Source organism: Alteromonas antoniana, from assembly GCF_019249295.1.
Classification (GTDB): domain Bacteria; phylum Pseudomonadota; class Gammaproteobacteria; order Enterobacterales; family Alteromonadaceae; genus Alteromonas; species Alteromonas antoniana.
This window is the reverse complement of sequence record NZ_JAESDH010000006.1, coordinates 1-57,671: the sequence shown is the minus strand read 5'-3', so window position 1 is coordinate 57,671 and position 57,671 is coordinate 1. Positions and strand designations below refer to the sequence as shown.

The following is a 57,671-nucleotide window of genomic DNA, read 5'->3' as shown; positions in this document are numbered from 1 at the left end:
TATTACAATTGATGACGATATGGCATGGGCGATTACGACCGTAAATGTGTCTGGTGAAGTAAGAAAAACTGGCTCAACATTTGACAAAAAGGGCTACCAAACGTACTTGTTTAAACGAACGAGTAATGGATGGAAAGTCATACATTCACATTCGTCTACCCGCGATAAAAAGCCCCACAAGCATCATTAAGCGACGTCAGTATGCCCATCACTCGCAACGTTACCCTAGACATCATGCGCACGGTCGCCATTGTATTAATGGTGATCTTTCACTTCGCGTATGACTTGCGGTTCTTTGGCTGGGTAGATTGGAGTGTGCCAAATGGTCCTGGCTGGAAACAATTTCGGTATGTCATTTTATCACTCTTTTTCTTAAGTGTGGGTGCATCATTGGTGTTCGCTCATCACCAACGCGTGGATTTGAAATCCTTTGCGAAGCGAATAATGTGGATAGTGGTATGGGCATGCGTTATATCACTATTTACTTATTGGTTTTTCAATAGTCATTGGATATTTTTTGGTGTTTTACACTTTATCGCCGTGGCCAGTGTACTATGCCTTCCCTTCGCACGTTATCCAGTCATGGCTTGTTTTATTGGGATAGGGATTATTACACTGTTCTTAACGAATGTGGTTACAAGTAAATGGCCGTTTAACTTATGGGAATTGGGGCTGCCGTCATCACCCAACGATTATGTTGCACTATTTCCTTGGGTTGGCGTTGTATTGCTGGGCATTGGCGTTGGCCATATGTTTATTAAGGGTATAGATCCCTGTGCTTCACTGAAATTATCAACTAAAATCACGTTTTTAGGACGTCACAGTCTTGCTGTGTATGTGTTACATCAACCTCTGTTTTTTGTAACATTAGGCAGCGTGTATTGGCTTTCGCATTCGGTTATGTGAGTCTAAGTTGAAGATGAGACAATGATAATAAGGGACCTTTGACAAAAGTAGAGCGTTGTTTGTTTTACAAGTAGTCTCGGCGTTTCTAGCACTTGTATATCAGTAATAGTGTGGGTTCATCCAAGCAATAACCGCAGAAATAACGGCAGCTAGGATGGCTGTTAATGTTAATACTGTGTTGGCCAAATTGCGTGTCGCTTCATTATATAACGTTTTCACCGCATCAATATCTTGTTCAATACGCGCAAGTCGACGATTAACTTCTGCATTGGAAAGCGTAGCATTTTCCAATAGTCGTAAATCTCGATTAATCTCATCAACCTGTTTTTTAAGGCCAACTAATCCGCGATAGAAGTCTGCGTGAACATAGTCATCGGTATCGGCAAAGCAAATGGTGGGAAGAAGTAGAGTAAAAACTAACATCCATTTAAACACTGTATATATCCTAATTACTGCAACTGACGGTTGATCGCCATAGCGCTTGAGTAAGTATTACACCAGCTTAACGGTTTATTGTAAATCCCGCTGCAAAGAGCCTGCAAACCTAAGTTGAGGGTCGTATTTCTTTTTTAAAGCAATCAAACGCTCTACATGGTGACCGAAATAACTGGTCAATGGACAGTCGTTGCCCATGTCATAATTTTGGTAGGCATGGCCATTAAAAAATGGGGATAATCGTTCATAGGTTTGATTAACCCAGTCTATAACCTTGGTATTGTCTTGATCGGGCAGAGTCACACCCGTGATGCTACATACAAATGAGGCATCGCGATGAATAAATGCGGTTTCATGGGTCTCGATATCCTGGATCGCGCCACATAACGGATCGAGCATAATGCCCGCTGCGTTGTCTGGGCAAGACTGATAGCATTGCAAAAGCGCATCAATAAACTGTTCCGTAAGTTCACCTTCAATGATCCCATTGCGCCAATAAAGTGCGTGCCCTTGTTCATATTCATTTGACTGGCACTCTATGTATTGTTTATGCGTAACAGAGATATCGGCATCCGTTTCCCATTTTGCTATGTTATTTAGGTTGGAGTCAGGGTCTTCACTAAACCCCATAATTGATATTTTTGCATTTTGTAACGCTGAACGAGCGATGTATGCATATAAGAATTGCGTTCTCGGCCCCTGCAGTACAGCATCGCTGTATTGCTTTAAAATAGGCTTTGCCTTTTGAATTGGCCATTCAATGATACCTCCTTGAACATAAGCTGGAGCCGGGTGCAGCCTAAATGTTATGTGGGTGATAACGCCAAATTGAGAGCCGCCACTGCCGCGTAGTGCCCAAAAAAGATCAGAGTGTTCCAAAGTGTTTATAACTCTTTGCTGACCATCTGCTGTGATCAGATTAAACGCCAAGACATTGTCGCAACTTAACCCATGTTTGCGTGACAAAAAACCGATCCCGCCGCCTAACGTTGCTCCTACAACACCGACATCCGGGCAGGTGCCTAATGGGATCACTTTCTTATATTTCGATAAGAACAGATCCAAATTATGATTTTTCACACCCGCGCCCACTCTTACTGACTGACCAACTGCGCAAAGTTCTATACTTTGAAAGGCAGACATATCAAGGACAATGCCACCGTCAATAACGGCCGCACCCGTTACCCCATGGCCGCCGCCTTTAACTGATATTTGTAAATTAAGGCGATTGGCATAGTCAATTGTATTAATGATATCGACGTCTGACTCAGGCACGACTATCGCATATGGAAAATGTGAAATGGCTCGATTAAAAACATGACGCCGCGCTGAATAGCCTGTACTTCCAACGTCCCAGACACTGCCGCTTAACTTGTTTCGCAACGACAGTAAGTCAGATTCAGTTGGCTTCGTTGAAATAGTTTTATTGGTATCAATTGGGTTGAGCGGCGCTTCGTCAATGCTTTGCAATAAATCCCAATTTGTTCTGCTAAATGTCTTTGGGTCTATACGATTTAACAATTGCCAAAGGTATTGTGCAACAAGGCGCGGCGGTAGTAGCTTGTTCTCTTCATGTAAGCCTCTTAAAAAGGCCGACATCGGCAGTACATCGCTTGGCACTTGCCGGATTTTTTTTTGCATCGCTGTATCAACATTTCCGGGAGCTGCGGTGGCAAAAACAGCTACATCTTCATTAACTTCTTGTCTAAAACAACTACACACCATATTTAAAGCCGTTTTACTCACACAGTATGCTGATGCGCCTTTCACTGCACTAACGGGTTGCTCGCTTGTCAAATACAGTACGCGGCTATGTTTAAACTTATCCAGGCACAGTTGTGTTATCAAAAAGGGGATATCGCAGTTGATTCTTTGTGCCGTGCGCCATTCTTTGTAGCCTATTGATTGAATAGGTTTAAGCGGTGTGACAATACCTGCACAATGCACTAAGTAATCAATCTGTTCGTATTGGCTAAGCGTTTCTTGAATTTCAATCGTTGCCGCTTCGTTATTAAAATCAACGTGTTCTATGATGAGGCGGGGTTCAAATTTTTCATTGAACGCTCCTAGTTCTGAGCTATCACGACACAGTGCAACAACAAGCATATTTGGATCCCTTGATAAGAATTCATTAGTCAATGCTAATCCAATCCCTGATCCTGCACCGGTAATTACCGCAATTTTGTGTTTCGTCATTTCTTATTATCCGCTCACCCAATTAAAAATTGCATCTGGTATTCAGCATATGCCGCTGCAAAGTAGCTATGAGGAGACCTGTTGACGCAGCTTGAGCATAGATAATTTTGAACCAAGGATAAATAAATCGATGATTTGATTACGGAAATGTAATGATTCTGTAATCCGATTGTCGTGAAGGATTGATCTAAATCAATTACATCTATCGTGTGATTTATAGGATGGATTTCATCAAAAGCAAAGGATAAATCGGGTGCAAAAAATTACGATAGCACTAATCTGCAATGCCACAAATGCCTATAACAGATGAAGAGCTTGAGGTTTTGGCCGAATTTTTATCGCCCAAATAGCACCTTGACCTGAGTCTAAGACATAGGATTAAGGTGACAAGTCGTCTATTTCAAACCTAAACCGCTCATGTGAGCACAATTAAAGGAAAAATTATGAAAACATTAACGTCATTATTACTGGCCAGCGCCCTTGTCGCTGCGCCAATTGCGACTTCTTACGCGCATCAACACACTGATAAATCTGACATGCCGATGATGGACAGTCAGATGATGAAGAAAATGCAAACACATATGGAAGAAATGCAAGCAGTTTTAGATGAAGTAAAAAGTGAATCTGATCCTGAAAAGCGCGAAGCCATGTTGCATGAGCATGCCCAAAAGATGCAAGACATGATGGGCATGATGGAAGGCAAAGATTCGATGGGAATGAAAGATGGAAAAGGAATGAAAGGCGGCATGGGCATGAAGCATAAACACAGTGATATGTCGACTGATGACAAAATGAAAATGATGGAACAGCGTATGGCCATGATGGAAGACATGATGGGGCAAATGATGGGACATACGGCTGAAAAAGCGAAGCCAATACACAAGCATAAAAAGAACTAATCAATGCGTTATGAGGCAGGAAAAGCGACTGCCTCTTTTCTTTTAATAATCGCGGGAGTTTTACATGAACAAATTAATCAAGCTTTTATCAATTGCAATCTTGTCTGTTGGGCTACTAGGGGGCTGTGCAAGCCAGATATACCATGACTACATCATGAGTGGGCAGGTTGTTACCGTCGATGATAAACAAGTAGTGGTGTGTGTCTCTGACACCGATGGTCTCAAAGAACATCAAGTCTTTAATGTCTATCGCACCGTTTTTGATGCGACAGCAATTTCTGAAGGGGAAGACGGCTATTCGCGCGAGTTCGTGGGCAAAATTCGATTAGGTAAAACGAAGGATGAGCATTTTGCAGAGGCTATTGTACTTGATGGCGAACTTGCACGTTATGACATGGTCGAGTTTGATCGTGGGTTTTAGTGGATATTTTAAATAGGAGCATGCCGTTGTGAAGACTAGAGAGTGTCACCAAACCTACCGTTTAGCGGCTATTGTGAGTCTGGTATTATCTAGTGTCTTATTCACAACAGCTTGCTCAGCGAGAACACAACAAACTAGTTCAAAAGAAAAACCTAAAGAAACACAATCTTCAGACACTGCGCCCGAGTTAGCACCGGCTGACTTTGCAAAGATCCAATCAGCTTTGCGCTCATTAGACAACTCACTGGCAGCGCAATCAAAAAGCAATACCGGCGTTAAACAGAGCGATACCAGCCCTCAACTCAACGAATCATCTACGCCCCCCCAAGCGACGAGCAAGATGAAGATGGGCATGGGAAAAGGGAAAAAGAAGATGACAATGAACGGAAAGTCTTGCATGGGGATGATGTGCAAGATGATGATGAAAAATAATTCGATGATGGGTATGCCTCCTAAACCCAATACGCCCGCGACATCCCCATCCCCATCTGGCGTTACCTTACCCGGTGCAAGTGGGGCGCTTCATCTATACCACGTTGGTGAACAAGCATTTTTCTTGAATTACAAAGAAACACTTGAGTTAACTGATGGTCAGTATCAAACGCTGTTAACAATCCAAACTGAGTGGGAGTCGACCCAAAAAAGCATTGCCCAGCAGCGCTCCACTTTAGAGGCATCGTTGTGGGAGTTCACGGCTAAAGGGTTACCCCAATACGACAACATAAAAGACACCATTAGCGAAATAGAGGCCTTAAACAGCGCCTTACGTTTGCAATTTATTACCTCCGTAGGGAAAGCAGTTGCGGTATTGACATCATCACAAGTAGGCAAGATAAATGCACTTTGGCTAGCCGAACAAGAGGCTGGTCAATGAAAAACGCTTTATCACAAGGGACAGTTTTCTTCCGTTATGTTGTCATCGTAAACGTTGTGTTATTGCTAGCAATGACGCGCCCCTACGCGCAGCAACAAACTGAGGACAGTGAGCACGCCAGTCATCATCCTGAAGAAACGAATGAATCCCTTGTCGGGGTAAGCACAGACGCTCTGCCGTTAGCTACTCAAGGTAAGGGGCCGCCGGGCAATGCCATGATGGGCCCCGGTATGGCAAAAGGGATGGACAAAATGATGGAGAAAATGGGGGCACCCAAGCCCAAAGATCTCTATCCGACATTAATGCGGATGCATTCAACCACCCCCGAACAAAGAGAAATTGTATTACGAAAAGCCACCGCGCGCATGCAACAAGGAAGTACACAACTCGCGACAGGTTTTGATTGGCTTGCCCGTGCCGTTGCCGCTGATGACTTTACCCAAATGCAAGTGGCTGTCGAGACCGTTAAAGAGGGGATCGCGCATTTTGATAGTGGCCTTGCGGCGAAACGTGCCATACAAGACGGCCAAGAGCCCAGGAGAGTGGCATTAACCTGGTTCAAGTCGCAAATGAATCTGCTGCCCAGTGCGCCTGCAAACGATACTTCAACCCTATTTGGTATGACGCCGTTTCATACCGCAGTGATGCTTGTTTTACTCTTGTTTACCGTCGTTATGGTGTATGTCTATGGGTTCAAAATGCGCCGAGCTGCGGCATTGCTAGCGCAGCTTAAATCCACTGAAACCGCAAGCGGTCCCGCATCAACTCACAAAGCAGCAGCTAACGATATACCGATAACGACACCTATCCCTCAGAAAGACTCAGCTTCTGCGCCTACGAGAGAGTCAGCATTGGCTTTACCCACTGCGGCGCCGCGCAAAGGCGTGTTTACTGGCGATGTGGTGGTAACTGGAATTTTTAATGAAACTCATGATGTCAAAACGTTTCGACTAGCCAGCCCTGATGGACACACCATCCCATTTAGTTTCGAACCAGGTCAATTTGTGACGTTTACATTGACTATTGATGGTGTGGCAAAGCCAGTGAAGCGCTCGTATACCATCGCATCCTCACCCACTGAGCACCATTACTTTGAAGTCACCATCAAACGCGAGGAATTCGGTGTTGTTTCTCGTCATATGCATGACGCCGTAAATGTGGGAGATACGCTTTCGATTAAAGCGCCAGGCGGTAAATTTTACTTCAATGGTCAAGCTGCAAACAGTGTTGTACTGATTTCAGGTGGCGTAGGGATCACGCCAATGATGAGCGCGGTCCGCTACTTAACGACGACCTGCTGGGACGGCGATATTTATTTTCTGTTTTGTACGCGCACGTCTAACGATTTTATTTTTGAGCAGGAATTAAAATACCTACAAGCGCGTCACCCTAGGTTAAAAGTGCTCGTTAGTATGACACAGGCAAAGGGCACAACCTGGATGGGGCCTCAGGGGCGTTTTTCATCAGCATTGATAAACGAATTTGTGCCGGATATTGCATCAAAGACTGCACACATTTGTGGACCACCGGCAATGATGGATGCAACCAAGGATATGTTATCTGAATTGGGTATGCCTGAAGCGCATATTAAAACAGAAGCTTTCGGTGGCGCGAGTCCGAAGAAAACGGCCGCTAAACCCGAGGTCGCACCAAACACACCAGTAAACAACACGCGACAAGTGCGCTTTAGTCTATCAAATGCTCAGGCACAAGCCGGTCCAGATGAAACTGTTTTGGACGTCGCTGATGGACTTGATGTGGATATTGAGAATTCATGTCGGGCGGGCTCTTGTGGCAGTTGTAAGGTGAAACTGTTACGAGGCGACGTTGATATGGAGGTTGATGACGGGTTGGAGCCAGAGGATAAGGTCAGTGGGTATATTTTAGCGTGCCAAGCCATCCCAAAATCTGATGTGGAGGTGGAAGCATAGTGAATACGCAAGAGCGCACCATTGTAGGTAGTTTGGTTGTCCTAATGATCCTGCTTTGGCTCGGATTTGTCTGGCATAGGGACCCCACATTTCCTGGTAGTTTTACCGGATTTGGCGTCGGGTTAACCGCGTCGATATTAATGTTAATCCCATTGGTTTATATGATCATTAAACGCAGCAAAGCGCTTAAGAAAGTTGTGACGAAGCATATTGCTATGCCAACGCTACTGCGTATTCACATCTATGCTGGTGTGTTAGGCCCCATTCTTGCGCTGATCCATAGCGCCCATCGTTTTGATAGTGCGACGGGGATCTCGCTTGTCATCTTTATGATGGTCGTTGTGATCAGTGGGTTTGTTGGTCGATATGTACTCGGCCTTATTTCATCAAATGTTAAAGAGAAAAAGCGCCAAGTAAACGAACTACATGTTTCGCTTTCTTACGCTAAGCAATCATTGAAAGACGCGGTGTGCGAAGTACGGTATTCGACGTTTACCCAAACATCCGCAAGGCATATTCCGTACATCGCCTTGAACGTGCCCACTTCAGAACAAAGTAAGTTATTCAAACAAGAGAGTAAGATCCTAGCCATTATCGATGCGATTTCAGATGTTGAATACAGCATTCTTATTCACGACACCGCGAAGATTTGGTTTGCGCGTTGGTTGAAATTCCATATCGTGATTTCGATGACACTCTATGTCGTACTGTTTTTTCACATTTTCAGTGAAGTGTACTTTGGGCTTCGATGGTTATGATGAAGTGGACAATAACCATACTTGGCTTAGTCGCTGCGGGCGTTGGCTTAAGCCACTTTATTCACACGCCAGAAGATCTTGCACAAATTCCATGGGAACAAGTGGTTGAACCAGGTTCGCTGAGTCAGGCACATGCCTTTTTGGCTGATGATTGCTTGAGTTGTCACACGCCGGTAGAAGGCGTGGAGCGTGACAAGTGTGTAGCGTGTCACGCAAATGATAAGCATATCGTCGCGCGACAACCCACTGCATTTCATGGTGACATTAAAGAATGTGCGAGTTGCCATGTTGAGCATCAAGGTGAGAATGCCAATATTTCAATAATGAGCCATATTGCGTTGGTCGATATTGGTTTCAATATGCTCCCCAATCCAAACGTACCGTTTGACGAAGGGGCGGCCACCATGTCTTTTCTGGAAAACATTCTCGCGAATAAGCAAACACCCGACCCTTTGTTTGTGCACTCTGAGGTCAGCGACAAAGAAGCATTGTTAAATTGTTCACAGTGCCATAGCAACGATGATCGCCATTTTAAGTTGTTTGGGGAAGATTGCGTGCAGTGTCACAGTACAATTAAGTGGTCACTGCCGACGTTTATTCATCCTTCGAGTCAATCTCGCGATTGTAATCAATGTCATGAGGCGCCGCCCAGTCACTATATGCAACATTTTAAAATGATTTCCGCCAAAGTGGCTGGCGAGCCTAAAGCCAAAGTGGAGGCGTGTTACGCCTGTCATCAATCGACTTCCTGGAACGATATTAAACGTGCCGGCTGGTATAAGCATCATTAAGTGGGAGAAACCGTGATCACAAATTCCATTGCGCTGGCGACCTCACTGATAGTAGCAATAGTATTGTTTCTGCCTCGCCTACGACAATCTGTCCAATGGCGAGCAACAGTCACCCCGTTGGCTTCAATAATTGGCAGTGGCTTTTTGATCATTGCACCACTGCTGCATTCGGTGATGGGCAAATGGGCGCTGCTGGGCATTATTCTGTTGTCCATTCTGGCATATACGTTGGGTTCGGTCATTCGCTTCAATATACGTCACGCAGAGCCTGAGCTTGCTCGCAATCCCCACGGCAGTATCGCAACGCTTGAGAAAGCCAGTCAATGGGCACTTGGCGCTGCCTATGCGATTTCCGTGGCGTTTTACATTAGCTTGTTTGCCGCATTTGTCTTTGACCGCTTGGCTATCGCTGATACAACACTCATTAAATTGTTTACCAGTGGGCTGCTTGTCATCATTATGCTGGTCGCTTGGCTTCGCGGTGCGAGAGGGCTAGAGACCATCGAGCTATTCGCGGTAACCATTAAGTTGGCGATTATTGTGGGTGTGCTTGTCGCGCTGGCAACCTACGACATACAAGTCCAAAGTGCGTGGTTTAAACACGAAGCGATACAATCCCTCAGCCATTTTGAAACCCTTAGTATGCTCGCGGGTATGCTCATGGTTACGCAAGGGTTTGAGACAACGCGCTTCATGGGCAGTAACTACAATGCAGAGCAGCGCATTAAAGCAGGGCGATATGCCCAGTGGATTGCCATTTTTCTTTACGCTGTGTTTATTGGTTTAACCTGTCCCATATTTCTCGATTTTCCGATAACCGAACTGAATGAAACCACCATTAGTTATACCCTGGGTCAAGCCATTTGGGTATTGCCCATATTATTGTTAGTGGCAGCGACAGCAAGTCAGTTAAGCGCCGCATTGGCCGATACTATCGGTGGCGGAGGACTGCTAAAAGAACTCTTCCACTTACCCATATCTCCTCAGTTTTACTATGTTCTGGTTATCGCGATTGCGGGCATATTAGTTTGGTCATCTAACGTATTTGAAATTATTAATCTCGCTTCTAAGGGGTTTGCACTTTATTACCTCATACAAACACTCATTGCGTTCAGACTCGTATTGCAGCGTCGCAAAGAACAACGCTTAACATCGCTAAAAGTATTCAGTCTTAGTGTGATTGTTGTTTCTTTATCCTTTGTGATTGGCTGGTCAATTCCAGCGCCTCACAGTTAACGCAGGAAAGATACAGATGCAATCACCTAAAACACATATGCCAGTAGACGTCGTCCAGAACAAGGGTAAGCAGTACACCATTATTGGTGTAGGAAACCTTTTGCAGCGAGATGATGGCGTGGGTGTGCATGCCGTTCGTGCCTTACAACCCTTTTTTGAGGACTGTTCAAATGTGTCGTGCATTGATGCTGGAACGCTAAGCTATGAATTGTTGGAATGGGTAGCAAGTTCAGATCACACCATAATCATCGATGCAGCCTACATGCGCGCCCTTCCTGGCACCGTAAAAGTATTCGAAGATGATGAAATTGCGCATCAGTTCAAACATGCGACGGCCCATTCCGTTCACCAAATAACCTTACGCGATACGTTATTAACGAGCCAAACACTCTACTCCAAACCGACTAAGGTGACGTTAATTGGGGTAGAGCCTGACGTAATCGAGTGGGGGACAGCCTTGAGCCCAAAAGTAAGCTTGGCGCTCTCATCCATCCTTGAAATTACACTTGCTCGTTTATCCGTAGATGGGATGCAGGCCTATGACCCAATGACAAAAAAGGAGGCACGATGACCGAAGAACTTATTTTCATGACATCAAATACTGAGAATACGGGCAATGTCACACCGCTTTTACATCAGATACGTCATGCGTTGTCCCAATTAATTGAACGGCAAGAGGACACTACAATTGACTTGCGACGATTGCCATTGAGCGCTGGCGAAGAATCTCAGTTGGAAGCGTTTCTTGGCCATGGCGAGGTGAAAGCGGATATTCAGGCTCTTGGTGACACGGTGCTAATTGAGTCTCGATTTACTGGCGTCTGGCTTGAAACGCATTACAACGAAGAAGCTGAGATCATGGGGAAATATGTGCATATCTGCCGCTGCCCACCGCTAATTAAATCACAGCCAGAAGATATGGTGTTATCGCTCAATCAAATAGTGTCAGAGATTCAATCATTGTCACATACATCGACTGACGACACGGCTAAGGAGGATTAATATGTCTCTACCCACATTAAACAAGCAGTTGCAAGCGTCGGGTATATCAAGACGCACGTTTCTTAAGTTTTGCGCAACGACAGCCTCTTTGCTCGCATTACCGCAAAGTGCGGTCGCCGAACTCGCCAATGCTCTTGGCAATGCGAAAAGACCCTCTGTCATTTGGTTGCCCTTCCAAGAGTGTACCGGGTGTACCGAGGCGATATTACGCTCTCATGCGCCCACCTTGGAAAGCCTTATATTCGATCACATTTCGTTGGACTATCAACATACGATAATGGCTGCCGCTGGTGAGCAAGCAGAGGAGGCACGACGCGCGGCGATGCAAGAGCACAAAGGACAATATTTGTTGTTGGTTGACGGTTCAGTTCCAATGGGTAATCCAGGTTACTCCACTATCAGTGGAATGAGCAATGTCGACATGTTGCGTGAATCGGCCAAAGACGCGGCGGGTATCATAGCAATTGGTACCTGCGCATCGTTTGGCGGGATCCCCAAAGCCAACCCCAACCCGACGGGGGCAGTGGCAGTCAGCGATATCATCACGGATAAACCAATTGTCAATATTTCAGGGTGTCCTCCTCTGCCTATCGCGATCACAGCAGTCTTGGTTCACTACTTAACATTTAAGCGCTTTCCCGATCTGGATGCACTCCAACGACCACTCGCCTTTTTTGGTGAAACTATTCACGATCGCTGTTATCGACGTCCGTTTTTTGAACAGCGCAAATTTGCAAAATCGTTTGATGATGAGGGCGCTAAAAAGGGTTGGTGTTTGTTCGAGCTGGGGTGCAAGGGACCCGAAACCTTTAATGCGTGTGCAACGGTGAAGTGGAACCAAGGCACCAGTTTTCCGATTGAATCCGGTCACCCTTGTCTTGGCTGCTCTGAGCCCGACTTCTGGGATAAAGGCAGCTTTTACCAAGCCTTATTTCCATGGGAACGGTACAAATCCAAACCTGGCAAAGGCGGACAGCAGCACGCTGGGAAACACTCATAATATTAAAGGCAAGGCGCATGGAAAATACATCAAATGAAAACCGGTTAGTCGTCGATCCCATCACTCGGATCGAAGGCCATCTTCGCATAGAAGCCGAAATGGAAGGGAATACTATTAAACAGGCGTATTCGTCGGGTACGTCTGTACGAGGAATTGAACTCATTTTGCAAGGCAGAGATCCCCGTGATGCTTGGGCGTTTGCTCAACGTATCTGTGGCGTGTGCACATTGGTGCATGGTATGGCATCTGTTCGCGCAGTTGAGGATGCTATCAGAAAAGCGTGGCGTACAAACGCCAACTTGGGCGTGGCTATTGGCAAACCTGCTATGACTTCCATGCCAAAAGGACCGATGCAACATGGTAAAAAAGGCAAAGGGCACCCACATTCACGCACATCGATAAGCACATTGAGTGAAGCCCAGATGGCGATCCCCCAAAATGCACAATTGATCAGAAACATCATGATTGGCACCCAGTATGTGCATGATCATGTAATGCATTTTTATCACTTGCATGCCTTAGATTGGGTTGACGTAGTTTCTGCTTTAGATGCTGACCCAGCTAAAACATCAACGCTTGCCGGTCAACTCAGCGATTATCCGCGCTCATCTCCGGGTTATTTCAAGGACATGAAGCAAAAAGTTAAAACACTTGTTGAGTCGGGACAACTGGGAATATTTAGTAATGCGTATTGGGGGCATCCTGGTTACAAGCTGCCACCTGAAGTAAATTTAATGGCGCTGGCACATTATTTAGATGCATTAACTTGGCAGCGAGAGGTCGTCAAAGTTCACACCATATTTGGTGGGAAAAACCCTCACCCCAATTTTGTTGTCGGCGGTGTGCCGTCACCCATTAATCTCAATGCATCAACGGGAATCAATACACGTCGACTAGTGCAATTGCAAGATGCGATAACCCAAATGAAAACGTTTGTTGATCAAGTGTATTACCCAGATATCTTGGCCATCGCGGGCTATTACAAAGAGTGGGGGACACGAGGAGAGGGACTCGGTAACTTTCTCACTTATGGGGACTTACCCACGACCTCGATGGATGATCCCGCATCATTTTTATTTCCCAGAGGCGCCATACTCGGCCGAGACTTGAGTAAAGTGCATGATGTTGACTTAGATGATCCAACTGAAATTCAAGAATTCGTCTCTTCCTCTTGGTATCGCTATAGCGGCGGAAATACAAGCGGTTTGCATCCTTTCGAAGGGCAAACGACCCTCGAATACACCGGCCCAACCCCCCCTTACCAGCACCTCAATACCCATGCTGAATATTCATGGCTAAAAAGTCCGCGCTGGAAAGGCCACTCCATGGAGGTGGGGCCGTTGGCGCGTGTGTTAATGATGTATGCAAAAAAAGATGCAGCAGCACAAGACATCGTTAACCGCTCTCTTTCTATCCTGGACTTAGCGCCCTCGGCACTTTTTTCCACGTTGGGGAGAACCCTTGCCCGAGCAGTTGAAACCAAAATCGTTGTTAACCAGCTTCAGGGTTGGTATGACCAATTGCTTGATAATATCTCCAGAGGCGATACCGATACGTTCAATCCTTTGTATTTTGATCCGGCAAATTGGCCAGTTAAAGGGCAAGGCGTTGGGGTTATGGAAGCGCCTCGCGGTGCACTAGGGCATTGGTTGGTCATGCAAAATGGCAAAATTGAAAATTACCAATGTGTTGTGCCCACTACATGGAACGCAGGCCCCCGAGATCCTAATTCGCAGCCAGGTGCTTATGAAGCCGCACTGCAAGATAAACACACGCTGCATGATACTGACCAACCTTTAGAAATTTTGCGAACACTTCATAGTTTTGATCCGTGCCTTGCCTGTGCCGTGCACGTAATGGATGAAACAGGTAAAGAGCGTCTGCGTCTGAAGGTTCGTTAACCATAGTTGAGGAAATATTATGAAACGTCAAAAAATGACTAAGCAATCTGCTACCCCTCTAATCGTATTGTTCTACTCGGTATTAGGCTCACCAGTGAGCTATGCGCACCCTGGCCATCAACACGATCATTCCATACTGCTGGGCTCGTTGTTATTCATCACGGGGTTATGTGCGCTTGGGCTGTTTGTCTACAGAGCCAGAACAAATGGCGCCACAGTGCGGGAAAGTCAGTAATGTGCCTTGCTGTTCCAATGAAAATCACCGCAATAAAACGCTTTAATGCGACGTGCGAAGCCAAAGGAGTCTCCCGCGAAGTCAGTTTGCATCTGTTACACGGGACGGATGTCAAGGTGGGTGACTATGTCATGGTGCATGTAGGTTACGCCCTGCAGGTGATCACTTATCAAGAAGCACAAGTGACGTGGGAGTTACTTGACCAGGTCATTGCTTACGATGCATGAAATGAGTCTTTGTTATAGCTTACTCGACACGATTGCCGTTCACCAGCGAGCCAACATGGACAAACGCGTCGGTATTGTTCACGTCAAAGTTGGACCACTTTCAGGCGTTGAGCCGGACTTGCTGCATCATGCGTTCTTGTCGTGCAGGACTCATACCATTGGCGATCAGGCAACGCTTAAAATTGACACCAGCGCTATTAAAGTGCGCTGTAAATTGTGCGGCGAACAAAGTTATGCAGTTGTAAACCGGATTATATGTGCTAGCTGCGGATCTTGGCATACAGAACTCATTCAAGGCGATGAATTTGTTTTACAGCGAATTGAATTCATCCCGTCCGAAATATCAACCGAACCAAAGGAAAGACAATATGTGCGGTAATTGTGGGTGTGAAACACCTAGGAAAATCGAAAAGCCTATTCAGCAAAAGACAAACGTCGTTGAGGTTCATGCGAATCTAAAAAGTAGCAATGATACCCAAGCGATCACAAATCGTGCGTTGTTTGATGCACATGATGTGATGGTGATTAATTTGATGTCATCGCCAGGCAGCGGAAAAACTCGGTTGCTGGAAGAAACGATCACTGCGCTCAAATCACAATACAACATGGCGGTGATTGAGGGCGATCTCGAAACTGAAAATGATGCTAACAGGATTAGGCGTCATGGTGTGCAGGCTGAGCAAATTGCGACAGGGCAAGGGTGCCATTTGGACGCTAATATGGTGTTTAAGGTACTCGGGAAATTTAACCTCGAAAAGCTAGACGTTTTGTTTATTGAAAACGTTGGCAATTTAATTTGTCCCGCATGTTTTGATTTAGGGCAGCACTTGAATGTGATCTTGTTGTCGGTACCAGAAGGCGACGATAAACCCGAAAAGTACCCCGTTATGTTTCGTGCCGCAGATGTCATGCTGATTTCAAAGACCGACTACTTGCAGTTCCACGACGAATTCAATGTGGCGCGTGCGATCCAGTCATTTCGTAAAGTGGGCAATAACGCCCCTGTTATAGAAGTGTCTTCAACGCAAAGTAACCAGCTTGAGGCATGGTTTGCTTACTTTATAGAAACCATTAATGCTCGTGACTCTCGCTCATTACAAGAACGGGGAGCTTAAGAGTATGTATAGTGTTGAATCGTTGCTAGATCTGATCAAGAAAACGCCGCTTACAAAACCGCTCCGTATTCTCAATGTCTGTGGTGGTCATGAGCGCGCGATCACGCGCGCTGGCTTTAGAACGTTATTTCAACACAATATTCATCTGATCCCCGGCCCAGGCTGCCCCGTCTGTATTTGTCCAGAAGAAGATATCGCATTCGCGATTCACTTAGCACTCAACGAAAACGTCGTCATTGCGAGTTTTGGTGATATGCTCCGCGTGCCCATCGATTGTGCTATCGATGGTTGTGATTCATTGATAGCAGCAAAAAATAGTGGAGCAGATGTTCGTCCTATTTCGTCTGTGCAAGAAGCAGTATCTATTGCGATAGGTGAACCTGAAAAGGCGGTTGTATTTTTTGCGGTCGGTTTCGAAACCACCATGGCACCGGTTGCAGCAGCATTGCTTGCTGATTTGCCCAATAACCTTAAAGTTTTATTGTCTGGACGTCTTACTTGGCCAGCTGTTGCCCATGTGCTTAGAAGTCAAAAAGATACATTTGACGCCCTTATTGCACCAGGCCATGTCGCAACCATTATGGGATGTGAAGAATGGCAATTTGTTATCGACCATCATGATTTACCCGTCAGTATTTCAGGATTTCATCCAGAAAGTCTGCTTTTGTCGATCCATGCACTTATCAAAAACTGTTCTAGCAGAGTCATTACGCTGAACAATAGCTATCCCGAAGTAGTCAAGCACCATGGTAACTCAGCGGCTAAAACTCTTTTAAAAACAGCGTTTACTCAGGTTGATGCGCATTGGCGTGGAATTGGTGTCATACCGCGTTCTGGATTTTCATTGGCTGCAAAATTGTCGCACTTAGACGTTACCAACCATTATGAGCCAATCGATTCTAGTTCACGAATTATACAAACCGGTCTAAAAACACCCCCGTCCTGTGAGCAAGTGATACTTGGGCAAATGGCACCTGATGGGTGCCCATTTTTCGGTAAGGAATGTATACCGGCTTCGCCCAAAGGAGCCTGTATGGTTTCCGACGAGGGGGCTTGCAGAATCTGGTATAGCACTGGTGAGCGCTCAGTAATAGAAGTTATTGAAAAGGGAAATACGCAAAAAGTGGAGATAAAGTCATGACGGCTTCCGGCTCGCACGAAGCAAATCAAAATAATGCAAAAACGATTGCGTATGAGCTAATCATTACAGGGATGATCCAAGGCGTTGGCTTTAGACCCTTGATTTACCGTTTAGCCCATGAAAAAAACCTTGTGGGATGGGTCAAAAACGATTGTGGGTGTGTGCGCATACATATTGAAGGCTCAGAATCAGATGTTGAACAGTTTTCATATGACTTACTAAATAATGCGTCACTGGTATCGTTGTGTTTGCTCGAAAAGAAAAGCATTAAACCCAATGGCTTAGGCACATTTTCGATAGAAGAAAGCAGTCATGACCCATTAAGCGGGACGGTATCAGTGCCTAAAGACTTGTATTTGTGTGACGCTTGTCAGTCCGAGTTACTGTCTACAGCTAACCGGCGCAGTGATTATAGTTTCATCGCGTGCAGCGAATGTGGACCACGATTCTCGATGTTGCGGGCAATGCCCTATGACAGAAAAAATATTAGTATGTCTGCGTTTCCTATGTGTGAGACGTGTCACCAAGAATATCAATCCCCGCATGACAGGCGCTTTCACGCACAGCCTATCAGTTGTCGCGCATGCGGACCTGAAGTGTTTTGTTCAACAGTTGGCGGTCGTGTGATCGCGCAAGGTGATGACGATGTTGTGACTGCGGTTGTGGGATGCCTTAACCAAGGTGCAATCATTGCGTTAAAAAGTGTCGGCGGGTATCACTTAATTTGTGACGCGCAAAACACTGAAGCGGTTGATCTACTGCGGCGACGAAAGAATCGACCCGACAAGCCTTTTGCGGTGATGCTTCCAGAGCCGCAAAGCGATGTTCCTGGACAGAGTTGGCTCGATAACTGTGTGGTGGTAAACAGTCAAGATAAAGCGCTCCTATCAAGCCCTATAAGACCTATTTTGCTTGCACCAAAAAAACGCAATGCACCCATTGCAGAAAACGTAGCGCCAATGCTTAGTGATTTGGGGGTGATGTTACCATGCAGTGGTTTGCATTTGATGCTCATGAAGCAATTCAATCGTCCGATGATCGCAACCTCAGGCAATGAATACGGTGAACCTATGGTCACATCGACGTCGTCTGCACAACAACAGCTTTCCATGTTGGCTGATTTTTTTGTTCATCATAATCGCGATATCTGTCACAAACTTGACGACTCCGTTCTAAGAACTGTGATGTCAGGCGCTATACCGTTTCGTCTGGGGCGGGGCTTAAGCCCCCTGGAATTAACGCTTCCCTATGACGTGGAAGAACCCCTTCTTGCGGTGGGGGCGAATCAGAAAAACACGGTATCGTTCGCATGGAAGAACCGACTAGTGGTAACGCCGCATATTGGCGACCTAGATTCGCCTATAATGCAGGCACATTTTGAAAAATGTATCAGTGATTTTCAAGACCTTTATCATGTCAGCCCGCAGCGTATTCTGTGTGACCGACATCCTGGCTATATTAGTTCTCGTTGGGCCAAGGACAGCCCATTACCGTCCAGTGAAATTTTACATCATCGTGCCCACGCATCCGCCTGGGCGTTATCTGCTGAAGTCTCGTCACCTAGTTTGGTTTTTGTATGGGATGGGGCAGGGATAGGCAGTAATGGTGATTTGTGGGGTGGTGAAGTGTTTTGGGGCTCACCGGGCAATTGGAAACGCATTGCATCATTGGCTCCTATGAAACTGCAAGGCGGGAATAAAGTACCATATCAGCCTTGGCGCAGCGCCGCAGCACTTGCATGGGAGACTAGTTTCATGGAGGTCGATTTGACCCCCTTTGACCCAGAGCACCTGAGTTTCAAGGCATGGAAAAACGAACTTAATTGTTATTTTAGTAGTTCGATGGGAAGACTGTTTGATGCAGCTGCGTTTGCCTGTTGTGAACAAAGTGAAGTCTCATATGAAGGGCAAGCACCGATGATGCTTGAGAGTGTTGCATCCACGCCATCCAAGATTGTGCCGTTATCCTTGATACAGAAAAATGATGATTTCATTCTAATGGACTGGCGAACGATGGTGCCTGACCTATTTGATAAAACAGTACCCGCACAAATCCGCGCCGCAAATTTTCACGCATCACTCATTGAAACTGCGTGGGAGTTAACCCAGCGTTGTCGCAAAAAGTATGATTTCAAACATATTGGTTTGGCCGGAGGCGTCTTCCAAAACCGCATTTTATGCGATGGCCTAGCTGAACGTTTTGCACAATCAGACATTCCTGTTGTTATCCCAAGCAGTTTACCTTTAAACGATGCAGCAATAAGTGTCGGGCAAATTCACGAATATTGCTCAAGGAGATCATCATGAAAGGCATAGAGCGTAATAATCGAGCATCATCAGAACCGTTGGACACCGATACTATTCGGTTAGCGCAAGGCAATGGTGGAATATTGACCAAAAAACTTATTAATGATGTGTTTAAAAATACTGCCAATAAAGAACTAGATCTGCTACACGACGCGGCTTCGGTAACCTTCGCCGGTCCCTTTCTGAGTATGACAACCGATAGCTTCGTTGTCTCACCTTACACATTTCCAGGTGGCAATGTGGGGGCATTAAGTATTTACGGTACCGTGAATGATCTGGCTGTCGTTGGCGCGACCCCTCGGTATATCAGTACTGCATTCATTATTGAAGAAGGCTTTTCGATGACGGCTCTCAAGGAGGTTGTCCATAAAATGCATCAAGCTGCTGTAGAAACCAATGTGGCCATAATAACGGGAGATACTAAAGTCGTTCCCAAGGGATTCGGTGGTGGCGTTTATATCAATACAACGGGTGTAGGTGACAGCCAAGACACACCAATTTGGGATACGAGTCTTATAAGGCCGGGCGATCACGTACTTGTCAGTGGCTCTGTTGGCGATCACGGTGCTTGCGTATTACTGGCGCGTGAGGACTATGGGTTGCACGGCCAATTAAAGTCCGACTGTGCCAGCGTTTTCCCGTTAGTCAATGCAATCAGAGACTTAAATGGCGTTCGTTTTGTCCGAGACCCAACGCGTGGAGGACTATCAGTGTTACTCCATGACGTGGCAACTGAAACGGGTTTCAATATCGAGCTAATTGAAAATAACATTCCGGTGCGTCCAGAGGTCGCAAGCGTGTGTGACATTCTAGGCTTTGATCCTTTCGTTTTGGCTTGTGAGGGACGCGTTATTGCAATTGTCAGTCCCGATATTAGCAGCGAAGTACTCACTCATTGGCGGGGTATAAAAAACGGTGAAAATGCCCAACATATTGGTGTTATATCAAAAAATACAGACTTAAAGGGCCGCGTGTCGATTATTACGCCAATGGGAGGGCGACGCTTCATGAGTGAACTTGAAGATGAGCCACTTCCACGGATCTGTTGAAGGTTTAGGTGTTGACCTGTGAGCTGCTCACAGGTTTATCGTGTGAAGGTGAGAGTAAAACATAGGATTAAAGGCGTGTTTTACCGGCACAACTATGTTGATAAAGACGGGGGTTTAAAATGCGGGTAAAACAAATAGCAGATGCACTAGATATTAGCGTTGATACCGTACGCTATTATACGCGCATTGGACTTTTGGTCCCAAATAAATCCCACAATGGATACAAGTATTATCGGCCGGCGGATGTGACGCGACTGCGGTTCATTTTAAGTGCGCGCTCATTAGGTTTTTCGGTCAATGATATTAAAGAGATCCTAGTTACATCTTCACAAACCAATGCGCCGTGTCCAACGGTAAGGCGTCTTATTGAAAAACGGTTGAAAGAGACTGAACAGCGGTATCAGGACATGCATGAACTTAGAGAGCGCATGCGCTTAGCCACTTCAGAGTGGCAAAACAAACCCGATCAACCTCCAACGGCCGATACGATATGCCATTTAATTGAAGGTTTCACAGCGCTTAAGTCATAACATTATTTAAATAGGGAGTGGTTCATGAATTCAGATACAAAAAAACATGCGTGTTGTGGTGGCGACAGTAAAGTATCAACCACTAGTGACGCGGTTGGTAGTGAAACGAAGACTGAGCACGTTTCTGCTAATTTGGGTGAGGTTCAACTTAATATCCAAGGGGCGAGTTGTGCCAGTTGCGTCACTAAAATTGAAACAGCCTTAAAACAAGTCGCAGGCGTCACCAGCGCAGAAATGAATTTTGCACAGCGTACAGTGCTTATCAATGGTAATGCCTCGCCAAGCAAACTGGTTGGTGCGGTAGAGGGAGCTGGGTACAACGCAACGTTAGCTAATGCCGACTCTGATGAGGCTGCCATTGAAGAAAAGGAGCAAGCGGACTGGGCATATTATAAAAAGTTAATGCGAGACATGGTCATTTCATTGTCGCTTGGTGTCCCGCTCATGATCTATGGCTTGGTGACGGGAGAAATGAGCGTCAACACAACCATGGAGCGAATTGTATGGTTAATTATTGGTCTCATGACATTGGGTGTCATGGTGTTCTCTGGTCGTCATTTTTATGTAGGCGCTTGGAATTCGTTTAAGAATCATTCGGCCAATATGGATACTTTGATAGCCTTGGGTACAGGAACCGCCTGGTTTTACTCTATGGTGGTTGTATTCTTTCCTGGATATGTTCCCGAAATGGCACGGCATGTCTATTTTGAGGCGACAGCCATGATCATTGGTCTCATTAATTTAGGCTTAGCCCTTGAGATCAAAGCACGCGGTAAAACTTCCGAGGCAATTAAAAGGCTTATCGGCTTACAAGCCAAGACAGCTCGCGTCATTCGTGACGGACACGATATAGATATTCCTATTGAAGATGTTCTCCTGAATGATCTTATCCGGGTTCGACCCGGAGAACGAATTTCTGTGGATGGTGTAGTCGTAGAGGGCCAAACCAGTATTGATGAATCAATGCTAACGGGTGAGCCCATGCCAATTGAGAAACGAAAAGACGATGAAGTAGTAGCCGGCACCATCAACAAATCAGGCTCTATCGTCTTTCGGGCAGAACGCGTGGGAAAAGACACCGCGCTAGCTCAGATCATCAACATGGTAAAACGTGCACAAAATTCAAAACCACCTATTGGTCGATTGGCAGATGTTATTTCTGCCTATTTCGTGCCAGTTGTTATGATCATTGCCGTAATGAGCGCACTAGCGTGGCTCAATTTTGGTCCGGCTCCCGAGGTTGCCTTCGCAATCGTGTCAGCAACCACGGTACTGATTATTGCATGTCCTTGCGCATTAGGTTTAGCCACGCCGATGTCGGTCATGGTGGGGGTTGGCAAGGCGGCTGAAGCAGGCGTACTTATCCGCAACGGTGAAGCGCTGCAATCTGCTTCGAAAATTACCACCATGGTATTAGATAAGACCGGCACCATAACAGAGGGGGCGCCTAAAGTTACCGACGTTGTTATTGCGTCAGATCACAATCAAGATGACGTGCTTTCGTTAGCTGCAAGCCTGGAGTCGGGTTCCGAACACCCACTCGCAATGGCGATCGTTGAATCAGCGAAAGAGACAGGTGTGCCGATCCACTCGGTGACTGATTTTGAGTCCATTGCAGGGAAGGGCGTAGCGGCAACACTGAATTCTCAGCGTTTGCTATTTGGCAATGAAAAATTGATGAAAGAAAAATCAATAGAACTTCATCATTACGTTGACAAAGCGCAGAGGCTGGCCGCAGAGGCTAAAACCCCAATGTATTTCGCGATTGATTCAAAATTAGTTGCCGTCATTGCTGTTGCCGATCCAATAAAATCAGACTCAATAGATGCCATCAAGCGCCTACAGCACAACGGAATACGTGTGGTGATGTTGACGGGGGACAATCGTATGACTGCAAAAGCCGTTGCTCGAAAGGCGGGGATTGTTGATTACGTTGCTGAAGTGATGCCAGAAGATAAAGCAAACAAAGTGCTCGAACTTCAACGTGAGGGTGAAATCGTCGGAATGACCGGCGATGGGATCAATGATGCGCCCGCCTTAGCCCATGCCAACGTCGGATTTGCTATCGGAACAGGCACTGATGTCGCAATAGAAAGTGCAGATATCACATTGATGCGAGGCTCCTTACATGGGTTAGCGGATGCGATTGCAGTGAGTAAGGCAACGCTGAGAAACATAAAGCAGAATCTTTTCGGAGCATTTATCTATAACGTCGCGGGGATCCCATTTGCTGCAGGTGTTTTTTATCCATTTTTAGGCTTACTACTTAGCCCAGTAATTGCCGGTGCAGCGATGGCATTCTCGTCGTTAACGGTAGTGACCAACGCGAATCGATTACGTTTATTCAAAGCTAAAGAGCACTAGGAGAACCTAAAGATGATGTGGATTAATTTGATAGGGTTAGTCGTGATTGGGCTTATTGTTTGGTGGTTTTGGCTTTACCAAACAAAGTCAACTGAAGTACGAGACGGCAGCATCGAAGTCCGCGTGAAAGATGGCGTGTATCAACCTGCCAATATCACAGTGCCCGCGAATGAGTCTGTACAACTGATGTTCTACAGAGAAGATGCGACTCCCTGTGCGGAAACACTACTAATACCCGAGTTGGAGATCAGTGAAACATTAGTGCTTAACAAGCGTGTGATGGTCACTATTCCCCCCCAAAAGGCAGGTCGCTATCCGTTTCATTGTCAGATGCAAATGTACCGTGGCACTTTGGTGATCAAGTGATTTACCGTTTTCTGAAAACTTAAACGACACAAAAGCGAGGTGTATTGTGAATAAACAAAAATTACCTTTTTGGCGCACCCCCAGTGGTTGGTCCGCCATCGGACTTATAGCGGCGGCAAGCTATTTCTTGTTTGTCGAGCATGGTGAACATGTTTTCCCTTATTTACCATACTTGATCCTGCTGCTATGCCCAGTGATGCATATCTTTATGCACGGAAGTCATGGTAAAGGGCATGAGACACATACTAACGACGAGCAAACATTTAAAGAGCAAACCGAAGACAATGATCAATACAGACAAGGTTATATCGAAGGGTTAGAGCAGGCACGCAAGGAAAGACGTAAAACGGAGAGCGACAATGCACGGTGAATCAGATTATGGGCTTTGGACGTTAGTCATCATTAACTCCGCAATATTTATCTTTTTTGCGTTTAGTTTCGTCAAGCCGAAGTCAAAAACAGACTGGCGAAGCTTAGGCGTATTTTCCGCTTTTATCGTGGCGTTATTTACTGAAATGTATGGTTTCCCGCTTACCATCTATTTTTTGTCCGGTTGGTTAGCCGAAAGTTACCCAGGCGTAGATTTTTTAAGTCACGAAAATGGTCACTTGTGGCATACACTGTTGGGGTTATCTGGCGATGCGCATTGGGATGTACTGCACATCTTGAGTAATGTTCTCATCGTTTTAGGATTCTTTGTTTTATCTGCTTCGTGGAATGTCCTGCATCACGCGCAAAAAACGAGCAGCTTAGCGACCAGCGGTTGGTACGCACGTTGTCGGCATCCCCAATATGTTGCCTTCATTGTGATCATGTTTGGCTTTTTACTGCAATGGCCAACACTACCCACTTTGCTCATGTTTCCCATTCTCATTGTTGTCTATGTTCGACTGGCCAAACGCGAAGAGCAGCACGCCGAAACTGAGTTTGGTGATACCTATAGGCAATATAAGCAAGCCACGCCAGGTTGGTTCCCACGATTTCTCAATTCAAACGTTTCAAGCCCCGTGTAAGGATTTCAAAATGAAGAAAGCATTAGTTTCAATATTGTTTGTCGCAGGCGTTTTATCCGCTACCTTTACGAGTGCTCAGACATCCATGAGTGCCGATGAGATGTTACGCAGTAACGAGCGCGTCATGGATGCATTAATGCAACGCATCCAACGGATCAATGACGTTTCTGAGAGGCAAACGTTGATTGTTGAGCATATGAAGATGATGGATACCTACTTAACGAGTATTGAGAAGAGGATCCAAAGTGAATCTAATACTGAACAAAAAATACGATTAAAAGAGACATATAGAAAAGGCCTGCAAAGAAGTCTTGTTCTTATCGAAAGCGGCATATCAGCAAGCGACATTGTTGTGATGGGGAACTCGATAGATGAACATTTGTTGTTAATAGAACAAAGAATGACAGTTTTACGATCGTTAATGCAGCAAGTGGTTAATGCCAATAGCGTTTTAAGTAATTAGAGACGTGACTGACATAACTGTGTAGGAAATTAATTTATAGGAGAAAAGTATGAGCGATTTAGATCACAGAGTGGGCGTTTCTGAGGCTAATTTAGTGGTACGGCATTTGAAGTTAACCGGCATTACCGACGGTAATTTATTAGCAATTGTTGCTGAAATTGATGGGACCTTTGGTATTGATGCCGTTTCATTTGAAGAAGCCAAAAACACTTTGCATATCGGCTATGACGCGACCCACTGCAATTTAGATGGCATTGAGACAATCATTCGTGCACACGGTGCAGACATTTCTGATGATTTTTGGACAAAGATGAAAGAAGGCTACTACCAATTCGTTGACGAAAATATTAGGGAAAATGCGAAACATAAACCGTGGAGCTGCCATCCCGTTCCACCGGGGAAAAGTCATAAAAAGAAATAGTTTAACTGACCTTTCCCCCAGGGCGAGATCGTGAACAGTTATTAAGCAGTTAAATAATGGATCGATTTGACGATCAGTCCTAGTCGTGATCATATAGACCCTGTGACGTTTCCCCACTAATTTAATCCACCGATGATGTGAGTTTTCTCTAAACTGAAAGAAAGAGGAAACGACAATGCAAAAGTCAAAATACAACGAGACACAGATCGTCAAGATCCTGAAAACCAAAGAGTCGGGTATGAAAGTCGCTGATATCTGTCGTCAGTATGGGATCAGTGAGCAGACGTTTTATCGCTGGCAGTCCAAATACAGTGGTATGGAATCAGGTGATATCAAGCGACTCAAGCTGATGGAAGAGGAAAACCGTAAGCTTAAGCAGTTGCTTGGTGAAAAAGAACTGGATATTCAGGCACTGAAGGCAGCCCTCGCGGGAAACTATCACTGAGTCGCGCGCATCGTCGCCAGGCAGTGGCTCATATGCTTACCTATACTCAGATTAGCGAACGCCGGGCATGCCATTTAGCCGGATTGAACCGTATGACGTGGCGCTATCAGACTAAGCCCAGTAGCTTCAATCAGGCCATCAGCGAGCGTCTGTGTGCGCTGGCGAAGCAGCGTCTGCGCTTCGGCAGTCCACGCCTAACGGTCCTTATTCGGCGCGAATTTGGGGCAGTTAACCACAAGCGCGTCGAGCGCCTTTACGCAGAACTGGGACTTCAGATCCCACGCCGTAAAAGGCGAAGTCGGGTTGGCCCTCAGCGCGAAGTCCCCTTTGAACGGGCGACGAAACCGATGCAGCGCTGGTCCATGGACTTCGTACACGATGCGTTGTTCAACGGCAACCAGTTCCTCGTGTTTAATCTGGTTGATGAGTATACTCGCGAGGCCATTGCCGTAGAAGTCGATAACAGCTTAAGCAGTGAGCGTATTATTCGCCTGTTTGAACGGATCAGAGAAGCGCGCGGGTTACCCGAACAACTGATCTGCCATGGCAGTGAGTTTACCAGCCGGGCATTTTTAGCCTGGTCACAGCAACATAATCTGGACGTTAGATATATCCGGCCGGGAAAGCCTACGGAAAATGCGTTTATAGAAAGTTATAACGGTAAACTGAGGAATGAGTGTCTGAACCAGCACTGGTTCCGCAATTTGGCGGTGGCTCGCCAACGAATTGAGCAATGGCGTGAAGACTACAATCACTGTCGACCACACCGCTCATTAAACCAGTTAACACCTATGGAGTTTTGTAAATTCCATTGGTGTTGGTTGTCCCAGTGAAAAGCGAGTCGAGCTTATGTCTGTGCTGGTCGGGTAAGTTGCTCTATGTTGAATTGAAATAAATTACAGTTGCTACATGAGCCTGAACACTTTCGATGCCGAACAGCTTATTAAGAGAAATCCTGTAGCTGATTCGACTCCTGCAAGCATTCGTAAATGTCCAGTCGGCTCAATACTTCCGAGGCCCAGTGTAGTAATCGTCGTCAACGAAAAATAAAAAATATCGACCGTCGTAGCTGGCTGCTTAAAGCCTCCTAACTCAAGACCAAGTCCAATTTCATAGGCCAGTGCAAAAATGATCGCGAGTAGAAGCTGGCTGCAGATGGCAATAAAAACCACGACCTGTGTTTTTATCCAAACTTTGTCCAGTTTCCTGATAGCGCTATCGGCAACTACCGATATATTAAAAACGTGCAAAGCCACACTCACTAAAAGAGTTAGCGCACTAATAATTATTGCTGTAATCATAACATTCCCTTCGATGGTACGGATTTTGAATTATCCTACATTCGCTCCCTTTTTGTCTTAAGGTGAGAGGATATTACACAAATTAGTTTTTTCTTAAGTAAGGATTACAGATGAAATACTCAAAATTTGCTGCGATGATCATTACATCAACGATTGCGATGTTCATTATGATGTATCTGAACACTTACGCAGTCTCCCATGTATGGTTCAGTGAAACGAGAACCTATATGGCGCTGTATATGGGGGCGGGCATGGCAATCGTCATGCTGGCGTTTATGCTTGGTATGTACAATAACAAAAAGCTTAACGTCGCGATTTTCTTGCTGGCAGCTGTGCTCTTCGCCGTCTGTCTCTACCTTGTTCGTTCCCAAAGTACAGTTTCTGATACTTCCTATATGAAAGCGATGATCCCTCACCATTCCATCGCCATTCTTACCAGTGAGCGCTCGAAATTAAAGGATGTGCGTGTGCGTGAACTGGCGGACGGAATCATCAAAGCGCAACGAAAAGAAATTAAAGAAATGGAATGGCTGATTAAAGATATTTCTGAAAATGGGAAAGTAACGTCTCAGGCCGAGGCCGAGCAACGTCCGCTCCCAGAATTTCAGGGTAAACTGAGTAAAGGAGAGCAAAATGAGTAAGACAGCAATCCTGTATCGCATGGTAACTGACGAACATATATGCCCTTACGGATTAAGATCGAAAGATTTGCTGGAGCGTGAGGGCTTCTCAGTAGAAGATCACCACCTTACCTCTCGTGAAGAAACCGATAAATTTAAAGAGAAACATGGCGTCGAGACTACACCTCAAACGTTTATTAATAATGAACGTGTTGGGGGATATGACGAGCTTCGGGAGCATTTCGATAAGGGCGAGGCAGGTCAGACAGGGACAACCTACACGCCGGTTATTGCTATTTTTTCTGTGGCTGCCCTGCTGTCTCTGGCATTTCAGTTCGCTGTTTCAGGCGATTTCATCTCGATAAGAACCCTGATGCTGTTTATTGCCTTTTCCATGACACTGCTCGCGGTACAAAAGCTTCAGGATTTGTATAGCTTTACTAACTCATTTATCACCTATGACCTATTGGCGATGAAGTGGTTGCGCTATGGCTACATCTATCCATTTATCGAGGCTTACGCAGGAATTGGAATGGTCGCGCAGTTGCCCGCTCTCGCTGTTGCACCATTCTCGTTGTTCATCGGAACGGTTGGTGCTATATCCGTTTTTAAAGCGGTTTATGTTGATAAGCGTGAACTAAAATGTGCCTGTGTAGGCGGTGACAGTAATGTCCCGCTGGGATTTGTATCGCTATCTGAAAACCTGTTTATGATTGTTGGCGCGTTAATTATGTTGCTGTTGTAATAACGCTGGTCTTTTCGGCGCGCCTCTGAATTCATGCTCAGAGGCTGCCGAATAACGCTTAGACCTCAAACAGCCACTCACTTATTTTGCCGTTGACCAGTGCAAGTGTGCTATTTTCCACTTTCCATTACGCTTCGTCAGAATCGCTGTTTCATACGAGCGGTATGTTTTACCCGACTCCGTGGTGTTTTTAGACACCGAGAGTGATGTGGCTGAATCGCCATACTCTGTCACCTTGTGCTCCCGAAGCTCTGAAGACAACGTGCCGACAAACTTCATATCAGACAGCATATGATGAGACGCGTATTCCTGAGCGCTGCGCTCGATACCACCACCTTCAACAATTATGACGTTATCTGATAGCAATGATTTCGCTGTGACTTCATTCTGCTCTCGCAAGGCTTTATGAAAAGCCAATACGACCTGGCCCGGCACGGTCTCGCTGCCTGATAGTTTAGACTGGTGCTCATCGGGTTTGTTGCCATGGCCGAAAAGGGATGGTGAGGCGGCTGCTAAGATGAATGCCACTAACAGATTTCGCATTATTATTTTCCTAATTAAACTGGGGCCCAACCACACTGGTTAATACCGAAGTAATTAACAGCAGTGCGGAGGCTAAAACTATTTCAATATTTATGGAGCGTTTCAGTTGCGCTTTGTCGTCGGCATCCTCCATTGCGGGCACCAGAATAAAGCGGTGACGTGCAGCAAGTAATAGCAATAAACCTACTACTAACATCTTGCCCAAAAAGATAAGACCATACTGAGATTGAATCAGATCTCCTGGTGACGTAAATAGCTTTATCGCCATGTAGACACCAATAAGGAGTAGTGTGGTCACGAGGAACCCTGCCATCCTGCCAAAGTCAGTCATGATACTTTTTGTGTCCTCTACCGAGAAGCTCTTACATGACATTCTCAGCGGTAACAAAGCGCCAAACCACCAACCCATAATAGCGACGTGCGTTGCCAAAATGAGTTTATCGATGAGTCCTTTTTCTGCAATGTGTCCGATAAGCGTAAAACTATACAGGCCGTATATTATCAGTACAGACAGCATCGCTCTAACAGCAACAAAGTTGACTCGCTTGACTAACGCCAGAAGCAATGGAGGTATCGCCAGTGCAGACATCAGCATTCTGACCAGAGTGACATCTCCCACAGGAGAGTCCCACATTACTTCAAGCATTATGGGGTCAAAGGCCCCTTGCAGACCATTTTCAGAAAATGCGCCGGTTTTGGCAAAAAACCACAGCGCAGAAGCGAAAAAAGAGAGCGCTAGTAAAGGCACCACGTGATATACAACATTTTTGCAAAAAGCGCGGTTTTGGGCTGGCCTGTGCATAAAGAAAGCAAAACCGACTACACTGGCAAAACCTACGTAGAATACGGCTTTAGAAACAACAATGGCTGCATTCCAAAGAATTAATTCCATAGGTTTCGCTTAGTGAACCATGAAAGAGAATGTCGCTTTCATTTTATGGCCGTCCCCGCCCATTGCTATCCACTCAACAGTGTAAGTATCTGGTTTCAAAACAGGTAATTGCCAGGTGTAAGCAGCCTGCTTTCCTGATGCTGGTGTGAAAGCAAAGTCGACCTCACCGGCCTCATTGCCCGTAATGCTTACTTTCATTAATCGCAATGGTTTGGAATAGGTTAACGTCAGTTGCTCAGGGGCACTCATCAACATTGCATTGTCTGATGGTGAGCTGCTTTCAAGCATCACATCACCGTGAGCAATTGCCCCTGCACTGAACATGAGCATAAGGGCTAACCCAATTTTAAGAATGTTTTGCATATCTACCTCTTCTCTATTTATTGCTCTTTAGTCCACTGTCTTGTGGACTAAAATCTAGCGATAGGTGCGAGTATTTTCTCGGTATCACCACCGTTTAATCCCCACCCTGACTAGGGTACGCAAATTTTATTACTATTTCTTCCTGTTTTTAAAGATATGGCAGCCCCGTCGCGTCAACTTAGTCAACAGTGATTTTGTGTGAAATGCATGCTGGAATTTTTCACTTGGATAAATAGAGGCTTCAAATACTAAATTACAACCTTATTACAGTTGGAATTTGAAATTCGTTATCGATTTTTTGAGATCTGTTTTGATAGTTTTGCGTATATGAACAAAAGTTCATATAAGTGTTGAAAGCAGAAAATCTGTCTCTATACTTTAAACTACATCGTTAATATAACGCTACGAAAATCAGAGGAGTAGGCTTCTTACCCATGAGTATAAAGATTCTTTTCACATGTATTGTCATTTCCCTGGCAGCGCTAGCGTTGCCGGTAAGTGCGTGTGATGAAGAATCAGGTCAACAGACCGTCTCGGTGGAAATGTTACTACAAAAGGCCAGTCATGCAGATAAGCATACCATCGGGGTAACAAATAAACCGCTGTCAGAGAAAAAAGCACATATGCACACGTCGCGTAAAGGCAGTTCAGATTGTTGCGAGGACGGTTGCCTATGTTTTATGACAAATTGTCAGCATGGCTCAGCGTCGATTTATTCTTCACAAGACGAATTAGCGGTAAAATATTCAGAGCAATATGAGTTTATTGCTCTGTCCGTTCCTGTAAGCATTTCTACACCTCCATATCGACCACCAATAACCTGACCTTCGGATATCTCCAGCAAGATATTTTTCTAAGGTTGAAGCTTATCAGCCTGCGTACATTCACTTTTGAAGGTTAACTTTATGAGTAATTCATTTAATGATGGTCGTCGCAGATTCGTGCTTGGCGCAATGACTGCGAGCGCAGCGACGGCCCTGACTAACGTCAGTCCACTCTGGGCTGCGCCAGCAGGACGTCACTTTAAAGACCAGGTACTGACCGGTGACATCAAACACCTGACAATTTCTGAGGCCAATTTAGCCATAGGCTCACAAACCGGTTTACCGCTCACTATAAATGGCCAGATGCCGGGGCCGTTAATAAGGCTAAAGGAAGGTCAACGTGCTCAACTGAATGTCACTAACCAGTTGGAGCAGGACACTTCAATACACTGGCACGGCATTATTTTGCCCGCTGGAATGGATGGTGTGCCAGGCGTTTCGTTTGCCGGGATCAAGCCCGGTCAAACATTTAATTATGCATTTGATGTAGAGCAAAACGGAACGTACTGGTATCACAGTCATTCCGGTCTTCAGGAGCAGCGGGGCCACCTAGGTCCGCTGATTGTTGAGCCTGCCGATGGCGATATCGGCGCGGATCGGGAACACACTATCATCCTCAGCGACTGGACCTTCGCAGACCCTCACGATGTGATGAGAAAACTGAAAGTGGCTGAGGGTTATTACAATTATCAAAAGCGAACTATCTTCGACACATTGAAAGATGTTGAGAAAAAAGGACTTGCCGAGACATGGAAGGAGCGCGCCATGTGGGGCGCGATGCGCATGAGTCCTCGTGATATCGCGGATGTGACGGGCAGCACCTACACCTACCTTATGAATGGCCGTACCCCAGAGGATAACTGGCAGGCTCTGTTTAATGTTGGTGAGAAAGTTCGTTTGCGGATCATCAACGGCTCTGCAATGACCTATTTTGATTTTCGTATTCCAGGACTGGAGATGACAGTAGTTGCCGCTGACGGTCAGCCGGTTAAGCCGGTCAATGTGGATGAATTCCGAATTGCAGTAGCAGAAACGTACGATGTCATTGTCCAACCACAAGAGCGAAAGGCTTATACCTTCTTCGCCGAGAGCTTTGACAGAAGCGGCTATACTCGTGGCACGCTCACACCATCCTTAGGTCTGACCGCAGCGGTGCCTCCACAACGGACCATCACCGAGCGCGGCATGGCTGCGATGGGAATGGACATGTCGGGAATGGATGGTATGGACATGCAACAGTCTGGAGACATGAAAAAGGGTATGGCTTCTTCAGAAATGGACATGAAGAAGATGGGCCAGCATGGCGAGCATACCATGCACAGGGACATGATGAAGGGCGATATGAAATCTTCACGAGTTCTGCCAGTAGAAAAGATAGACATTGTCCATAGTGAAGAGGGCCACGGGCCAGGTGCCGCCATGATCGCACAAAATCCACGACCGCGTTTAGACGAGCCGGGCATAGGTCTCGAAAACAGCCCTCATCGTGTGTTGGTTTATGCTGATCTGGTAGGTGAGCATGCATGGCCTGACGAGCGGGAGCCTGAGCGCCAAATCGAGCTTCATTTAACCGGCAACATGGAACGGTACATGTGGTCGTTTGATGGCAAGAAGTTCAGTGAAGTAGATGGGTATGTCCGTTTTAACTACGGAGAGCGGCTTCGTCTGATTCTGGTTAACGACACTATGATGGATCATCCCATTCATTTGCACGGTATGTGGATGGAACTGGAAAACGGCCAGTATCCGAGGCCCAGAAAACACACTATAAGCCTCAAGCCCGGTGAGAAAGTATCGTTGCAAATCAGCGCAGATGCTCCCGGGGAGTGGGCCTTTCATTGTCACCTGCTTTACCACATGGAAGCAGGAATGTTTCGTGTTGTTCAGGTCGCATAGGAGATGAATATGAAACAGGTATTAGCAGCAGGGCTTATAGTCTCTACTCTTGGTTTTAGTGACACCGCTCTGGCTCAATCAAAAGACAACTGGCCATCTCCCATTCCGGATGAAAATTTTGGGCAGGTACTGTTTGATCGACTTGAGTATACCCGTAATGATGAGCAACAAAACATAGCTGTATGGGACATGCAGGCTTGGTACGGCGGCGATTATCATCGACTCGTGTTTAAAAGCGAAGGCGAAAATACACAAAACGATGGAATGCCGACGGATTTGGAACGCGCCGAAGTACTGTATGGCTATCTGGTCTCTGCATTCTGGTCTGTGCAGGTTGGTTTGGGAACGAAAGGCGAACTGGCATCAGATGCTGACATGGAAAACTATGCAGTGATCAGTTATCAGGGGTTAGCCCCCTATTGGTTTGAAATGGAAAACTCACTTCGTATTAACGAAGACGGTGACATGCAATTTATCAATGAAACCGAGTATGACTGGCAGTTAAGTCAGGTTTCCTATCTGCAACCACGCCTGGAAATTGTTGCGAACCTCACCGAATCGGAAAAATATAACCGTCAAAGCGGGCTGAGTAATATTCGTATCGGCTTACGCTACCGTCACGAGATTACACGGGAAATAGCGCCCTATGTCGGCGTTTATTACAGCGAAGCCTTAGGTAATACGGCTGATGCGTTAAATGCAGATGGCGAGTCAACCAGTGAGGCTGGTGTCGTGTTAGGTGCAAGAATTTGGTTTTAAGTGGCCTACGCTAGAAGGGAAATAACCGGCATTGCATTGCCGGTTATTTCTTCATGTAACACCGTCGCAATTCTATTTTTCTGGGCAAAGTTTTCCGTGACCGCAGCAAACTACTTCTGCGACTGCTTTGGTTCAGATGACACAAGGGGTAACCAACAATGAATGATCACGAGCATTCAAGCAATAAAGATTCGTTAAGTCTCTGGGGCGCGGTCTCAATGGGAACCGGTGTGATGATTGGTGCAGGTATATTTGCCTTAACCGGTCAAATTGCTGAACTGGCTGGCACATGGTTTCCTTTTGCGTTTCTTGTAGCAGCAATAATCACAGGGTTTAGTTCATATAGTTACGTCAAAATGGCACAAAAATACCCCTCAGCAGGTGGTATAGCTATGTTCTTACAAAAAGCATATGGAAGAGGATTAATGACCGGTGCCTGTGCTTTGCTGATGTTTTTTTCCATGGTTATCAATGAAAGTCTGGTTGCCCGTACTTTTGGCACCTATGTCCTGCAATTGTTCGACTCCCAGGAAGTTGAGTGGCTCATTCCCGCGCTTGGCGTGAGTCTTCTTATTGTTGCATTCATTGTCAATATTCTAAGCAACCAATTCATTCAGACGCTTTCATTCATTATGGCCTTTATAAAAATCGCAGGGCTAGCGATTTTGGCAATAGGTGGGCTTTGGGCAACCGGTTTGTCGTTTGAAAGTGTATCGGCTCAACCGCAGGAAACCAGCGCAACAGGATTTCTAGGAGCAGTGGCACTGGGTATTTTGGGCTACAAAGGATTCACGACAATCACTAACAGCGGCGGAGAGCTAAAACAACCGGAAAAAAATGTAGGAAGGGCCATAATCATTTCTATTTCGATCTGTGTGGTCCTTTATGTTTTTGTGGCGGTTGCAGTAGGTGCAAACCTATCAATTGACGAAATCATAAAGGCAAAAGACTACTCTCTTGCTGAAGCATCACGACCCGCCTTCGGTCAGTATGGCGCATGGTTCACTATAGCGTTTGCTATCATAGCCACATCTTCTGGCGTCGTTGCGAGCGTATTTGCAGTTTCTCGCATGCTATCAATGCTTACATCGATGCAGCTTGTGCCTCACCGCCACTTTTCATTACCGGGAGATGTAAGAAGACATTCCCTAATTTATACGTTGGCAATCGCGATATTTCTGACCATATTCTTTGATTTAAGCCGTATAGCCTCGATCGGAGTCGTTTTTTATCTCGTAATGGATATTTTCATCCATTGGGGGGTATTTAAGCATTTACGCGATGAAGTGCACGCTAAAGCCTGGGTGTTAGTGAGCGCAATTATTCTGGATATTGTTGTACTTTTTTCATTTTTGTGGGTGAAAGCAAAGTCAGATATCTTCATTGTATGGGTTTCTGTGGCCGGACTTCTTATTGTATTCGCGGCTGAGAAATGGTTTCTAAAACTACATGTGTATGAAGAACATGACAAAAATTATAACTGATGTGAGTCATTGAGTTGGAAGGTTAGCAGATTTCTAATAAGGATAAGTTTTCCTTTTAATAGAAAGTTATGATTTTTTGCGGCTAATCTTTTCCTTCAGGACATCAGGACATCAGGACATCAGGACATCAGGGCATCACTCTTTAGCCTTGATGTCCTTTCCTCCTGAACTAGCCCCTACCGATTAAGGATGGAAAACTCACTTCGTATTAACGAAGACGGTGGCATGCAGTTTATCAATGAAACCGAGTATGAATGGCAGTTAAGTCAGGTTTCCTGTCTGTAACCACGCCTGGAAGTTGTAGCGAACCTCACTGACTCGGAAAAATACAACCGTCAAAGCGGGCTGAGTAACATTCGTATCGGCTTGTGTTACCGCCATGAGATTACACGGGAAACAGCGCTCTATGTCGGCGTTTATTACAGCAAAGCCTTGGCTAAAAGTGGCTAACGCGTTAAAAGCTGATGGCGAGTCAACCAGTGAAACTGGCGTGGTAATCGGAGCCAAGATCTAGTCCTGAGAGGGCTAGGCCAGAACGGAAGTAACCGGCATTTTATTGCCGGTTATTTCTTCACGTGGCACCCTTTAACCGCCTTGTTGCAGCTTCATTTTACCCATTATTTCAGTAAACTCTTGCCCTTGCTTCTGTGACTCAGATGGTTGCTTACAGACCTGTTTATCCGTACTTGGCTGATTGAGTAATTGCGTGGCTTTCTGCAGTCCGTTTTCTGTATTGCTGGTGATCATAGTGCCTCACTGTTTACTTAAAAGCATAAACAGGCAAATACTGTTCCGGACTTAATATTTCAAAAGCGGTGCATTTATTTAATCATGAATTCTGAAGCTGCATATTATAAATTTTGGCAATAAGCCAACCCGATATACCGGCCAGAAGCGTCCAAAGAACGCCTCCTATCAATACACCCAATACCGACATGTGCCACCTCATGGCTTGCCAGTCTGTGTGTAACATTTTGCCTGTCATATCAGACATCATGTTCGGTAACGCCATGACGAATAAGGAACACACAATCCAAATAATCGCAAACGCTGCCGCACAAGCTATGGCAAAGGCATTTTCTTGAATTTTCATCATTTATCTCCTTTAACTGGGCTCCCCCTATGTTGATTCCGAGAGAGCATATAGCGCATTGTGTTCATTTACGCTTATTGTGGGATCCCGGCGGCACTGCATGACAACTCCACGCTTTGTGTGTTGAATTGTCTTTGATATTCTGGTCGACAAATTGATAGTAACCTTCTTTCGTGTGTGTCCACCAATCATTGTGAAGGTCGGCACCATGTCTTCGAATGACTTCTTCAATACCATCCAAATTTATATGTGTCGCATCATATGCCAAGTGAATAACACCCTCTTTGATGTTGTAACTCACATCATCGATGCCAAAGAGCTTATCAACTTCTCCAATTAGGGCATCGCAATTTGCCTCATTGACATTGCTGAGCCGTAAATTGCGAATGACTAAATTAGCTTCTCTGACACCTACTCTGTGATCTAAATCACTCATGGTCTCCCCCTAAAGTGTTAGTTTGACTTTTTTCTGACATAGGCGAATGATTGTCCTCCATTTTTGACATCATCATTTCCATCATTTTGAGATGCTTTTCTGCCATATTAACCTGGGTTTGCATGGGTTGTTTTTTCATTTTCTCATGCATCATATGCATCATTCCCATTATGGATTGCATATGGCTTTTCATCATCTCACGCTGCTTAACGGGGTCCTTTTCTTCTTTGATAGCATGAACTTCTTCCTTCATCGCTTTCATTTTCGCATGCATCATATGCATATCTTTGCCAGACATATTCATTCCCATTTGCATGTCTTGCTTGTCTGAGCCCTGGTGCTCATGCCCTTTCATGCTTTGCGCTGGTGCAGTTGCCGCCATTAGTAATGACGTTGAAAAAATGATTGATTTAGTGAGTTTTTTCATGGTTTTCACCTTTTAATTTAACGTTCAGGTTTGGGATCCAGCGTGGTGTCGTGTTGATATAATTCACATACTCCTCGCCAAATTCAGAAATAGCTAAAGCTTCTTCATGCTTAGCCAGCTGTACATACACAACAACTAAAATAGGGAACATGACCAATGTGGGAATGGTTGGCCATTGCAACAAAAAGCCAAACATGATCAGAATGAAGGCTACATATTGAGGATGGCGACAACGCGCATACCATCCAGCTTTAGCTAACTGATGGTTCTTCTGGGCGTGGTGCAGTACATTCCACGCTGAAGACAACATAAAGAAGCCTGCAACAATAAACACCATACTGGTGATATGAAACGGGTCCCAATGGGCATCACCGTCAAAACCAAAGAAGGTGTGTAACAGGTGTCCGTTTTCGTGCGCGAAGAAGTTCACCTTCGGGTAGGTATCAGTAAGCCACCCTGACAAGAAATAGATAGTTAATGGAAATCCGTACATTTCGGTAAAGAGGGCCACAACAAAAGCAGAAAAAATGCCCAGACTTCGCCAATCGGTGGACGTTTTGGGCTTCACAAAACTAAATGCAAAAAAGATAAAAATAGCTGAGTTCAGTATCACCATTGACCATAAGCCATAATCGTATGTGTCATTCATCACCATCGTCCTTTTTATGCATTTCCTTGCGGCCTTCTTCTACCCCTTCAATGTATCCATCACGATAAGCCGCGTTCTTATCACTCAATTCCTGAAAACTCTGCCGCCTGTTTTCACTGTCCGGAGAATGTTCGTGGTCGTGACCATGTTTACCATGGCTACGGTGCATGAAGATGTGCATGAACGGGCACAGCAGTAATATCAGATAAGGAAGAAACTGAAGGACATGATGACCATGTTCGAAGATTAAAAAATAAGTAGCGGCAGCGATAATCGCTAGTGCCGTCCAACCCGTGGGGGTTGACCAAAATCGGGGGTGACTGTTTTTCATGACTCCTCCTTTACCACCGTTAGAACACCACGATACATCTGCATCTGGCAGTGAAAGACGTGTTCGCCCTGTGGAATGCTTGAGAGGTGTATTTGTGTTACACCATTAAGCTTTAATTGCTCACTAATATCTAACGTAGGGATCAGTAAAATCTCAGAGCAGGGAGATTCGTCCTTCCGCAAAAACTTCAATGTAACCGACTGGTTGGCGTTTACCTGAATTGCAGCAGGTGAGTACACACCATTTTTTACTTCTATGAGTACTTCATTGCTGTCAGTTATTGTTTGCTCAGGCTTGTATAGCCAAAACCACCAAATAATCAGTGCGATCACCGCAAGTCCGACAATATTAATCATCATCATAAGAAATCTCCTTAGTGGTCTTTTGCCTTGAATAGGCGAAGCCGATTCGCATTCGACACCACCGTCAACGAAGAAAATGCCATAGCCGCACCAGCAATAACCGGGCTTAACAACACACCGAAAAATGGATAGAGCGCGCCAGCCGCGAAAGGTATGCCTGCTACGTTATAAACAAAGGCACCAAACAGGTTTTGCTTAATGTTGCGCAACGTAGCCTTACTAACAGCTATTGCATCTGCCAGGCCATGAAGCGAACCGCGCATTAAGGTGATATCTGCACTTTCAATCGCTACGTCTGTTCCTGTACCGATGGCAAAGCCAACATCAGCTAGCGCAAGTGCAGGGGCATCATTAATTCCATCGCCAGTCATGCCCACTACTTCTCCTTGCTCCTGTAGTTCCTGCACTTTGTTGGCTTTTTCTTCGGGCAATACATCAGCAAAAAATTCGCTTATCCCCGCTTTATTCGCCACGGCAGCGGCAGTTTCCTTATTATCCCCCGTTAACATGATGACCCGGGTCCCATTGGCTTGCAGGCGTTTGATGGCAGAGACAGAGTCTGATTTTATCGGGTCGGCAACCGCTATGATGGCAGCCAGCTGTCCATCTACAGCAAAATACATCGGAGTTTTGGCTTCTTTGGCCAGTGTTTGTGCTTTCTCGGCGTATTCACCAATGCCCACCTCGCTTTTAGCCATGAGCTTACTATTACCAAACAGTAAAGCCTTCCCTTCACAACTGGCTTCAACACCCATCCCGGTAATCGCGTTAAATCCCTCAATTTTAAGCAGCTCAACGTCCTGGTCGAGGGCACTTTCTACTATTGCCATTGCCAAGGGGTGCTCCGAACCACTTTCCAGGCTGGCTGCCAATTGCAACACGGGCTTTTCATCACTGGCATTGGCTAAAATTATGTCGGTGACTTTTGGTGTGCCTTCCGTAATGGTCCCGGTTTTATCCAGTACCATAGCGGTGATCTTTGAAGCCGTTTGCAACGCTTCACCGTTGCGAATAAGTACACCTGCTTCCGCGGCCTTGCCAACCCCTACCATTACTGACATAGGTGTGGCCAACCCTAACGCACATGGGCAGGCAATTATTAATACCGTGGTGGCTGAAACGATAGCAAATGCCAGAGCTGGCTCAGGTCCAAAATTCAACCATGCCAGGGCACTGAGTACCGAAATAATCATGACAACAGGAACAAAATAAGAGGAGATCACGTCGGCCAGGCGCCCGATGGGGGGCTTGGAATTTTGGGCCCGTTTAACCATGGATATGATTTGCGCCAGCGCGGTGTCTTTGCCTACTCGTGTTGCTTTAAACAAAATCATGCCTGACTTATTGAGGGTTCCGGCGACGACTTCATCATCTTGTGCTTTCTCTACCGGCATGGGTTCCCCCGTAAGCATGGACTCGTCGATTGACGTGTGGCCTTCGATGACGACACCATCTACCGGCACTTTCTCTCCGGGCCTGACTTTGATGACATCATTAAGAAGCACCTGGTCGATAGCAATATGGACCTCTTTATTGTCCCGAAGGACCGTGGCCGTTTTCGCTTGTAACCCAATCAAACGCTTAATCGCTTCCGAGGTTTTGCCACGAGCTTTCAGTTCCAACGCAAGCCCCAAATCAATCAGACCAATGATCATAGCGGTGGCTTCAAAATAGACATGCCTTGCCATTAATGGAAAAACGTCAGGAATAAAGACCACGAGCATGGAATAAACCCAGGCCGTGCCAGTACCCAGCGCGATCAGCGTGTCCATATTGGCAGAATGGTTCTTCAGGCTGTTCCATGCACCCACGAAAAAGTGTCTGCCAGAAAAGTACATTACTCCGAGCGTCAGCAGTCCAACCAGAAGCCAGACGATGCGTTGCGTAGTCGTTTCGACGGTCATTTCGCCTATCAGAACGCTGTAAATCATTAAAGGTACGCCAAGCGACAGAGCAATAACTGTGTCTCTAATCAGCTTTTTATAATACGCCCAGTCGGCGGCATCCTTCTCGTCCAATCCGTCACTTCCATGTGAATCATTCAGTGCTTTCGCGTTATAACCAGCAGACTCAACTGCGGTAATGAGCGCTTCTGTCTCTGCAGTGCCTGAGACCAGCACTGTTCGGTCTGCAAAGTTCATTTCTGCACGATCAACGCCGTGAGTATTTTTGAGCGCGGTCTCAATTTTTCCAACGCAACTTGCGCACCCTGCACCTTCGATAATCAATTGTTGTTCGGAAGCCGTCTTACCCATTTTGCGCCTCCTCGGCACCCTCACTGTTGATGTTTTCAATAAGGTGACACACCATGTGGGAGGTTGGGGCTTTATCTGCCATCGAGTCCCACTGCTTCAGAGCACCTTCCATTTTTTCTCTCAACTGCAACATTTGCTGAAACTGTTTTTCAGTTTCTTCCAATCGCTCCTTGATGAGTTTGCGAACCAGTGGACAGGCGCTCTTACCATGATCAGCCTCTTCCAGAATTTGTTGAATATCTTTCACGGTAAAACCCAGTTGTCTGGCACTGAGAATAAATCTGAGTCTTGATTGGTCCTTACTCGAATAAAATTTATAGCCGTTGTTTGATTTGTCTGGTTTTATCAGCCCTAAGCGCGTGTAGTAGCGCACGGTATCTGCGGTTGTTGTCAGTGACTTTGCGATATCATTAACTGTCATATTTGCTCCACAGCTATTCTAATTCGATAATCTCGATTTACAGCGTAGACCTATGTTTTACACACAGGTCAAGTCTTACCTGATTACATGGCGCGTAAAAATGAAATGGTGCTATTTTCTTTACCGATAGCCTATTTTGAGGCGTTTCAGGCGCAACTATGCTGTGGCTAACAAGTAATTGGAGGGTGAAATGGTGGGACAGAAAAACCAGAAGCAAGTGACTGAGCGTCAGTAGCTATCGGTGAAAGGGAAAAATCGTCCTTGAAACAAATGTCATTATGAATTGGAGTCAGTACTAAGATATGACAACCTGCATACAAACTTTCACAGCACAAACATTTGTCAGGCTCACACATTTCACAATGATCGCTGTCGGCTTTCAGATGCTGCTGACGGGGAGACATTGGATTCGTTTCGGAAGGAGCGTGAGACAGACTATCTTGAGTTGTGAGGGAATCATCACCTGGACACTCACACGTGTAAGCACCAGCCTGCCCATGCGGCACTAGCAGCATAAAAATAACAACGAATTCTAGCCAATTACGCTTGGTGAACATGCGCCCTCCCTGATCATCAATAATAGTCTGAGGGAAAGAAGCATATTCTGATTTAGATCAATAATCAGATTACTTTTTTAATTCTAATACTGTATTTGAGCAGGCGCGGATTCAACCCCGAAGTGCACCACTCGCTAAATTAAGCCGCGCCTAGTAACTGTTTGAATACTACTGCTGGCTGTTTGAAGCCCAGACACTTTCTTGGTCTCGCGTTCAGGGCGCGCTCAACGTCAGCAATCTGCTTGTCAGTCACAGTACGCAGGTCTGTACCGTTACGGATGTATTGCCGCAGCAACCCGTTGAAGTTTTCGTTCAGTCCGCATTCCCATGATGAGTATGGGTTAGCGAAATAGATGTCCGTTTTTAGTTTATCCGCTACCAGCTCATGGGCGGCTAACTCAGCGCCGTTATCCGCGGTAATCGTGCGGACATGACTACGGTAGCGCCATAAAATACTAACCATAGCGCGACTCACGTCAGCCGCGGTTTTCGCTGGCACTTTGCGTATCAGATATAGCTTACTTTTGCGCTCAACCAGACTGACGATGGCACCTGTGCCGTTCTTGCCTAGTACGGTATCGGCTTCCCAATCACCGAACTGTTTCTTCTTATTCACGATGGCCGGACGACGCTCAATCCCAATCCCAATCCCAATCTGATTCGAATAATAACCCGCTTCGCACGACTGCCTTTTCGGTGATCCCGGTGACCATGTCGCAACTGCTTGAAGAGCTTGCCACCGCGCAATTTATCGCGCCGCACGAAACCGTAAATCCACTCATGGCTGACGGGATGACCAATGATTTTACCCACGCATGCTATCTGCTCAGGACTCCATTTTTGCTTCAACCCAAACTTAACAAACGTGATGGTCTGTTCTGGTATGCCGTATTTCCCTGCCTGACATCGTCGCTTGATTGCCTTGGCATGGTCGACTTCGGGCAGATAATGGTTATCCCGAATCCGGTTGCGCCCCACTTCTCGACTGATAGTGCTGTGATTCACCTACAGCCGTTTCCTAATCTCCCGGTAGCTGAAACCCTCGCGTAAGCAGGCGTCAATCTGGTATCGTTGCCCTTCGATCAACTGCTTGTAACTCATGGTGATACTCTTTTCGTCTGGCGACTTTAGAATACCACCAACGGGCAGTTGATCGTCTATCGCCAGTTAACCATGAGTGGTGCACTTATTATCTGAATTTGGGTCCACTCTTTAAAAAAATACCAACCTTGACTCATGACATTAAGAAGGCTAATTTAGCGCTGTTAGGCAGATAAGGATTCGCAATGAAATTGCATCAAGACAACAAGATCAACAGCAAGGTGGTGATTACCGCCCTGATGTTGTTTGCACAGTTGTTTTTGTTTGCCTCAGATGCGTTTGCTTTTGATAGCTTCTTCGAAAACGCTTCAGAATCACACCATGAACTGTGTGTTCAGGACTCCAGTGTGTGTCAGCCAGATAAAGATTCTGTAGACGACGCAGGCGCAGACAACTGTGACCACTGCTGCTCCTGTCACGGGCATTTTACCCATATCGTATTATTCCAAAATACTGATAGCCAGTTAGGAGCACTTGGCGAGACAGCACTTGCCGCTTACCGCACATTCCCTCCGTCTCACTTGCAACCCGGTATCGATCGTCCTCCCAGAGCCTAAATCCTAGTCATTTTTTACCCATTTAGTTACTGACCAGGATTTACAATATGAACTCTTTTTTTTCGCATGCGCGTGAGCGTATGTGCACTGTGATCATGGGTAGTGTGTTGCTATTCATATCACCAACTGCCATGAGTAAAACGATTACGCTCGAACAAGCCACACGTTTGACATTGCAGCAGCACCCGGATTTACAGCAATATCAGTCGTTGCTTGCAGCCACTAAGGCAGATAAAAAGCAGGCTAATCTCACTCCGGCTTATCACGTTGGCGTTGAAGCAGAAAACCTGCTCGGTTCCGGTGACGCATCAGGCATTAATGATGCTGAACTGACGGTTTCACTTTCCTCTGTCTTCGAGATGGGAGGAAAGCGCAATGCAAGGGTAGCTTTGGCTGACGCAAATTTATCCCTGTTACAGTCAGAACGCTATGTCGTGTCACTCGAACTGTTAAGCGAACTAACCCGGCAATATGTAAAAACTCTCGCGGCAAAAGAGCGACTTGCATTGGCGGAAACGTCTGTTTCTCTTGCTGATGAAGCCCTATCTATCGTTGAGCAGCGCGTAGAGAAAGGCGCAACCAATAAAGCTGAGTTTCTGCGCGCCAGAGCCGCACTTAATCAAGCTAAAGTCGACAAAGCATCCGCTGAAACGGCTCTGGCTATTGCCAAACAGTCACTTGCACTATTTTGGCAGGGAGATGCTGAGGCGATTGATAAAATATCAGGCTCACTTAGCAACCTTCCCGCAAAACGGCTGTATTCAGCTGTTTATCAACAGTTTCTTGAATCAGCAAATGTGGAACGACTCACCCAAGCAATCAATGTGAAAGAAGCTGAACAAAAGCTGGTAGAAAGTAATGCCAGGGCTGATATTTCATGGCGCATTGGCGTACGTCGCTCTCAGGCAGTTCAGGATACGTCTGTTGTTGCTGCCATATCCGCGCCGCTTTTTGCTGAGCAAAGGAACAAGGGCGCTTCTCAGGCTGCCTTGGCGAAGAAAGAAGCCGCGGTATTTGCCAGAGACAGTCAGATACTGGAGATAAAAGCATTACTCTTTAAAGCGCAGCAATATCTTAATTTTTCCATTGATGCCGTAAAGCATATCAACGACACCGTTTTGCCCGACCTTGAAACAGCCACCACACTCGTGCTCGAAGGTTACCAGCGAGGGGCATACAGCTACCAAGACTGGATTGCATCCAGAGATGCGTTAATACGCGCTCGTGCAAAGGTCATCGAATTAAGCGAAAGCGCGTTAGTGAACCAGTCACTCGTTGAACAGTGGACCGGATTATCCGGTCAGGCTTCTCCTACACAAGAATTCCGGAATACCCATGAATAGACTATTCGTTCTCATCTCACTACTACTTTGTCTGACTGATGCCGATGCCGCAGCAAGTGGCAAACAATCCCATGCTGCTGAATCGAAAACATTTACCAATAGCAGCGTATCCCTGACATTACGCATTCAGGATACGAAAGAGGGGGCATATTTACTGGCAGAAAGCGCTGATCGCTCGCAGCCGCTGCCACCTGACGCTCTTAATGTCACCCTCAATCGTATGGGAGGACGTCAGGAAAATATCCGTTTTGAAACCCATGAAAATGGGCTCAGATCTACAGGTTTCATCACTGAGCCGCACTCATTTCTCGCGAATATTACACTCTTACAGGGAGGAAATAGCTTTTCGTGGAATTGGAAGAAGCACGAAGCCAGAACTGAGATTGATGATGTGTACTCGAGTCAGGCTGGCGTTACCACAAAAGTCGCTACGGGCGGTGAAATAAAACAGCACACCGAGGTTTATGGTCAACTGACTATACCGCCACAACAGCGTGCCGAGGTTCACGCCCGGTTTACGGGAATTGTAGAGCAGCTCTTTGCTGATATTGGGCAGACCGTGAAAGCCGGAGAGGCAATGGCGCAGGTGCAGTCGAATGACAGCCTCCAGTCTTACGATGTGAACGCACCAATCAATGGCATTGTGGTATCGCGCAACCTGAATATCGGAGAGCTTACCAGCACGACACCGCTTTTTACGATAGTTGATACCTCAGTTCTTTGGGCGGAATTAAAGGTGTTTCCAACTCAGCGCAGTCAGATTGCTGAAGGCAAATCCGTTCACATTATCGCAAATGGTCGTCAACTCAACAGTACGATTACCAGCATTATTCCTTCTCACGAAGGGCAACCCTACCAGCTAGCACTGGTAAAAGTGGTGAACAAGCACGGTCTGCTTTCTCCCGGCGATTTAGTCACAGGCATTGTCGACTCACAACAAAAAACGGTGCCGGTAAAAATCGAAAATCGCGCCATTCAAACTCTTAACAATAAGCCGGTTGTGTTCCTGAATGAAGGCAATGCTTATCAGGCAACACCTGTAACCATAGGTTTGCAGGACGACAACTTTTCCGAAGTCGTCGCAGGGCTATCCGCCGGACAAACGTATGTTGTCGACAACAGCTACTTAATCAAAGCGGATATTCAAAAATCCGGCGCATCACACGCGCACTGATAGGGAGAGACAAATGATAGATAATATTGTTCGCCTCTCAGTTGAGCGGCGTTATCTGCTGTTAACCTTGGTGCTCGTCATCATAGGCATCGGCATCTGGAGTTATCAGCGACTACCGATAGATGCGGTGCCGGATATTACTAATGTTCAGGTTCAGATAAACACGGAAGCACCAGGTTATTCGCCCCTTGAAGCCGAGCAGCGGATCACCTTTCCGGTTGAAACTGCGTTGTATGGTCTGCCCAATTTGTCCTATACGCGGTCAATTTCACGTTACGGACTTTCTCAGATCACCGTGGTATTTGAAGAAGGAACTGACATTTACTTTGCGCGGAACCTTATCGATGAGCGGTTGGCAACGCTGAAAAGCGTTCTGCCGCCTGGGCTTGAACCTGAGATGGGACCGATTGCAACAGGGCTGGGTGAAATCTTCGTTTACACGCTGGAAGCGAAAGGCAGCGCCAAAATGCCGGACGGCTCGCCCGTTACGCCTATGGCACTTCGTGAAGTTCAGGACTGGATAATCAAACCACAACTGGCTCAGGTTAAGGGCGTGGTGGAAGTGAATACCATAGGGGGGTACGACAAGCAGTATCACGTGATGCCACATCCAGCGAAGATGCTGGAAATGGGTGTGACTATGGCAGATATCCGCAAAGCGTTGTTAAGCAACAATGACAATGCTGGAGCCGGGTATATAGAGAACAATGGCGAACAATTGTTAGTCCGCTCACCGGGCCAGTTAAAATCAATTGAGGATATCAGGAACGTTGTTGTCGGCCGTAAAGGTTCCGTGCCTGTTTTAGTCAACGATGTCGCCGAAGTGGGACTGGGCAAAGAGCTGCGCACAGGGGCTGCAACCCGAAACGGCAAAGAAACCGTGATGGGCACCGTGATGATGTTGGTCGGAGAAAACTCGCGTGAAGTTGCAGCACTCACCAATGATAAATTTCAGCAAATACAAACGTCATTGCCTGAATGGGTTAAGGCAGAGGTGGTATATAACCGCACCACGTTGGTAGACAAAGCCATCCAGACTGTACAAAAAAATCTGCTGGAAGGCGCACTGCTGGTTATCGTTATCCTGTTTTTACTGTTAGGAAACATCCGCGCCGCCCTTATTACGGCAGCTGTTATCCCTATCGCGATGATGATGACTATTACCGGCATGGTTCAGCGGGGGGTCTCTGCCAACCTGATGAGTCTCGGGGCGCTGGATTTTGGTCTGATTGTGGACGGCGCTGTCATCATCGTGGAGAACTGTATTCGCAGGCTCTCAGAGGCACAAAAGCAACAAGGGGGTATACTGGCGCTTAAAGCGCGCTTACAGGAAGTTAAAGACGCCACTATTGAAGTTATTCGCCCCAGTTTGTTTGGCGTGGGTATCATCACCGCGGTGTACTTCCCGATATTTACCCTTTCTGGCGTAGAAGGGAAAATGTTTCACCCCATGGCAACAACTGTGGTAATCGCATTGCTTTGTGCGATGGTGTTATCACTCACTGTTGTGCCTGCTGCGATCGCGGTATTTATGCGCGGAAAAATCAGCGAAAAAGAGAGCATTTTTATCCGCGGGGCGAAAGCCATTTATCGACCTGCGCTTGAGTGGGTGCTTAAGTTCAAATCGCTTATTCTGGCAGGCGCGCTGGGACTGGTTGTAGTTTGCTCATGGCTTGCCTCTACATTAGGTTCTGAGTTTATACCACAACTGGACGAGGGTGATATCGCGCTGCATGCATTACGTATTACAGGCACGGGATTAGAGCAGTCTGTTGAAATGCAGGAACTCCTTGAAAAAACCATCATCGACTTTGAAGAAGTTGACAAAGTATACGCCAAAGTGGGGACGCCAGAAGTGGCCACCGACCCTATGCCACCTAATGTCGCCGACACCTTTGTTATGCTCAAGCCCCGCTCTGAGTGGCCCACTCCAGATAAGCCTAAATCACAGCTCATTAAAGAGCTTGAGAAAGCAGTCACTGCGCTACCGGGCAATAACTACGAGTTTACGCAGCCTATCCAGATGCGCTTTAACGAGTTAATTTCAGGTGTCAGAGCCGACGTCGCGATCAAAGTGTTTGGTGATGACCTGGATACATTACTGGCATCAGCAAATTCGGTTGCATCATTGACGAAAGGTTTACCTGGCGCAGCAGATACCCGTGTTGAACAGGTAGCGGGTCTGCCTATGCTATCTGTAAATCCCAAACGGGAAGTGATGGCGCGCTATGGTCTGAACATCGACGACATTCAGTCTCTGGTTTCGACCAGTATTGGTGGTCAGCAAGCAGGCTTGATCTATGAAGGCGACCGGCGCTTTAAACTGGTAATTCGCCTACCGGAGCAACTACGACGCGACGTTCAAAAGCTAAAGGTACTGCCAGTCCCGACACCCGATGGGTATGTGCCTCTACAGGAGGTGGCCACCTTAGACGTTAAACCTGCGCCAGCACAAATCAGTCGGGAAAACGGCAAACGTCGTGTAGTCGTTACAACCAACGTGCGCGGGCGCGATCTAGGCAGTTTCGTTGCAGAGTTGCAGACTACGTTGAATGCAGACCTGAAACTACAAGATGGCTACTGGCTGGAATATGGTGGAACGTTCGAGCAGTTGGAGTCGGCAAGTAAAAGGCTGTCTTGGGTGGTCCCGGTGACGCTTGCTCTCATCGTTGGCATTCTTATACTTGCGTTTGGTTCTGTGAAAGATGCCCTGATCATTTTTACCGGTGTGCCGCTGGCACTGACTGGGGGCGTACTTGCGCTGTGGATACGAGGTATGCCGCTGTCTATTTCTGCTGGAGTAGGGTTTATCGCATTATCAGGCGTTGCAGTATTAAATGGTTTAGTCATGCTCGCCTTTATCAGGCAATTGTGGATTGAAAAAGGCAATCTCTACACCGCTGTAATTGAGGGTGCAATAGTCAGACTTCGCCCCGTTTTGATGACTGCCCTGGTAGCAAGTCTTGGCTTTGTGCCCATGGCGCTGAACACAGGCACCGGAGCTGAGGTTCAAAGGCCGCTAGCGACGGTGGTTATAGGCGGCATTATCTCATCGACTTTACTTACACTGTTCGTTCTCCCAACCTTATATCAACTGGTACACAGGAAAGCGAATAAACAGTAAAAAAATGCCCTGGGTCAAAACCAGGGCACTACAGGAGTATTTATGGGGCACTCACATTCCCATAGCTCAGAAAAAATTGGCTGGGCTTTTTTCCTCAATTTTGGCTTCACGATCATTGAGTTTATTGGAGGATGGTTAACAAATAGTACCGCCATTATGGCAGATGCGGTGCATGACCTAGGTGACACATTGTCAATTGGCAGTGCATGGTTTCTGAACAAACTTGGCACTAAAAGCGCAACGAAAGAGTTTACCTATGGCTATCGGCGGCTGAGTTTACTTGGGGCGCTGATAAATGGCATTGTTTTAATAGTTGGCTCTGCCTGGATCTTTTATGAAGCAGTGCCCCGCCTGAGTAATCCAGAGATGCCAGAAACAGAAGGCATGATTGCACTGGCTATTCTGGGCGTACTGGTCAATGGCTTCGCCGCTTATAAATTACACGGGGGTAAATCCCTTAATGAAAAAGTACTGAACTGGCATTTACTGGAAGACGTTTTAGGTTGGGTAGCGGTACTGATTGTCGCTATAGTTATGCAGTTTAAAGATTGGCCTATTCTGGACCCGATTCTTTCTATTGGATTTACGCTTTTCATTCTGTTCAACGTTATCCGAAACCTCCTCAGTACCGCGAAGCTGTTTTTTCAGGCGTCACCAGACAACAGTCTTTTACAAAACGTAACTGATAAATTGCTTGAACTTGATGCTGTGAGCGATTTGCATCACCTGCATATCTGGTCACTAGATGGTGAGCATCATGTTGCGACAGTTCACGTTGTTAGTCAGTTTGAGTCGAAAGCTGAGTACCTTGAACTAAAAGAAAGTGTATCCAACGCGCTGCAAGAGTTTGAGTTATCGCATACCACTATTGAAATTGAGCTAACCAGCGAAGAATGTCGGGATGCTGATTAATTCGATGATGAAGCACTAATTTATGGGGGCTGGTATCACTTTAGCCCCTAAAGCGTTAGCTCTTACATCCATTGCGTTTGCAAGTAACAGGTGAAGTAGTGTTGCTCCAGTGTGAAGGATGTTCGTTTGTATTTTCGCCGCACCCTGTTTTGCCACCTTTTTGACCTTTATGAACAACGCTTTCTCCGGAATTTGGTGGTGGGGTTCTACCCAGATTTTACGGACACATCCATAAGAAGGCATTCTATGCCTAGAAGGAGTGTCTATGACCAAACGAAGAAAGTATTCCCCAGAATTTAAACGCGAAGCCGTTTTACTGACCCAGCAGCCGGGTGTGAGTTGTCGCCAAATTGCACTGGATATTGGTGTTAATCCAAACCTATTGAATCGCTGGAAACGTGAAGCAGAGCAAAACAAAGACCAAGCATTTACAGGCCATGACAGTCCTCGCGATGAAGAGATGGCAAAGCTAAAAAGAGAGCTGACTAAAGTCAAAAAGGAACGCGATGTTATTGGCGAATACACATTACTACCAACCAGCAGCTTATGTCGCACCGTTTAACCATGTGTGGTGCACTTATTATCTGAGTTTGACGGAGACTGCTAATAAAATTATTGATTAGATATAAATCAATTGGATATTGTGTGGATTAAATAAAAATAGCGTGTAAGGAGTTGTTTTGGCAAGACTTGGAAGTTTAGCTCTCAATATTGAAGGAGACCTGGGAAGCGGTATTGTACTCTCACTTACTTCTCCCCCTAAAGACGATGTTGAATACTCGTACGATGGAAATGTACTTAGGTGTAAAAAAAACGTCCCTTATATTGTATGTTGTCTTAGGGAAAGGCTGGGGCGAGAAGAAACCTTGGAAAAGAGCACTTGTTCAAATCGGTTTGGACATGCTCTCGATGAAAGGTACGGAAGACCTGGTTACAAAAAAAGTAGATGAAGAGTATATGTATTGGTGGACTGACGAAGGAGAGACGATCTTTTCGCTGGTTGATACTTCTACCTTATCCATGAAGTCTGAAGTAGCTGGCATTGTGGTCCGGGACAAAAATGGAAAAGTTGTACCAAGTCCTCCACCTATGGAACAACATCACTTAGGATTCCGATTTTTCAGATATTCTCAGGTGTCAGAAGATCTATTCGGAGCCTACAGAAATATGTACTTGGCGTTTGAACACCTTTTGTCATCAAAACATCCGAAAGGCAAGGAACTAGAAGTGCAATGGCTGTCACGAGCCCTTAATTTAGTATCTGACGAGTTAAACTTAGATTCGATAGCGAATGCAAGCGAAAAAAATTCGGTCGAATTCATCATCGATGAGGTTTACCGCAATGCTCGGCTTCCGTTGTTTCATGCCAAAAATGGAAAACTATTTTTTACTCCTGCCAATGAATTAGCTGATGAAGAGGCCACTTTAAATTCTTTAGCTTTGCTTTCTCAAATAGTTACCAAAATGGCGAGTAAGTGGTTTCGCACTAGGAGGATGGGTAGTTGGTTTAACGAGAAGATATTTGAAGAGCAATACCCAAAAATGTTTGAAAATGCGATTGGAGGGTTCTCAGCCTCAAGTGTCAATTGCGTAGAGTGGAGTGAAATAGGCCTAGATCATGATGTTTTTACTTCCGGTAAAGAATTTCCGCTAAGTTATGATTGTAACTTGCACGGAAAGAAGCAGCCAAATTTAAAAGGAAGAATAAAGCTCAATCCTGCTCTCAATACCAAGATTAAGACTGTAACAATAAGGAATGATGAAAGTTTGTTAATTGGAGGCGCGGTTGATTCGCTACTAGAGCTTGACGGGATTGAATGGTTTGAGCATACCTGTCTATTGAAAACGTACCAGGGGGGGCAACCTAGGTCGTTGTTTCACAGATAGCATACAATAAATCAGTTGCTTCGGGTTCTGCCCCGTTGGACATCAGTGACTGTTCTAGGACGACTTATAATACCTTAATTTTACTCCTTCTTTTAGAAAGTCAGAGAAAAATTTCGGCTTTTACTTGAATATAAATATTGGAACATCAGATATTTATATTCAAGTCGTCAATAAATTCAATCACTGAAGGAAAACGATTTGTCTAGATGATAAAGCAAAACTCTTTGGGTATTAAACCGCGAGTACCCACTGCTTTTCAAGGAAAATTGGAAGCTCTAGAGTGTGTGAGTATGATACTTTATTGCAAGGCTAGCTCGCAGTTTATGCGTTGAGCTAAAAATAAGTATGATACTTTATTTTTTTAACCACACATTTGCAAACCAAAAATCATGGCGTTTAGACTCCCAGGGTATGAAACTTTATTACTCTCCCACAGTAGCGGTACCGTTCGGTTATGGCGCGAGGCCATAACCGAACACGCTGTCTTCCTTATTCAGCAATCCTGCTGGTAATGCCTTCCGGCGCTGCAAATCTTTTCATGCTGGCTGCTATCGAGGTCTCTTTGCGCACCACAGCCCCTGCCAATTTGTGAATCACCAGGACACCACGTTCATCAATACACCAACCAGGGTCACACGTTTGTGCTGACGATGCCTGTAAGCGTTAACGTGGCTTCGCTATTAGCCATCCGTGGTATCTTCTGCAGGGTCCTCGACTTGTTCATATACGGGGCGACAGGCCGCAATAGAAAAAGAATACCCCAATGCATTGTTCTCATCAGGTTCAGCCACCAGCATCGAATAATCGTCGATAGTCAGTACTCGCTGGTAGGGTTCCTTGGCGCAGGAAGAGTAGGAATAGGTTTCCATATGAAAGATAAACGCGGCGATCAGCTTATCAATAAAGCCATCTGTAACGACTCTCGGCGTATAATCTTCTGCAGATTGCGCGCTGTCATCAGCTTGCGCTTCGCCTGTCGAAAGTCGTATTTGAACAAGATCCTGCTCAGCAAACTCCTTTAATTTTGCTGCCCTGGCCGCTTCATCGAGGTTTCGTAGTTCTTCTAACTGTTCCTCAGTCAGATCGCTCTGGATAATTTCCAGAGGGATATTCAGCGTAAGCACCTGCTCTACGTAGGGTTTCGAAATCAGGTACAGTGCGGATATGACAATGGGCAGCAATATGATACGTAATATCATAGAGGTAAAGGCAAATGACTGATCTTCCCAATGTACGCGAACTTTAATCCGGATAAGTCGCAGAAAGCCGGCTAGCAGAAGCCACAGATTACCGGCCATCAGTAACACGCTGGACATCAACACGCTGGCAGTGAAAATCCACATTGGCAACATAATCAGGGTGGTAAAGCCCAGTGTAAATTTAAGGGGGGTGGGCTCTATACCGGCAATAATGTTGACTTTCATCGCCGCCATTGCCAACGCAAGGTTCGCTGTCGCGGCATATAGAACTAAAAGCACCCCTTTGCCCAGCATGGTGTGCCAGATACGATGGAACAAGTGCCAGATCTCGCGACTTAAGCCGATACCCGCAATAAGACCCACCCACACAATGCCTGAACCCTCCCAGTCACCCTCTTCGTTAGTAAAGAGGAAAAGGATAAATGCAGCAAAATAGGTCCATTGAGAGAAGGTGAGCAAGGCGAAGCGCTCGCGCCACGTGCGTTTTATCCTGACCTTGTTTCTGCGCTGACGAAAGGACTGAAAATAGTTTTTCAGAATATTGAATGCGCCGCCAGCAGGCGCAGATGCAGAGGGCTTTTCGGTCTTTTCAGACAGGTTGTTGTCCATAGGTCTGTCTAGTTTTTCTTTCAGTTTCACACGGTCAATGAGGGAAGTAAAGCAATGGAAAGCCCGCTAGGGGCAATGTGCGTAGTGCGATAATTTGACCGTCAAAAACCTGCGCGATTGCCGCTTTCATTAAAGATACGACTAACCTGGAAAAAACAGGCTTTTTGAAATGTTAAGAAATGCGTGCTTTGGTGCGGAGCGGTGCCTGTGCCCAAGTAAAGAGCTGAAAGGTACTGCTGTGGACTGGCTGATTGCCGAGCGGCCCAGCAAGGTTCGGGCACTAAAAGCCCCCGTAAGAATAAAACTGTGAAAGAAAGTAGTTTGTTTAAAACCTGGTTCATCAAGCATAGGCGGCCCTCTGAACTACTCTTTATCCGGCAATCAGATAGGATAGGCTATTGGCTGGCAACAAAACGCAGGACGTCCGGTAAAACGGGGTTTTTCATCATATTGTTATAAATAACCACGACCTTCTTTGTTCCTAAAAACCGGCCGGCGAAATTAGAGCCATATCCTGCTCCGCCATGCCCGACAAGCTTGTATTCTTCACCTTCAGCGGCAACGGGCATTAAACTGAAGCCATATCCATAGGGGTATTGATGCGGCGGTGGCCAGGCTCCTTCAGGGACTTCTGAAGGGAAAGAGTGAGGAGTGAACATTATTTCCCAACTCTCGCCCGATAGTAACCTGTCCGAGCCGAGTGCGGACAAAAACCTGTACATATCCATTAATGATGCTGCGCCCTGTCCAGAGCCAACGTATGCCATATCATCAATATATTCTTCTACTTTACCGTCACTGGAAAAATAGGCAGTCATATTTTTGTTATTGGTAATGGCGCTGTCTTTCATGTTCAAAGGCTCAAAAATATACCGGGATAATATGTCCTCATAATTGCCTTCACGGTACTTTTTGACAACTCTCCCCAGCAGGGTATATCCAGTGTTCGTGTAGTGAAAGCCAGAGCCAGGATCAAAATCAAGGGGTAACGAGTAGACTGCATTTATTTCTTCATCTTCCGATAGATCCCATGGTATGACACCGCGCATTTGGCTAATCAGAGAGTCCGGAATGCCGCTGCGATGAGATAATAATTGATGAATGGTTATTTCTGGTGCATTTGGATGAGCGTGCTCTGGCAGATGTTTGCTGAGAGTGTCATCAAGAGAAACTTTGTTTTGTTCAACCAGCTGCATAATCAAAATTGCGGTAAACATTTTCCCCATACTGTTTATAGCGAAACGATGTTCTGTAGTGAGCGCTTCTCCAGTATCGGGGTTCGCCAAACCTAATGCCAGTTTGTGAATATTTCCTTTGGAATCAGAATAGAGAACTCCGCCGTGGAAATCGCCATCGACATATTTTTTTATCATTAGTGCTTTGAAGTCCGTTTGTTGTTCCGAAGCAAAGCCATAGTTAAAGAGCAGCAGGAAAAACGGAATAAACGCCAGAAGAGTCTTCATGAACGACTCCATAGAGGGAAGGTTGCGCGACTCAATTTAGAATAGTTGGCGTATCAGAAAGTATCAAGGTAGCTTCTTACCCAGAGCTTGATGTGCAATCAATGCTATTGGTATCAAAATTACTATACATATAGCTAAGGGGCCTGAATGGCCACAAAAACCAGTGCGAGCAGCATAAGCTGCACGCTACTGATTCATAGTATTATTAACTATTCGGGTAAAAACTAATTACCCCAAATCTCACCAACCAGTTCCGGGTGGTCCACAAACGGGTTACGGTTGCCCTGAAAACTGTAAGCGGCATCGTTACGGTCGATTTCTTTCTGGCTTACCGGATCCTGAGCGTGCCAGCTAAGCAACATGTTCAGAAACCAGTTTTCGAACACCTGGTTGCTGGTGCCATTAAGCGCCGCATCACCGTAACTGCTTTGGTTCTCCCAGCCCGCAACCACATCTTCATAGCGGGTGGCCATGTAGAAGTACGCCCGTGCAATATCGCCTTTGAACTCGTCGATAGGCTCGAATACGGTACCGGAATAGCCCAGACCAGATGCAGCACTGCCAAGACGCGAACCGTTCGATGAGGTATAAGACGCACTGCCTACTTCACCATACGGGTAGCTGCTGCGACGTGCATTTACGTAGCCGTCAGTGGGGAAGATATGGTGCACATCAGTATTCATAGGTGAAACCGCACCGCCAAACCAGCTGCGAGGAAAGGCATGTTCACGGTTGTAGCAGTCGCTTTCACCGCTGTAAGAACCGCATTGATCGCTGCCTGCAGTGAAGTTGAACGGGTCGCCGCCAGTGGGGTTTTCAGAGTAGATATCCAGAATCGAACCGTCATTCTCATAATAGGTATCACGACCATAGGAAAGGTAGAAACTCCACAGGGCTGAATAGCTCTGGGTACTATGACTGTCGATAATATTATGCAGTTCCGATTTCAGTGCATAGCCGGTCAGGCCGTCAGCGCTGGCGTAGTAGCCGCTGAGATCTGAACCACCACCGGTGCCACCACCGGAACCCAACGTGAATGCAGTAGACTCTGACGAACCAAAGCTATCGCCGGATGCGACAGAGCTGCCGTTTACTATCAGGTTGTAGCTGCCATATCCGTAAGAGCAGCAGATGCCATCGCCGTAGGCATCGGTGATGGTGAAAGTGTAGTCTCCATCGTCGAGGCACACGGCTTCGTTATACGTGGTGTTCGATGCGTAGCTACCGCCGGATGCGACCGTCTGACTGCTGCTGTCAGTGATTTGCCAGCTGGTTTCACCGCCGTAGTTATCGGTAGTCAGCTCAAGCTCACCACCATTGGTGCTGCAGCTGCCACCGCCAGTGCCACCACCGCCGGTTGACGTCGGTTCGAATACATCGACGTACACTACTTCTGAGCCGTCAAAACCGGATACATCGTAAAAACGCAGACCCACTTCAATGTTGCCGGTGCTGCCTGCTGTGTAGTTATAGCTGACCTGTTGCCACTGCCCCGTCAGAGTGGGTGTGGAATAACCCTGATAACCATCAACGTATAAACGGGCACGCACGCCGCCTTCGGTATGGTATACCCAGGTACTGAAAGTATAGCTTTGCCCGGCACTGACGCTGACCGACTGGCGGAAGTCAGTGGAGCTTTGCGAGCCGGTGTTTACGCTAATGGCTGCCGAACTGGCACCATCATAGCTGTTAGAGGACTCGGCGACACTGATGCCAGAATCTATGGTGGTCCAGTTGTCAGGCGTACCGCCACTCCAGCTTTCGAAATTTCCATTCTCTACCTGAGCGCTAACCTGAGCACTTAAGCTCATCCCTATCAGCGCACTTAACATTGTTATCGATTTTCTCATGAATCTTCCTGTCTTGGTTAGAGGCCTGTTTTCGTCAGGCGTCGCTATTCCCTCTACTACTGAGCCCTCTGATATTTAGAAAACTCCGGGGAATTCGCAGCACTACCGTTACACAGAAATAAGTCGATTGCATGAACATTTTTTGAACATGTGGTCAGAAAAATTATTCGGTGGTATGAAAAGTAATATCTATAAATATCATTGGCTTAGTTTTGGTGCGGGGCTGGAGACTGGTTGGGCTATGCGATAGCGCCCAGAGGCGGGCGCGCGCTAAACGCGGAGTTTACGGGGAGTATGTCAGCACATCTGCATCATGCTGATGTACTGGTTTCTCTCATTCGATAGTAAGAAACAAAAAAGCGGCACGTGCGTGCCGCTTTAAAATAGCCATCTGTCCCGTCCTGAAATACGTAGACATAAAGAGGACTTCTTTATGACAACTTCAAGTAATCAAAGACCTAAGCGCACA

At 46.1% G+C, this 57,671-nt stretch carries 60 protein-coding genes and 2 pseudogenes (1 of these 62 running past the window's edge); 43 read left to right on the top strand and 19 right to left on the bottom strand.

Going from position 1 to position 57,671, the window contains the following annotated elements; all coding sequences use genetic code 11:
• Together JKP77_RS06675 and JKP77_RS06670 are read left to right on the top strand one after the other, a co-directional pair.
• Positions 1-190 carry the 3' portion of a nuclear transport factor 2 family protein gene (locus JKP77_RS06675; protein ID WP_117316847.1) on the top strand. Its footprint begins 296 nt before the window's first position, so 190 of the gene's 486 nt are visible here — the last part of the coding sequence; its start codon lies off the left edge, out of view; it ends in the stop codon at positions 188-190.
• A gap of 11 nt (positions 191-201) precedes the next feature.
• On the top strand, positions 202-906 hold the full coding sequence (locus JKP77_RS06670; RefSeq protein ID WP_117316845.1) for an acetyltransferase domain-containing protein: 705 nt from the start codon (positions 202-204) through the stop codon (positions 904-906).
• Between the two features lie 99 nt (positions 907-1,005).
• Here JKP77_RS06670 and JKP77_RS06665 read toward each other — a convergent pair whose 3' ends face one another.
• A complete protein-coding gene (locus JKP77_RS06665) occupies positions 1,006-1,341 on the bottom strand; it encodes a hypothetical protein (RefSeq protein ID WP_338024843.1) in 336 nt (111 codons plus the stop codon).
• Between the two features lie 75 nt (positions 1,342-1,416).
• On the bottom strand, positions 1,417-3,537 hold the full coding sequence (locus JKP77_RS06660) for an SDR family NAD(P)-dependent oxidoreductase (RefSeq protein ID WP_117316843.1): 2,121 nt from the start codon (positions 3,535-3,537) through the stop codon (positions 1,417-1,419).
• Positions 3,538-3,980: 443 nt separating this feature from the next.
• Between JKP77_RS06660 and JKP77_RS06655 the strand changes: the two genes are divergently transcribed.
• The 27 genes from JKP77_RS06655 to JKP77_RS06525 all read left to right on the top strand — a co-directional run bounded on the left by JKP77_RS06655 (position 3,981) and on the right by JKP77_RS06525 (position 26,858).
• Positions 3,981-4,436: a hypothetical protein gene (locus tag JKP77_RS06655; protein WP_139758059.1), complete on the top strand. Its 456-nt coding sequence runs from the start codon at positions 3,981-3,983 to the stop codon at positions 4,434-4,436.
• 64 nt (positions 4,437-4,500) lie between these two features.
• Positions 4,501-4,857 carry a hypothetical protein gene (locus JKP77_RS06650; RefSeq protein WP_218310416.1) on the top strand — a complete coding sequence of 119 codons (357 nt, stop codon included), beginning with the start codon at positions 4,501-4,503 and terminating at the stop codon, positions 4,855-4,857.
• A 28-nt stretch (positions 4,858-4,885) separates the two neighbouring features.
• Positions 4,886-5,731 carry a hypothetical protein gene (locus tag JKP77_RS06645; protein WP_218310415.1) on the top strand — a complete coding sequence of 282 codons (846 nt, stop codon included), beginning with the start codon at positions 4,886-4,888 and terminating at the stop codon, positions 5,729-5,731.
• Positions 5,728-7,662, top strand: coding sequence for a 2Fe-2S iron-sulfur cluster-binding protein (locus tag JKP77_RS06640; RefSeq protein ID WP_218310414.1), 1,935 nt, complete (start codon positions 5,728-5,730; stop codon positions 7,660-7,662). Before JKP77_RS06645 ends, JKP77_RS06640 begins: the two co-directional genes overlap by 4 nt.
• Positions 7,662-8,420, top strand: coding sequence for a hypothetical protein (locus JKP77_RS06635; protein ID WP_218310413.1), 759 nt, complete (start codon positions 7,662-7,664; stop codon positions 8,418-8,420). Before JKP77_RS06640 ends, JKP77_RS06635 begins: the two co-directional genes overlap by 1 nt.
• Positions 8,417-9,211, top strand: coding sequence for a cytochrome c3 family protein (locus tag JKP77_RS06630; protein WP_218310412.1), 795 nt, complete (start codon positions 8,417-8,419; stop codon positions 9,209-9,211). The genes JKP77_RS06635 and JKP77_RS06630 overlap by 4 nt, the downstream gene beginning before the upstream one ends.
• A gap of 12 nt (positions 9,212-9,223) precedes the next feature.
• On the top strand, positions 9,224-10,447 hold the full coding sequence (locus JKP77_RS06625; protein ID WP_218310411.1) for a hypothetical protein: 1,224 nt from the start codon (positions 9,224-9,226) through the stop codon (positions 10,445-10,447).
• A 16-nt stretch (positions 10,448-10,463) separates the two neighbouring features.
• On the top strand, positions 10,464-11,018 hold the full coding sequence (locus tag JKP77_RS06620) for a HyaD/HybD family hydrogenase maturation endopeptidase (RefSeq protein ID WP_218310410.1): 555 nt from the start codon (positions 10,464-10,466) through the stop codon (positions 11,016-11,018).
• Entirely contained in the window at positions 11,015-11,449 is a 435-nt protein-coding gene (locus JKP77_RS06615; RefSeq protein ID WP_218310409.1) for a hydrogenase expression/formation C-terminal domain-containing protein, read from the top strand. The genes JKP77_RS06620 and JKP77_RS06615 overlap by 4 nt, the downstream gene beginning before the upstream one ends.
• Position 11,450: 1 nt before the next feature.
• The gene (locus tag JKP77_RS06610; protein ID WP_218310408.1) at positions 11,451-12,449 is read left to right on the top strand and encodes a hydrogenase small subunit; all 999 of its coding nucleotides are present in this window, start codon (positions 11,451-11,453) and stop codon (positions 12,447-12,449) included.
• A gap of 17 nt (positions 12,450-12,466) precedes the next feature.
• A complete protein-coding gene (locus tag JKP77_RS06605) occupies positions 12,467-14,350 on the top strand; it encodes a nickel-dependent hydrogenase large subunit (protein ID WP_218310407.1) in 1,884 nt (627 codons plus the stop codon).
• A 19-nt stretch (positions 14,351-14,369) separates the two neighbouring features.
• Positions 14,370-14,585 (top strand): hypothetical protein, encoded by a 216-nt coding sequence (locus JKP77_RS06600; protein ID WP_218310406.1) that lies wholly within the window; start codon positions 14,370-14,372, stop codon positions 14,583-14,585.
• Positions 14,585-14,812, top strand: coding sequence for a HypC/HybG/HupF family hydrogenase formation chaperone (locus JKP77_RS06595; RefSeq protein WP_218310405.1), 228 nt, complete (start codon positions 14,585-14,587; stop codon positions 14,810-14,812). The genes JKP77_RS06600 and JKP77_RS06595 overlap by 1 nt, the downstream gene beginning before the upstream one ends.
• A complete protein-coding gene (locus tag JKP77_RS06590) occupies positions 14,805-15,191 on the top strand; it encodes a hydrogenase maturation nickel metallochaperone HypA/HybF (RefSeq protein ID WP_218310404.1) in 387 nt (128 codons plus the stop codon). The genes JKP77_RS06595 and JKP77_RS06590 overlap by 8 nt, the downstream gene beginning before the upstream one ends.
• A complete protein-coding gene (hypB, locus tag JKP77_RS06585) occupies positions 15,181-15,927 on the top strand; it encodes a hydrogenase nickel incorporation protein HypB (RefSeq protein WP_218310403.1) in 747 nt (248 codons plus the stop codon). Before JKP77_RS06590 ends, hypB begins: the two co-directional genes overlap by 11 nt.
• A gap of 4 nt (positions 15,928-15,931) precedes the next feature.
• Positions 15,932-17,068 (top strand): hydrogenase formation protein HypD, encoded by a 1,137-nt coding sequence (gene hypD, locus JKP77_RS06580; protein ID WP_218310402.1) that lies wholly within the window; start codon positions 15,932-15,934, stop codon positions 17,066-17,068.
• A complete protein-coding gene (gene hypF, locus JKP77_RS06575) occupies positions 17,065-19,374 on the top strand; it encodes a carbamoyltransferase HypF (RefSeq protein WP_218310401.1) in 2,310 nt (769 codons plus the stop codon). The genes hypD and hypF overlap by 4 nt, the downstream gene beginning before the upstream one ends.
• Positions 19,371-20,423: a hydrogenase expression/formation protein HypE gene (hypE, locus tag JKP77_RS06570; RefSeq protein ID WP_218310400.1), complete on the top strand. Its 1,053-nt coding sequence runs from the start codon at positions 19,371-19,373 to the stop codon at positions 20,421-20,423. Before hypF ends, hypE begins: the two co-directional genes overlap by 4 nt.
• 119 nt (positions 20,424-20,542) lie before the next feature.
• Complete coding sequence (locus JKP77_RS06565) at positions 20,543-20,953, top strand: MerR family transcriptional regulator (RefSeq protein WP_218310399.1); 411 nt, start codon at positions 20,543-20,545, stop codon at positions 20,951-20,953.
• Between the two features lie 24 nt (positions 20,954-20,977).
• Positions 20,978-23,317 (top strand): heavy metal translocating P-type ATPase, encoded by a 2,340-nt coding sequence (locus JKP77_RS06560; RefSeq protein ID WP_218310398.1) that lies wholly within the window; start codon positions 20,978-20,980, stop codon positions 23,315-23,317.
• A 12-nt stretch (positions 23,318-23,329) separates the two neighbouring features.
• The gene (locus JKP77_RS06555; RefSeq protein ID WP_013755269.1) at positions 23,330-23,683 is read left to right on the top strand and encodes a cupredoxin domain-containing protein; all 354 of its coding nucleotides are present in this window, start codon (positions 23,330-23,332) and stop codon (positions 23,681-23,683) included.
• 46 nt (positions 23,684-23,729) lie between these two features.
• On the top strand, positions 23,730-24,053 hold the full coding sequence (locus JKP77_RS06550) for a DUF2933 domain-containing protein (RefSeq protein ID WP_013755268.1): 324 nt from the start codon (positions 23,730-23,732) through the stop codon (positions 24,051-24,053).
• Complete coding sequence (locus JKP77_RS06545) at positions 24,043-24,696, top strand: methyltransferase family protein (protein ID WP_013755267.1); 654 nt, start codon at positions 24,043-24,045, stop codon at positions 24,694-24,696. Before JKP77_RS06550 ends, JKP77_RS06545 begins: the two co-directional genes overlap by 11 nt.
• Before the next feature lie 10 nt (positions 24,697-24,706).
• Positions 24,707-25,159, top strand: coding sequence for a hypothetical protein (locus JKP77_RS06540; protein ID WP_044447461.1), 453 nt, complete (start codon positions 24,707-24,709; stop codon positions 25,157-25,159).
• A gap of 49 nt (positions 25,160-25,208) precedes the next feature.
• Complete coding sequence (locus JKP77_RS06535) at positions 25,209-25,580, top strand: cation transporter (protein WP_117316828.1); 372 nt, start codon at positions 25,209-25,211, stop codon at positions 25,578-25,580.
• 175 nt (positions 25,581-25,755) lie between these two features.
• Entirely contained in the window at positions 25,756-26,025 is a 270-nt protein-coding gene (locus JKP77_RS06530) for a transposase (RefSeq protein ID WP_117316825.1), read from the top strand.
• Positions 26,026-26,048: 23 nt separating this feature from the next.
• Positions 26,049-26,858, top strand: coding sequence for an IS3 family transposase (locus JKP77_RS06525; RefSeq protein WP_338024842.1), 810 nt, complete (start codon positions 26,049-26,051; stop codon positions 26,856-26,858).
• Positions 26,859-26,930: 72 nt separating this feature from the next.
• On the opposite strand, the gene JKP77_RS06520 is transcribed toward JKP77_RS06525, so the two are convergent.
• The gene (locus JKP77_RS06520; protein WP_117316821.1) at positions 26,931-27,326 is read right to left on the bottom strand and encodes an ion channel; all 396 of its coding nucleotides are present in this window, start codon (positions 27,324-27,326) and stop codon (positions 26,931-26,933) included.
• A gap of 110 nt (positions 27,327-27,436) precedes the next feature.
• Here JKP77_RS06520 and JKP77_RS06515 point away from each other — a divergent pair, with 110 nt between their 5' ends.
• A complete protein-coding gene (locus tag JKP77_RS06515; protein WP_218310396.1) occupies positions 27,437-27,967 on the top strand; it encodes a DUF305 domain-containing protein in 531 nt (176 codons plus the stop codon).
• A complete protein-coding gene (locus JKP77_RS06510) occupies positions 27,960-28,691 on the top strand; it encodes a MauE/DoxX family redox-associated membrane protein (RefSeq protein WP_117316816.1) in 732 nt (243 codons plus the stop codon). Before JKP77_RS06515 ends, JKP77_RS06510 begins: the two co-directional genes overlap by 8 nt.
• Before the next feature lie 81 nt (positions 28,692-28,772).
• On the opposite strand, the gene JKP77_RS06505 is transcribed toward JKP77_RS06510, so the two are convergent.
• From JKP77_RS06505 to JKP77_RS06495, 3 genes are read right to left on the bottom strand one after another with little or no spacing between them, the layout of a single operon-like run.
• Positions 28,773-29,234 carry a YybH family protein gene (locus JKP77_RS06505; protein ID WP_218310395.1) on the bottom strand — a complete coding sequence of 154 codons (462 nt, stop codon included), beginning with the start codon at positions 29,232-29,234 and terminating at the stop codon, positions 28,773-28,775.
• 10 nt (positions 29,235-29,244) lie between these two features.
• Positions 29,245-30,126, bottom strand: coding sequence for a copper resistance D family protein (locus JKP77_RS06500; RefSeq protein ID WP_117316812.1), 882 nt, complete (start codon positions 30,124-30,126; stop codon positions 29,245-29,247).
• 9 nt (positions 30,127-30,135) lie between these two features.
• Positions 30,136-30,489: a copper resistance CopC family protein gene (locus tag JKP77_RS06495; RefSeq protein WP_117316811.1), complete on the bottom strand. Its 354-nt coding sequence runs from the start codon at positions 30,487-30,489 to the stop codon at positions 30,136-30,138.
• Positions 30,490-30,923: 434 nt separating this feature from the next.
• Here JKP77_RS06495 and JKP77_RS06490 point away from each other — a divergent pair, with 434 nt between their 5' ends.
• The 5 genes from JKP77_RS06490 to JKP77_RS22275 all read left to right on the top strand — a co-directional run bounded on the left by JKP77_RS06490 (position 30,924) and on the right by JKP77_RS22275 (position 35,902).
• Entirely contained in the window at positions 30,924-31,313 is a 390-nt protein-coding gene (locus JKP77_RS06490; RefSeq protein WP_117316808.1) for a hypothetical protein, read from the top strand.
• An 81-nt stretch (positions 31,314-31,394) separates the two neighbouring features.
• Positions 31,395-33,209, top strand: a complete 1,815-nt coding sequence (locus tag JKP77_RS06485) for a copper resistance system multicopper oxidase (protein ID WP_117316806.1) — start codon at positions 31,395-31,397, stop codon at positions 33,207-33,209.
• A 9-nt stretch (positions 33,210-33,218) separates the two neighbouring features.
• The gene (locus tag JKP77_RS06480; protein ID WP_218310394.1) at positions 33,219-33,968 is read left to right on the top strand and encodes a copper resistance protein B; all 750 of its coding nucleotides are present in this window, start codon (positions 33,219-33,221) and stop codon (positions 33,966-33,968) included.
• A 158-nt stretch (positions 33,969-34,126) separates the two neighbouring features.
• A complete protein-coding gene (locus JKP77_RS06475) occupies positions 34,127-35,452 on the top strand; it encodes an APC family permease (RefSeq protein WP_218310393.1) in 1,326 nt (441 codons plus the stop codon).
• A 291-nt stretch (positions 35,453-35,743) separates the two neighbouring features.
• The gene (locus tag JKP77_RS22275; RefSeq protein WP_338024847.1) at positions 35,744-35,902 is read left to right on the top strand and encodes a copper resistance protein B; all 159 of its coding nucleotides are present in this window, start codon (positions 35,744-35,746) and stop codon (positions 35,900-35,902) included.
• 135 nt (positions 35,903-36,037) lie between these two features.
• On the opposite strand, the gene JKP77_RS06465 is transcribed toward JKP77_RS22275, so the two are convergent.
• The 10 genes and pseudogenes from JKP77_RS06465 to JKP77_RS06420 all read right to left on the bottom strand — a co-directional run bounded on the left by JKP77_RS06465 (position 36,038) and on the right by JKP77_RS06420 (position 43,084).
• A complete protein-coding gene (locus tag JKP77_RS06465) occupies positions 36,038-36,199 on the bottom strand; it encodes a hypothetical protein (protein ID WP_168190725.1) in 162 nt (53 codons plus the stop codon).
• 82 nt (positions 36,200-36,281) lie between these two features.
• Entirely contained in the window at positions 36,282-36,548 is a 267-nt protein-coding gene (locus tag JKP77_RS06460) for a DUF5676 family membrane protein (RefSeq protein WP_246601110.1), read from the bottom strand.
• A 61-nt stretch (positions 36,549-36,609) separates the two neighbouring features.
• Entirely contained in the window at positions 36,610-36,981 is a 372-nt protein-coding gene (locus JKP77_RS06455) for a cation transporter (RefSeq protein ID WP_139758072.1), read from the bottom strand.
• A complete protein-coding gene (locus JKP77_RS06450; RefSeq protein ID WP_117316795.1) occupies positions 36,974-37,408 on the bottom strand; it encodes a hypothetical protein in 435 nt (144 codons plus the stop codon). Before JKP77_RS06450 ends, JKP77_RS06455 begins: the two co-directional genes overlap by 8 nt.
• Complete coding sequence (locus JKP77_RS06445; protein WP_139758073.1) at positions 37,392-38,057, bottom strand: methyltransferase family protein; 666 nt, start codon at positions 38,055-38,057, stop codon at positions 37,392-37,394. The genes JKP77_RS06450 and JKP77_RS06445 overlap by 17 nt, the downstream gene beginning before the upstream one ends.
• Positions 38,050-38,388 (bottom strand): DUF2933 domain-containing protein, encoded by a 339-nt coding sequence (locus tag JKP77_RS06440; protein WP_117316793.1) that lies wholly within the window; start codon positions 38,386-38,388, stop codon positions 38,050-38,052. Before JKP77_RS06440 ends, JKP77_RS06445 begins: the two co-directional genes overlap by 8 nt.
• Complete coding sequence (locus JKP77_RS06435) at positions 38,385-38,750, bottom strand: cupredoxin domain-containing protein (RefSeq protein WP_139758074.1); 366 nt, start codon at positions 38,748-38,750, stop codon at positions 38,385-38,387. The genes JKP77_RS06440 and JKP77_RS06435 overlap by 4 nt, the downstream gene beginning before the upstream one ends.
• A gap of 11 nt (positions 38,751-38,761) precedes the next feature.
• Entirely contained in the window at positions 38,762-41,005 is a 2,244-nt protein-coding gene (locus JKP77_RS06430) for a heavy metal translocating P-type ATPase (protein ID WP_218310392.1), read from the bottom strand.
• The gene (locus JKP77_RS06425) at positions 40,998-41,426 is read right to left on the bottom strand and encodes a MerR family transcriptional regulator (protein WP_218310391.1); all 429 of its coding nucleotides are present in this window, start codon (positions 41,424-41,426) and stop codon (positions 40,998-41,000) included. Before JKP77_RS06425 ends, JKP77_RS06430 begins: the two co-directional genes overlap by 8 nt.
• 696 nt (positions 41,427-42,122) lie before the next feature.
• Positions 42,123-43,084, bottom strand: a pseudogene (locus JKP77_RS06420) (IS30 family transposase).
• 185 nt (positions 43,085-43,269) lie between these two features.
• On the opposite strand from JKP77_RS06420, the gene JKP77_RS06415 reads away from it, so the two are divergent.
• The 7 genes and pseudogenes from JKP77_RS06415 (at position 43,270) to JKP77_RS06385 (ending at position 52,081) form a co-directional block, all read left to right on the top strand.
• The gene (locus tag JKP77_RS06415) at positions 43,270-43,641 is read left to right on the top strand and encodes a hypothetical protein (RefSeq protein WP_218310390.1); all 372 of its coding nucleotides are present in this window, start codon (positions 43,270-43,272) and stop codon (positions 43,639-43,641) included.
• Positions 43,642-43,688: 47 nt separating this feature from the next.
• Positions 43,689-44,984: a TolC family protein gene (locus JKP77_RS06410; RefSeq protein ID WP_218310389.1), complete on the top strand. Its 1,296-nt coding sequence runs from the start codon at positions 43,689-43,691 to the stop codon at positions 44,982-44,984.
• Positions 44,977-46,158 (top strand): efflux RND transporter periplasmic adaptor subunit, encoded by a 1,182-nt coding sequence (locus tag JKP77_RS06405; protein WP_218310388.1) that lies wholly within the window; start codon positions 44,977-44,979, stop codon positions 46,156-46,158. Before JKP77_RS06410 ends, JKP77_RS06405 begins: the two co-directional genes overlap by 8 nt.
• Positions 46,159-46,171: 13 nt before the next feature.
• Positions 46,172-49,282, top strand: coding sequence for an efflux RND transporter permease subunit (locus JKP77_RS06400; RefSeq protein WP_218310387.1), 3,111 nt, complete (start codon positions 46,172-46,174; stop codon positions 49,280-49,282).
• Between the two features lie 42 nt (positions 49,283-49,324).
• On the top strand, positions 49,325-50,194 hold the full coding sequence (locus JKP77_RS06395) for a cation diffusion facilitator family transporter (protein ID WP_218310386.1): 870 nt from the start codon (positions 49,325-49,327) through the stop codon (positions 50,192-50,194).
• 265 nt (positions 50,195-50,459) lie between these two features.
• Positions 50,460-50,702: pseudogene (locus JKP77_RS06390) on the top strand (transposase); the annotation flags it as partial.
• A 278-nt stretch (positions 50,703-50,980) separates the two neighbouring features.
• Positions 50,981-52,081, top strand: a complete 1,101-nt coding sequence (locus JKP77_RS06385) for a hypothetical protein (RefSeq protein WP_218310385.1) — start codon at positions 50,981-50,983, stop codon at positions 52,079-52,081.
• Positions 52,082-52,761: 680 nt separating this feature from the next.
• Here JKP77_RS06385 and JKP77_RS06380 read toward each other — a convergent pair.
• The 3 genes from JKP77_RS06380 to JKP77_RS06370 form a co-directional block, all read right to left on the bottom strand.
• Positions 52,762-53,889 (bottom strand): hypothetical protein, encoded by a 1,128-nt coding sequence (locus JKP77_RS06380; RefSeq protein WP_218310384.1) that lies wholly within the window; start codon positions 53,887-53,889, stop codon positions 52,762-52,764.
• A 395-nt stretch (positions 53,890-54,284) separates the two neighbouring features.
• Positions 54,285-55,352, bottom strand: coding sequence for a serine hydrolase domain-containing protein (locus tag JKP77_RS06375; RefSeq protein ID WP_218310383.1), 1,068 nt, complete (start codon positions 55,350-55,352; stop codon positions 54,285-54,287).
• Positions 55,353-55,576: 224 nt separating this feature from the next.
• A complete protein-coding gene (locus JKP77_RS06370) occupies positions 55,577-57,202 on the bottom strand; it encodes an endonuclease (RefSeq protein WP_218310382.1) in 1,626 nt (541 codons plus the stop codon).
• Between the last annotated feature and the right edge of the window lie 469 nt (positions 57,203-57,671).

Bases quoted from the DNA above. Each gene is read 5' to 3' on its own strand.
- JKP77_RS06660 (WP_117316843.1), bottom strand. From the start codon at position 3,537: ATGACGAAACACAAAATTGCGGTAATTACCGGTGCAGGATCAGGGATT.
- JKP77_RS06605 (WP_218310407.1), top strand. From the start codon at position 12,467: ATGGAAAATACATCAAATGAAAACCGGTTAGTCGTCGATCCCATCACT.
- JKP77_RS06375 (WP_218310383.1), bottom strand. From the start codon at position 55,352: ATGAAGACTCTTCTGGCGTTTATTCCGTTTTTCCTGCTGCTCTTTAAC.
- JKP77_RS06530 (WP_117316825.1), top strand. From the start codon at position 25,756: ATGCAAAAGTCAAAATACAACGAGACACAGATCGTCAAGATCCTGAAA.
- JKP77_RS06425 (WP_218310391.1), bottom strand. From the start codon at position 41,426: ATGACAGTTAATGATATCGCAAAGTCACTGACAACAACCGCAGATACC.
- JKP77_RS06500 (WP_117316812.1), bottom strand. From the start codon at position 30,126: ATGGAATTAATTCTTTGGAATGCAGCCATTGTTGTTTCTAAAGCCGTA.
- JKP77_RS06395 (WP_218310386.1), top strand. From the start codon at position 49,325: ATGGGGCACTCACATTCCCATAGCTCAGAAAAAATTGGCTGGGCTTTT.
- JKP77_RS06600 (WP_218310406.1), top strand. From the start codon at position 14,370: ATGAAACGTCAAAAAATGACTAAGCAATCTGCTACCCCTCTAATCGTA.
- JKP77_RS06405 (WP_218310388.1), top strand. From the start codon at position 44,977: ATGAATAGACTATTCGTTCTCATCTCACTACTACTTTGTCTGACTGAT.
- JKP77_RS06640 (WP_218310414.1), top strand. From the start codon at position 5,728: ATGAAAAACGCTTTATCACAAGGGACAGTTTTCTTCCGTTATGTTGTC.
- JKP77_RS06515 (WP_218310396.1), top strand. From the start codon at position 27,437: ATGAAATACTCAAAATTTGCTGCGATGATCATTACATCAACGATTGCG.
- JKP77_RS06490 (WP_117316808.1), top strand. From the start codon at position 30,924: ATGAGTATAAAGATTCTTTTCACATGTATTGTCATTTCCCTGGCAGCG.
- hypE (WP_218310400.1), top strand. From the start codon at position 19,371: ATGAAAGGCATAGAGCGTAATAATCGAGCATCATCAGAACCGTTGGAC.
- JKP77_RS06480 (WP_218310394.1), top strand. From the start codon at position 33,219: ATGAAACAGGTATTAGCAGCAGGGCTTATAGTCTCTACTCTTGGTTTT.
- JKP77_RS06415 (WP_218310390.1), top strand. From the start codon at position 43,270: ATGAAATTGCATCAAGACAACAAGATCAACAGCAAGGTGGTGATTACC.
- hypD (WP_218310402.1), top strand. From the start codon at position 15,932: ATGTATAGTGTTGAATCGTTGCTAGATCTGATCAAGAAAACGCCGCTT.
- JKP77_RS06540 (WP_044447461.1), top strand. From the start codon at position 24,707: ATGAAGAAAGCATTAGTTTCAATATTGTTTGTCGCAGGCGTTTTATCC.
- JKP77_RS06380 (WP_218310384.1), bottom strand. From the start codon at position 53,889: ATGGACAACAACCTGTCTGAAAAGACCGAAAAGCCCTCTGCATCTGCG.
- JKP77_RS06450 (WP_117316795.1), bottom strand. From the start codon at position 37,408: ATGAAAAAACTCACTAAATCAATCATTTTTTCAACGTCATTACTAATG.
- JKP77_RS06485 (WP_117316806.1), top strand. From the start codon at position 31,395: ATGAGTAATTCATTTAATGATGGTCGTCGCAGATTCGTGCTTGGCGCA.
- JKP77_RS06630 (WP_218310412.1), top strand. From the start codon at position 8,417: ATGATGAAGTGGACAATAACCATACTTGGCTTAGTCGCTGCGGGCGTT.
- JKP77_RS06615 (WP_218310409.1), top strand. From the start codon at position 11,015: ATGACCGAAGAACTTATTTTCATGACATCAAATACTGAGAATACGGGC.
- JKP77_RS06670 (WP_117316845.1), top strand. From the start codon at position 202: ATGCCCATCACTCGCAACGTTACCCTAGACATCATGCGCACGGTCGCC.
- hypB (WP_218310403.1), top strand. From the start codon at position 15,181: ATGTGCGGTAATTGTGGGTGTGAAACACCTAGGAAAATCGAAAAGCCT.
- JKP77_RS06370 (WP_218310382.1), bottom strand. From the start codon at position 57,202: ATGAGAAAATCGATAACAATGTTAAGTGCGCTGATAGGGATGAGCTTA.
- JKP77_RS06430 (WP_218310392.1), bottom strand. From the start codon at position 41,005: ATGGGTAAGACGGCTTCCGAACAACAATTGATTATCGAAGGTGCAGGG.
- JKP77_RS06545 (WP_013755267.1), top strand. From the start codon at position 24,043: ATGCACGGTGAATCAGATTATGGGCTTTGGACGTTAGTCATCATTAAC.
- JKP77_RS06520 (WP_117316821.1), bottom strand. From the start codon at position 27,326: ATGATTACAGCAATAATTATTAGTGCGCTAACTCTTTTAGTGAGTGTG.
- JKP77_RS06535 (WP_117316828.1), top strand. From the start codon at position 25,209: ATGAGCGATTTAGATCACAGAGTGGGCGTTTCTGAGGCTAATTTAGTG.
- JKP77_RS06510 (WP_117316816.1), top strand. From the start codon at position 27,960: ATGAGTAAGACAGCAATCCTGTATCGCATGGTAACTGACGAACATATA.
- JKP77_RS06385 (WP_218310385.1), top strand. From the start codon at position 50,981: ATGGAAATGTACTTAGGTGTAAAAAAAACGTCCCTTATATTGTATGTT.
- JKP77_RS06410 (WP_218310389.1), top strand. From the start codon at position 43,689: ATGAACTCTTTTTTTTCGCATGCGCGTGAGCGTATGTGCACTGTGATC.
- hypF (WP_218310401.1), top strand. From the start codon at position 17,065: ATGACGGCTTCCGGCTCGCACGAAGCAAATCAAAATAATGCAAAAACG.
- JKP77_RS06595 (WP_218310405.1), top strand. From the start codon at position 14,585: ATGTGCCTTGCTGTTCCAATGAAAATCACCGCAATAAAACGCTTTAAT.
- JKP77_RS06555 (WP_013755269.1), top strand. From the start codon at position 23,330: ATGATGTGGATTAATTTGATAGGGTTAGTCGTGATTGGGCTTATTGTT.
- JKP77_RS06590 (WP_218310404.1), top strand. From the start codon at position 14,805: ATGCATGAAATGAGTCTTTGTTATAGCTTACTCGACACGATTGCCGTT.
- JKP77_RS06440 (WP_117316793.1), bottom strand. From the start codon at position 38,388: ATGAAAAACAGTCACCCCCGATTTTGGTCAACCCCCACGGGTTGGACG.
- JKP77_RS06445 (WP_139758073.1), bottom strand. From the start codon at position 38,057: ATGAATGACACATACGATTATGGCTTATGGTCAATGGTGATACTGAAC.
- JKP77_RS06610 (WP_218310408.1), top strand. From the start codon at position 11,451: ATGTCTCTACCCACATTAAACAAGCAGTTGCAAGCGTCGGGTATATCA.
- JKP77_RS06560 (WP_218310398.1), top strand. From the start codon at position 20,978: ATGAATTCAGATACAAAAAAACATGCGTGTTGTGGTGGCGACAGTAAA.
- JKP77_RS06650 (WP_218310416.1), top strand. From the start codon at position 4,501: ATGAACAAATTAATCAAGCTTTTATCAATTGCAATCTTGTCTGTTGGG.
- JKP77_RS06435 (WP_139758074.1), bottom strand. From the start codon at position 38,750: ATGATGATGATTAATATTGTCGGACTTGCGGTGATCGCACTGATTATT.
- JKP77_RS06655 (WP_139758059.1), top strand. From the start codon at position 3,981: ATGAAAACATTAACGTCATTATTACTGGCCAGCGCCCTTGTCGCTGCG.
- JKP77_RS06400 (WP_218310387.1), top strand. From the start codon at position 46,172: ATGATAGATAATATTGTTCGCCTCTCAGTTGAGCGGCGTTATCTGCTG.
- JKP77_RS06565 (WP_218310399.1), top strand. From the start codon at position 20,543: ATGCGGGTAAAACAAATAGCAGATGCACTAGATATTAGCGTTGATACC.
- JKP77_RS06460 (WP_246601110.1), bottom strand. From the start codon at position 36,548: ATGATGAAAATTCAAGAAAATGCCTTTGCCATAGCTTGTGCGGCAGCG.
- JKP77_RS06455 (WP_139758072.1), bottom strand. From the start codon at position 36,981: ATGAGTGATTTAGATCACAGAGTAGGTGTCAGAGAAGCTAATTTAGTC.
- JKP77_RS06495 (WP_117316811.1), bottom strand. From the start codon at position 30,489: ATGCAAAACATTCTTAAAATTGGGTTAGCCCTTATGCTCATGTTCAGT.
- JKP77_RS06505 (WP_218310395.1), bottom strand. From the start codon at position 29,234: ATGCGAAATCTGTTAGTGGCATTCATCTTAGCAGCCGCCTCACCATCC.
- JKP77_RS06620 (WP_218310410.1), top strand. From the start codon at position 10,464: ATGCAATCACCTAAAACACATATGCCAGTAGACGTCGTCCAGAACAAG.
- JKP77_RS06475 (WP_218310393.1), top strand. From the start codon at position 34,127: ATGAATGATCACGAGCATTCAAGCAATAAAGATTCGTTAAGTCTCTGG.
- JKP77_RS06465 (WP_168190725.1), bottom strand. From the start codon at position 36,199: ATGATCACCAGCAATACAGAAAACGGACTGCAGAAAGCCACGCAATTA.